This window comes from Paenibacillus gorillae, assembly GCF_000513275.1.
In the GTDB taxonomy this organism is placed as follows: Bacteria; Bacillota; Bacilli; order Paenibacillales; family Paenibacillaceae; genus Pristimantibacillus; species Pristimantibacillus gorillae.
This window is the reverse complement of record NZ_CBVJ010000109.1, coordinates 1-44,880: the sequence shown is the minus strand read 5'-3', so window position 1 is coordinate 44,880 and position 44,880 is coordinate 1. Positions and strand designations below refer to the sequence as shown.

The window sequence follows — 44,880 nt, the reverse complement described above, 5'->3', positions numbered from 1 at the left end:
TTTTTACAACCAAATCAGAATTATCAACACTAAGTTCTACTTTAGATAATGTATTGGCTCTAAACCACATAATAAAATAAACTATCAATAGAATTGTTACAATTGAAATTCCAACAATAACCTTTGCACTTTCCGCTACATCTAATACGATCGAAAAGAAAGCAAAAAATAACGCTGACTGGTGATATTATATAGAGAAAACTTTTTAATTAACCTCTTATCAATTAAACTCACTTTTCTTTTCATAGGAATCTCCCTCTCTTCTACAATATCCATATACTCTTTGGATTTTGTTAAAAACATATTTCGTCATAAATTTCTAATATCCTCCATAAAAATAGGAATCTAGAGCTATTAATTATTAGCCGAATCAAATGTTGTGAATAAGGAGTGCCGAAAAGTAATAAGATTAATGTCGATATCATCACAGAAAGAGTAACGGCATTACTATGGAATTCTGTATTAAACTTAACTTAACATATGGGGTTATAATTAAATTTGGTAATTGTCCCTTATGTGCAATTAGAGAGAAGGTAGCCCCTTGTGCTGAGAGAATAGAAAGAGTAGTAGAATAATAAATGAATAGATTGCATCTCAATTACATTAAGTTAGCTTTGATAAAAGCGAGATCGTTATACATCGTGGACATAGTTGCTACCAAGAGAAATAAGGAATAAAGCAATCCAAATCTTTATAAATTCTCGAAGACTAACTGACAACTGCGGGTTTGGATTAGTTTGAGGGGAATCCGATTGAAATGGGGAAGAATAAGAAGTGTATTAGTAAATGAATTTGATACGGAGCGCGGCTATAAAGAAGCTGTCGCTCTTTTTTATGCACTGGATTCAACATTAGTGCACAGAAAGTGATAAGTATTTCCTAATTATTGTTTGGTCGAATCCATAGGCGAATACCCCCAATTTCCAAAATTAGTTAGACTTAACCTCTAGAGTATGCTTAAAATACTTGGTTCTATGTTGAATTAATTACCAATAAATAATAAAATCATCATGGAGGCGATTACATTGGCTAAGCCAAGAGTTTTTATTAGTTCTACATATTACGATCTTAGATACGTAAGAGAAGACGTTGCAAGATTCGTAAAGGAACAGGGATATGATCCTGTGCTTTTTGAACGCGGGCAGGTCCCTTACGGTAGTCAAGATGCACCCCAAAATTATTGTTATAAAGAGATAGATTTATGTGATATTTTAATTTCAATTGTTGGAGGCAGATTTGGATCGGAATCAATAGAAGATGGTTACTCCGTTACCCAAAAAGAATTAAGGCATGCATTAGATTTAGGAAAGCAAGTTTATATTTTTATTGATAAGAAAGTAAAATTTGAATATGAAACGTATAAGATTAATAAGGAAAATGAAATGAAGTATAGGTTTGTAGATGATAAAAGAATTTATGAATTTATTGATGAAATAGAAGTGTTACCTCGTAATAATCCAATTTTTGAATTTGAAGTCCCACAGGACATAGTCAAATTATTACGTGAACAATGGGCAGGGCTATTTCAACGATTGCTACAGGAGGAGGCAGATAAACCTAAATTAGAGTTGATTAATACTTTGCGTCAAACTGCAGCGACACTCCAACAGATTATTTCTGTACAATCCAAGCGAGATGAAACTAATCAAGACACGATAAGAGACATAATATTATTTAACCACCCTGCATTTAATAGACTAGCAGAGCAATTAAATATGCCATTTAGAACGGTATTCACTACGAAAACAGAATTAGATAACTTTTTAAAGGCATGCGGATACATTGATAAATCAGATCCATTTTATTTTGACTATGAGTATCATAGAACTACCAAAAATAATGATACTAAATATATATTAAAAGTGAACGGGGCCTTGTTTAGTGAGGAAGGTAATCTAAAACCGTGGGACCCAAATAAATGGGATGATGCATATATCATAGTTGAAAGACAAGAAGTTACAAAAAATGAAATATCGGAGGATGACTTACCATTTTGAAAATGCTCGTGTACAAGTTGTATAAAAAATCGCCATGTGGCATAGCGCCCTGGCGATTTTTTATATGCTTCAAAGTCAACTTATTTATTTGTATTTGTTGGAAGTAATTAGCCGCAAGGGACTCACAATTTTACTATAATATGTTAACCTATCTTCATATTCGTTCGACGTGGAGGAACCTATGAAACTGCTGATCGTAGAGGATGACTTAGCGATATCGTATACGATTGCTAGAGTTATGCGGGATGAAGGATATGAGGTTATAGCGTGCCATAACGGAGAAGAGGGTCTGCATCATGCATTGTACGGTGAGTTTGATCTGATTATTTTGGATATTATGCTGCCTAAGGTGGATGGATTCCTGTTTATTCAAGAGGCTAGGGGGGCGGGGGTGGACACGCCGATTCTTTGTCTGACGGCAAAAGACGGATTGAAGGACCGCGTAAAGGGATTAACGATCGGAGCAGACGATTATGTGGTGAAGCCATTTGAAATTCCCGAGTTGGTTGTAAGAGTCAAAGTACTGTTGCGCCGCTATGGCAAGGTTAATCAGGAAGAGCGGATTAGCTTCGGTCCTATCACGATTCAAGTCAGGACCCGACTGGTAACAGTGAAGGGAGAAGAGCTGATTTTAACGGAAAAGGAATACGAACTGCTCGAGTACTTGCTCATGAATAAAGAACAGATCGTGACGAAGGACCAAATCTATAACCGGATTTGGGGACTCGACTCGGAAGCAGGAATTGGTATCGTCGAGCTTTATGTTCATTATCTTCGAAAGAAGCTGTCCCCTTGGCAGGCGGATCAATTGATTCAAACGGTAAGAGGCTTGGGTTACAGACTCAAAGTGTAGTTGCTTTTCAAAGGAAAATCAAAGGTTCATCTATTATATTCTTTCTTATCTTACATAAGGGGGATATCATTCATGAATCTTGTTAGACAAATCTTCAAGAATACTCATTGGACCTTCCTAGTTGGAGCCGTGCTGCTATCTATATGTCTATTGTTAACCGCCTGCGAGAGCTACCATACGGAACCGCCTTCAAACGAGGCTATGATCACCTACGAAGCAACTCAGAAAGTGGCAGAGGAGAAGGCTAATCTTCTCACGGGAAGAAACGGCATGATCAGCGTGCAGTACGCCCTCATTGATAACGGCAGCATCGTCGTATCTGGTCAACTCGGTAGGAATGATGAGAGCGGACAGAAGCCGCTCACGAAAGACACGATGTACGGGATAGGCTCAACTAGTAAAATGTTTACGGCAGTTGCCGTCATGCAATTGGTTGACCGGGGGAAAATTGATCTCGATAAGCCGGTCGTCCAATATATCCCTGATTTTATAATGAAAGATGAGCGCTACAAGCAGATTACCCCGCGTATGCTGTTGAATCATTCTTCCGGTCTGAACGGAACGTCAGCGGCAAACGCCGATTTATTCGAAGACAACGATACTTCCGCCCACGACACACTGCTGAAGCAACTGGCAGTGCAGACCCTGAAGGCGGACCCGGGTGCTTTCTCGGTTTACTGCAATGACGGATTTACGCTGGCAGAGATTCTGATTGAGCATGTCAGCGGCATGGACTTTACCTCTTATATCCATCGATATATTACAGAACCTCTAGGCATGAACAATACGGCAACACCGATTGATTCTCCGAACACAGCAGAGATGGCTGGGCTCTATTATCTGTTGTATCCCGGACAACTTCCCAACCAGTCGCTCAATTTAATCGGGGCTGGAGGCATCTATTCCACAGCGGAAGATTTGGCGCGATTCTCGCAAATTTTTACAGGGGAAGCGGGAGAAGTATTGTCTGGCGAATCGGTTGCGGTTATGGCACAAGATGAGTATAAGACGTCTTTATGGCCTGATGATGCGGATAACTCAGTCGAATACGGTCTTGGCTGGGACAGCGTTAATCTGTACCCCTTCGGCGAATATGGGATGAAGGCGTTGACCAAAGGCGGAGACACGGTATTCTATCACGCATCGCTGGTTGTGCTTCCCGAGCAGGGCATGGCGGCGGCAGTCGTTACTTCCGGCGGGTCCAGCGGAGACAATCAGCTTCTGGCGAATGAAATGCTGCTTCAGACATTGAAGGAGAAAGGGGTAATTGCCCAGTTCAAACCCGAGAAGTCGTATGGAACGCCGATAAATGCGGATTTGCCCAAGTCCATGCTTGAGTATTCGGGAATTTATGGTTCCTATAGCGGAACGATGAACATTAATATTACCGAAGGGGGCATCCTGTGGGTCACTTCGGAGCAGTTGCCCAATAACGGAACACAAACCTACAGGTATTCGGAGGACGGAGCATTCCGGAGTTCAGACGGGAATGCGATGGCCAGCTTCGTAACAGAGGAGAACGGCCGTACCTACTTCTGGATTCGCCAGTATTTTTCGTCACCGGGTCTTGGGCAGATAGCTTCATCTATGTATGCCGCAGAGAAGCTCCAGCCTCAGGAGCTTCCGAAAGAGACAATAGAGTCATGGACTCAGCGCGACGGCAAGAAATATTATTTGCTGAATGAGAAGTATTCATCAGTTATTTATTTGATGATGCCTCCACTGCAATTGAATTTGTCACAACAATTGCCAGGGTATGTGTTGGATAAGCGAATAACAGGCCCAAACACAGCAATCTCGGAATTGCAAATTCCGGGAATGAATGGACGGGATCTAACAGCTTTAACGTTCTTTACGGAGGACGGCGTTGAGTACGCGGATCAAGGCGGAAGAATATTAGTGAACGAGGACAACGTGAAACCTATGAATCTCGCTAAGAATTCAATCGTTACGATCCCGCCGAGTGGATATGCAAAGTGGTATACGATAAGCGATAAAGACGGGGACAAGACTATTAAGGTGAGCAAGCCCTCGAACGCGGGCTTCGCTGTTTATGATGGGAATGGAGCGTGCATCTACTTTAGTGTCATCGAAGACAAGGATCAGGTCGCGCTGCCTGCGGGAGGATCTATTGTTTTCGCCGGGGATGCTGGTACGCAATTTGAAATCTCTGCACAGTAACTTTTCCAATAAGAATCGGCTGAATAAAAAGGAGAGCAAACCCCAGTATGATCAAACGCACACTATTAAAAATGACGATTTGGAACAGTTCAATCGTATTTTGCTTATTCGTCATGCTGGGGGGATCGTTATATGGACTGGCGCGTTATCAGATTTATTCAGACATTGACCGTATGCTGGTGTTCAATATTGATCATATGCGGCAATTCTCCCTGAGTACCGGAGAGAAGGTCATTAGTATTGATTCGAAAGAACCTGAACGGTTCACCATGATTTATTATTGGGATTCAAACGATATCTTGATGGGAAGTGTGTATTATAAACAGCCATTTAGCTCGTTGAGTTGGATTCTTCGGGACAAACAAGACCACACTGGACCCGAGTCCATACAATTTGGCAAGAAAATCTACCGATTTGTAAGCAGGCCTTATGAAGGCCACTTGCCAGAAATAGAGAAGATGCTGATGTCGAATGCGCCCTTGAAAACCGTTCAAATGTTTACGGAAATTTCGGCCGAGGTGTTTTACTTGAATCGGTTGTTGTGGGGGATTGGTTTCGGAATAGGCATCGGTGTCATATTGTCGGTCATCTCCGGATATTTAATGGCTAGAAGGGCTCTTGTTCCGATTCAGAAAGCCTGGGACAAACAGCAGCAGTTTATCGCGGATGCCTCCCACGAACTCCGGAGTCCGCTTTCTGTTGTTCAAGGACAGATGCAATTACTGCTGCGCCATCCCGATCATACGATCGAGGAAGAAAGTGTTCCAATCGCAGCTATTCTGAAAGAAACTAAAAGAATGAGTAAATTGGTCAGCAGCCTGCTTTTGCTGGCAAGAGGCGATTCGCATGAGGAAGTGATCTTATGCAGGCCTGTACGAATTGACGGGATCATGAAAGAGATTGCCAAAAACATGGAGCCGATAATGGGATATAAGCAACTACAGCTGCAACTCCATATTGAAGATGCAGAAATACTTATACATGGAGATGAGGATCGACTCAAGCAGTTGTTCATGATCTTATTAGACAACGCTATTAAATTTACGCAGGAGCATGGACAAATTGATCTGGGATGCGTCAAGCAGGGGAAGTCGGTTCTTATAACCGTTCAGGATAATGGAGCGGGGATTCTGAAACGTGATTTGCCGCTCGTTTTTAATCGCTTCTACAAGTCCGCTAGAGATAGAGGAGATCAAGGAGCGGGCTTAGGGCTATCGATTGCACACTGGATCGTCGACCAGCATCAAGGAACTATCCGTATCAGCAGTGAGGCGGGGCAAGGTACAATGATTACGATTCGTTTTCCGTTGATTAGTTGATAAAAAGAGGAGGGCAACCCCAATGCTATTAGATAAGCTTAATAACATAGGGGTTGCCCTCGTCTTTTACAAACTATTTGTCTACTGAATATCACTCTGTTTTGGTTAAGCTGTCTACGACAAATTTAAGCTGGGCTTCCAATGAGATGGGATCACTAAACACGAAGCCGCGGCTGCCCTCGCGATAAACGTGATTATTCTGGACAGCGGGGAGGTTGTCCCAGATACGGCCTTCAAAAACCGGTGCCGCATTTTTAACGTCTGTCCACTCGCTAATGAAGATATAATCCCCGGCGTATTCCGGCAACAACTCCAGTGATAACTTGGCCCAGCCTGTGCCGCTATCGATAGCTTCCCTCTGAATAATCGGCGGTGCTTTCAGAGCGAACTCACCATAAATAATGTCTCCGCCTCTGCCAAAGCTGCCGTAGGCATAAAACTCCTTAGGACTGCCCGAATCGAAGATCGAAACAGTGCGGTCACCTACCGCTTGCTTCACGATTGGTTTGTATTCGGCGATTTTAGCGTCCCATTCTGTAATCCAAGCCTTAGCCTGTGCTTCTCTGCCCGTCATTTTGCCGAAGTCCGTTAATTGCTCCCGCAGAGGTACTCCATATTCAACAGCGACGGTTGGTGCAATTTTGGACAGCTTCTCAATCGTCTCAGGGTCATTCCAGACCACAATTAAATCCGGCTGCAGCTCTGTTATTTTCTCATAAGGTACATCGTTGCCGATGTTGACAACGTCGTCCAGTTTTCCTTCAGTATAGTTGTTAAAGGACTCATCGCCGGTTCCGACAGGCTTTAGGCCAAGCGCCAGCAAATATCCGGTGAAGGCTCCTGCGACCATAACAATCCTTTGAGGGTTTTTAGGAATTTGCACCTCGCCGTTAACCGCGGAATAGGTTACCATCTCCGAGCTCCCAGTTGTATTTCCAATTGCTGAGCTGCCGGAGTTATTGGCATTGCTCTCTGTGCTTACAGTTGGGCTGGGCGCAGCGTTAGTGCCAGTTCTGCCGTTCGTATCCGCTGGTCCGGAGCATGCGCTAAGCAATAGAGTCAAGCACAGCAGCATTGTAATTCCAACAGGTAATTTGCTTCTATACATCAGTAAATCTCCTTTTTCGCCATATTGATAATGATTATCATCTCTCATATCAATATAACGACGCAGCCTGCGCGGAACAATGGATGATCCGCGCCTAATAATAGGACGATAAGAGCCTTTTTCTGCTGGTGCAGACTTATCCTTGTATTGTTTCGGTGTTACTCCGGTATGCTTTTTGAACATTCGGATGAAATAAGATACGTCTGCATATCCGACGCTTGCTGCAATTTCTTGCAAAGATAAACCGGTCTGCTGCAGGAGGGTTTCTGCTTGGTTCATCCTGATTTGGATCAAGTAATCGATGATGCTAGTACCGGTTTTGCGCCTGAAATGCTTGGACAGATAGGGCACGCTGTAGTGAAATGTCTGTGCGAGCGATTCCCGGGTCAGAGGCTCGGCATAGTACTCCTGCATATAGCGGATAAGCTGAGAAGCAAGATCAGGCCTAACGATGCTAATCTCCTGTTGATCCATCTGCCGAAGCAGCTCATATACAAATTGATGAAATAGGGTTTTGACATGGAGTCGCTCCAAGCGGCCCTGTGCAAGCCATTCGCCCAGCATTCGCTCAGCCAATTCGTAGAGGAGGGCAGGATGGAGCGGGATAAAACCGTACTGAAGGTGGAACGGCAATTGTTGATCCCGATGTCGAAGTGTACGCTGTTCGACGGATGGCGGTAAGGAGGCTTTATAGAAAATGAGGTAATAATGAAAGGATTCATTTGTTGGGACAATGTCCAGACGGGTACCTTTGCCGCCATGCAGCATATAGAAAGGCTTTGCAGAATGTTCATTTCCGTCCAAAATGATCGTGGCACTGCCATGTGTTACGTACAGAAAGGAGCTGGCAGGGAACAGGTAAGGAGGTGCTCCCTCACCGGGTTGCAAGCGGATATGTCGTACATCCATGATTTTGAGCGATGCATCATTCCAGATCAGTATGTGCTCTTGTACATTCACGGTTGCTTTCAATGGAGAGTTGTCTTCCTTCCGTGAGCTGCTGAAGCCAGCCTTTTATGTGGTGAGGCTATTATAATAAGATTACTTGATGTTTGCAAAAATATTGTCCTAGCAAACCGAATTGAAAAAAGGCCGCAAAAATCATGGCGGCGAAAGCTTTCCTGCATCAATATTTTGGCAGCTTGTATACCGGCAGCAAGATCAGCCTCAAAATTCTGTGAATATAATAAGCGATTACCGTCATTGGCGTCCATGGTTTATTTTAGCCGGAATTTCCTCGTAGGCTTGGGTAATTTGCTTATGAAATTCATCGATTGGATTGCGGTTGGCAAGGCTCTCCAAGTGAATGCCTTCGCGAATGTAATTAGCGTATGTATGGTGAAAAGCAAAGGATTTATTTCTTATTGGAAATAATCGTAGTCGGGGTTAATGAAGCAGCTCTAGGACTTGATCCTGATCCTGATCGTGAAGTCTAAAGGCCGTGAGACGCGAAGAGACCGCTATAAGCTAGTGCAGCTTATAGCGGTCTTGCTGCTATGCTTTCTATTTAATAGTGAACGGATTTGCTCTGCCTATACTTAAGAGGCTTTTACATTCTCAACAAGTACATCTGCAGACGCACGGATATGTTCCGCATACTTGAGTGCTTCCGATTTCAACTGGTCATCCGTGGCTTCCAGAGTGTCGTATATAACAAAGGCAGGCAAGTAGACGGCGCCGGTATATTTGATGCTTATCTCTAGAGGTCTTAAGAACTCGTTGATCGTGAACTCATAGTGGCCGGTTGAACGATAATTATGTTCGCTGCCGCCTGCTGTTACTGCCACGATGAACTCCTTGCCTTGTAGTTTATCGCCGCCTGTTCCATACGCCCATCCGTACGTTAATACCTCATCAAACCATTTTTTGAGCAGTGGCGGTGTACTGTACCAAAACAAAGGAAATTGAAGCACGACACGGTCATATTGGCTCAACAGCTGCTGTTCTTTCTCGATGTTGATGTCCAAATTTGGGTATTCCTCGTAAAGGTTGTGAACATCAATGTTGTTATGCTGACTTAATTCATCAATAAGAGCACGGTTGGCTCGGGACTGATCCAGGGACGGATGGGTAACGATAACTAAAGTTTTCATGCAAATCTTCCTCTCTCTACAAGATGATGTCAGCGCTTGACTGCTCCATTATTGTTGAGGAATCAATTCCTGTAAAGTACGCCGTTTTTTCATACTAAGTCGGGTTAAATGTACCTTAGATCCTTGCTGGGCCCCCGTCTAGTATGGTAAAGCGTACTAAGTACGTCTTTTCTGCGTATATTGGTTAACCACCGCACGTTTGTTACAATAACAGTATTCTAAATGTACTCAAAAAAACTAGTAATTGAGGGATCGCCGATGTCCGAAGATGTAAGCAATTCGTTTTTAATAAATGGAGTCACGGCCACTCTCCAGGTCATTGGAGGGAAGTGGAAGCCGATTATCTTATATATTTTGCTGAATGAAGGCACTAAGCGATTCGGAGAGCTGAGGCGGATGATTCCAACAATAACCCAAGGGATGCTTACCAGCCAGCTTCGTGAGCTGGAGCGCGATGGCATGATCATCCGAAGGGTCTATCAGGAGATCCCGCCTAAAGTTGAATATTTCATTTCTGAGCACGGACAAACACTCAGTACTGTTCTTAATGACATGTGCGGATGGGGATTTCATCACATTGAACATAAAAAGAGCAAGGAAGAGCAGGGTCAGCTATCCAATTATTCACAACCATAAGATAGGTCCCCGTGTAAGCGGCTCTAGCTAGTTTTACCGAACCCTCTATTTCATCGTCTCCATCCGCTAGCACACATCCATTTGCTCAACCTATATAATAAACATATTTATTTATAAAGTTTATATTGACACTAAAAAGTATGTGTATTACATTTACATCATACTTTTTATATGTTTATGTTTATTAAGTGGGTTGTGATGAAACTTGGCGCTAGGTGGAGGCAACAGAGGATGGCTTTATTATTTAAAAATAGGGGCGTTATGCTGCTTCTGATGTTTAACTTGTTTTTGGTCTTTGCCGGGATTGGTCTGGTCATACCTGTAATTCCTAAATACATTACGATGCTGGACGTTAACGGAAGCATTGCCGGCTTGCTTGTCGCCTCCTTTGCATTCACACAGCTGGTCTTCTCACCGCTGGCAGGGCGGCTGTCCGATTCCTTCGGGCGCAAGCGCATTATTGTCGCTGGAATGCTGGTCTTCGCCTGTGCGGAGGTCATATTCGGATTAGCGGATTCTGCTCTGCTGCTGTTTGTGTCCCGGATGATGGGAGGCGTTAGCGGTGCGCTCATCATGCCTGCTGTCATGGCCTACGCGGCAGATATCACGACGGAGGAAGAGCGTGCCAAAGGGATGGGCTTTATTAATGCTTCAATCTCCACAGGCTACATCATTGCTCCTGGCATCGGAGGCTTTATTGCGGAGTTCGGTATTCGCGTGCCGTTCTTTGCTGCGGGAGCTGCCGGTCTGGTTGCTGCAGTTCTGACGATGATTATCTTGCCGGAATCGCTGCCTTCTATTGCGAAAGGTGATAACCATAACGAAATGTCTAATTCCACACCGAAAAGAAGTCTGCTTCAGCAGTTGCGTTTCTCTTATCGTGAGCCGTATTTTATCAGCTTAATTATTGTGTTCGTTATGTCGTTTGGACTTGCTAATTATGAAGCCGTGTTCGGACTGTTCGTTGATCACAAGTTCGGTTTCACACCGAAGGATATTGCCTTCATTTTCACTTTTGCCTCCATTGGCGGCGCGGTTATTCAGCTAACGATTTTCGGATGGCTCATGAACCGTTTTGGCGAAAAGCTGGTCATTACGCTTTGCCTGCTCGCTGCAGGGGTGTTCGTCCTATTAACGTTATTAGTCGAACAGTACTGGCTGATCTTTGCAGTTACTTTCGTTATATTTCTAGCTATTGATCTGTTGCGACCGGCTATCAGCACACAAATGTCCATGGTCGCCCAAGAGCAGCAGGGATATGTGGCAGGGCTTAATTCTTCCTTTACCAGCCTTGGCAATATTATAGGACCGATAGCAGCGGGTATTTTATTCGATGTGAATTTGAACTTCCCTTATGTAGTTGCTGGATTCATCCTGCTTCTGTGCTTTGGGCTTACATTGTTTACCGGAGGGAAGCGCGTACAGCGTGTAAGTACATAAAGCGGGTTAGCTGTGGACGCTGTTCGAGGATGTGGATGGAAATTGGCAGGAAGCCAGAATGAGGGGCCGCAGCACCTTGTCTGGCTTCTTTTTCATAAGAGAAGCAGGGTGCACTAGTACTATAAAAAGTTGGAACTATCCGCGGAGTGCTTCATGGGCGATTATGGGGTATATACCATATCCTATAGGAGGTTTGCCGGATGAACAACGTATATGTGACAAGCATGGGGAAGTTTCTGCCGGGAGAGCCAATCGGCAATGAAGAGATTGAAGACTACCTGGGCAGAATCAACGGCAAGAGCTCCAAGTCCATGAGACGCATCCTTGAGCAAAATAAAATCCGTTACCGCCATTATGCCATCGACAAGGAACAGCGCAGCTTGTACAGCAATGCCGAGATGGCAGCATTGGCCATTCGCGATGCGCTGGATCGCAATCCTAACGCAAGCGAGCGTGACATCGACTTTCTAGCAGTGGGCACGACACAGGGAGACCTTCTTGTCCCCGGCTTTGCGAGTATGGTCCATGCGGAGACGGGACTGCCCGTCATGGAAATCGCAACCCATCACGGGATATGTGCCAGCGGGATGCAGGCGATGAAGAATGCTTATCTGCAAGTGCTGTCTGGCGAGAGCCGTGTAGCGATATCTTGCGCCAGCGAGTTTCCCAGCCGCGTCTTCAAGCATACGCGATTCGAAGCGCAGCAGGCGTACCAGGACAGCCCGGTGCCATTCGATACCGACTTTCTCCGTTTCATGCTGTCGGATGGCGCTGGAGCGGCTATTTTGCAAAATTGTCCTGCCCCTAGCGGCTTGTCGCTGCGCATCGAGTGGATCGACAACAAATCCTATGCCAATAGCTATGACGTATGCATGTACGCAGGGAGCAACAAGGACAACAAGGAACATGCCAGCTGGCAGGATTACCGGACGATACATGAAGCAGCCGATGATGGCGCGGTTAATCTGAAGCAGGATATCCGGCTTGTGAATGAAATGCCGAAGGTGGGAGTGGACCGCTTCTTCGAGCTTGTGGAGGAAGGCGCTGTTGATCCGGCTTCAATCGATTGGATGGTATGCCATTATTCCTCGCACTTCTTCCGTGACGAAATATTCCGTCTGCTGAGGCTTGGCGGCTTAACGATTCCAGAAGAGAAATGGTTCACCAATCTGTACACGCGAGGCAATACAGGAGCGGCATCGATCTACATTATGCTGGAGGAGCTGCTTGGCAGCGGCAAGCTTTCACCTGGCGAGCGCGTACTGTGCATGGTGCCAGAGAGCGGCCGGTTCCAGACCTCGTATATGCTGATGACAGTTGTTGGTTCTAAGGAAGAGGTGCTTCAGGCGCCTTTCGAGGATCGGGAGCCGGAAGCGCCGCATTTGAAATACGACAGCACGAATAATGTGCAAGCTCACCTCGTTCGCCAGCTTGTGCACGTATGGATCGACTTCGAGCAGAAGCTGGCCCGCGTGCCGATTATTTATAAGCTGTATCACGGAAAATTCACGATAACCGACTATAAATCGCTGATGGAAAATATTCGCCAGCAAGTCATTGACGGCTCACAATGGATCGCGCGTGCAGCATCCTACATTCCAATTGAGCATATCGATCTGCGGTCAACGTTCATTGCTCATGCGAGAGACGAGCATCGTGATTTTGAAATTCTAGAACGTAATTATGTAGCAGTCGGGGGAGAGCTGGCAGCTATTCAATCAGGGGAGAAAAATCATCGGCAGCGAGGCGTTGTCGGCCTACCTGTTCCAGCGTGCGAGCCGCGACAACCCTGTCGACCTCATCGGCGCTATGTGGATTATCGAGGGACTCGGCTGCCGGATGGCCCGTTATTGGGGAGAAATGATTCGCAATCAGCTGGGGCTGGACGACGAGCAAGTATCGTTCTTGCTCTATCATAGCGATTCCGACGAGCTGCACTTCGAGCGGCTGGAGACGGTCGTGCAGCATCCGCTGCTAACGGCCGACATCGCTGACCGCATCGTCAAGACGGCGAAGACGACAGCACGGCTCTATTTGCTGCAATTAGAGGAGCTGAATAACGTATGAGCGAGGCGGATTTTTTTCGCAATATGGCGCATGACCGTGACGACCCGAATCCTTTTCTTGCCATCTATCTCGATCGGAGCATTCCATTCAATGAAGAAGCAAAGGCCGCCTATTTAAAGGATTGCTCAAGCAGGTCGCGTCAGTTTCTGCTTCCGCTGCTTCGTCCGCTTGCCCGTCTTATGATCATACTGCTGCAAATGTACAAGATCATCGTACCAAAGGCGCTCACGTCATCCCGCCTGCTGCACCGGGTACTGCACTGGGGCATGAAAACGTTCGTCAGTCCAAGCGCCAACTATATGATTTTACGCCACTTCTATCTCGGATCGGAGGTGCTGCAGTTCATTCGCGACAATGTGCCGGGCGTCAATATAACGATGAACCCGCTTAAACCGACCAATCTGGAACCGGTGAAGGATGATTTATTCCTTATTCATGATTTGAACCTGTACAACTTCGTTATTAACTTGAATAAAGAACTGCTGGATAAAGGGATTGAGGTAACCAAGCAGGAACGTCTGAACTTCTCTGCCATTACGTCTACACCTTTGCCAATTGAGCCCATGCCGAAGCGCTGGACAAACTTTGTGGATCTTACGACGGCAATTGAGTGCTTCACGCCGGTGTACCAGTTGTTCCTGACCGATAATGACTTCTGGCGGGCGACCAATTCCTTGCAGTTAGATGAAACAATAGGCATACTCGCTTCGAAAATCATCGGCAGCAACGACCGGCTTGCGCTCATTAACAACAAGCATCCGATGGTGCCGCTGACGACGCTGAGAGCCGGATTCCGATTAGTGCTGCACGGACTCGCGACAGAGCAATTGCACGCGCTGCTCGTGGAGCTGAAGCAGAAGCAGGAGCGGGAGCTTACGGTCTGATGACTCGGCACCGCTGGAGTGTGCATAGCTCTAGCGGTGTTTTTTTGGCAAATAGATGATAGTGCTCGTTTATTGTATTTAGTAAAATATCCATATATTTAAAATTAAATAACGATCATAGTATTCTAACTCAGTAGCGAGGAGAGAGGTTCATATGCAGAACAATCAAATTGAGATTGTGACTCTTGAGGCGAAGCATTTTATTGGCGTTCCCGTAACGAATGTTTTTAAAAGATTTGATCAGGAAAGCATTAACGAAGCAAATCGATTATTTCTGGAAAGAAAGAGTGAAATTAAAAGAGTTTTGAATGAACATCAGTATGTGTGTCCTCATTTTGCGAATGATGTACTTTTTACATATATCTATTGTATGGAAGTAGAAACGATTGAGGAGGTTCCGAAAGGCATGGTCGGCTTCACTGTAGACAGTCAATCTTACGCCAAGGTGAGAGCTGTGGATCAGGACCCGTATGTGCTAATAAGAACGTTTTTGAAAGAAAATGATCTGAAAAATAATACGTTGGCGCTTGCGCTTGAAGTATTCAAATTTGGAGAACAGCAGAATTTTAATAACGCTGATATTTATGTGCCGATAATTCAGGGAAAGTAGAGACTATAGGGCAATTGAGGCTACAAAGTGGTTATCCTCTGAACTAGTTATTAGTCACGGAGATTTAGACTCTAAAAATGTGATGTGGAATCAAGATTCTCCGATTATTATTGATTGGGAATTGGCAGGTTATAAACAAGACTTAATTGAAACCGCAATGCATTGGTCTGAGAATGAGTGTGGGGAAATAGATAAAGATAAATTCCTGGCCTTTATCTCTGGCTATAATAAATCGCAATCAATGCCGCAGGCATACTGGAACGTGGCATTGGCAAGCGGATATCTTGGGAAGTTAGACTGGCTGGAGTACAGTTTGAAACGTTCTTTATGAATTTGCGGTATGCTGATACGATCTTTGAGGTGGAAGCTTGGCTTCAAACAAAGAAGTGTAATACCTTCCTCACATTAAGGAATGCTCAATAGACAAATTAGGAGGGCTTTTAACCTATGAAAACATATGTTGTGTTTGGTGCTAGTAAAGGCTTGGGAGATGCATTCGTCAGAGGTGTGCCTCAGCAAGGCGATAAGGTGTGGGTGGTGTCCCGCAGTAAACCTGCAAGCTTGGATTTGAAGGATGGTGTACAACGTATATGGATACAGGCAGACTTGTCTGAACTAGATGCCGCTGCAGTTGTTGCCGATCAATTGCGTGACGAGACACTGGACGTTCTCATATATAATGTTGGCATTTGGGAAAAGGAGGGCTTTGAGGATCACTATACGTTTGATAAGGATGAGCCCGCCGATATAAGCCAGCTTATTCATGTGAATGTGACTTCTACCATTGTATGTGTTCAGGCATTACTGTCCGCTCTTCGAAAATCGACAGCCGGAAAAATCATTCTAATTGGCTCGACCGCTGGTTTGAATAATGCAAACAGTACCCAGGTTGCTTTTGTCGCATCCAAATTCGCGATTCGCGGCATTACAGAGGCCTTGAGAGAGCATACGAGACAAGACAGCATCGCTGTTACCTGTATTAACCCCGGTGAATTGGCCGCTGAAATTCCTTACGAAGAGGGAAGCGAACGGGCACTTTCCGCCTATAATGGGACACGTATTCCGCTTCAGGATATCGTTGCTCTTGTAAAATGCGTGGTCAGTTTATCCAAAGCTGCATGCGTGAAAGAAATTAATATCCCGGCGCTAACGGATATGAACACATAACTAGACGAAAAACGAGTTAGGAGAACTACGATGATTGTTAGAGAAGCTAGCGAAAAAGACTATCCAGAGCTGAGAAAGATCTATTTGGAATCGCGTAAGATGAACTTTCACTGGGCGAACAGCAAGGAGATGACGCTGGAGGATTTTGATCGGGATACGGTTGAGGAAGTCATTATTTTAGCCGAAGAAAATTCCCGTATCCTTGGATTCTCCTCTCTATACTTGCCGGAAGATTTCATTCATAACTTATTCGTCCATCCAGACTATACCGGTAAGGGTGTGGGAGCTAAACTGCTCCATCATGCAGCCGAAAAAATGAACAAACCGTTAAGGCTTAAATGTGTATCTGAAAATCATAGAGCCTTGAAGTTCTACGAAAGTAACGGCTGGAAAAAAGTCATTGAAGAAGGCAATCACGGGGAGCAGTATTGGGTTATGCAATTTAAATAGTGCCACCGGCGTATTTGTTGTTAGAGCGGCGAAATCCTATATAAGGTAAATTGCATAGGAATTATTTGCACCGCTTCAAGCAGAATATGCTTGGGCGGTATTTTTTTTATGCGGTAAAATAATTAGTTCTGAAGCAATTGCCTGCTGCAACGCGGATTCTTCCATCCCGGCCTCGTCTACCGGCTAATAATGACTCAGAGAGTTTATAAATGCCTCACTATAAAAGCGCTTTCATTTGCTGTACACTATTGATGCGTTGCTCATTTACAATTTTTACATGTTGATTGCAGGGGGTGGAAATTGACGAATAGACGCTATTCATGTCTATACCTAGAAGGCCTGCTGTAGTTGTCAACCGGAATCGTATTCCGGAAAACTAGTAATGGGGAGGTAACACTAATGAAAAAAAAGGTTATGAATCTGTTTTTGTCAGGAGCGCTGCTGCTGTCCATGTTAATCGGATTCAGGTTCTCTTCATCAGCTGCTGATCCCGTCACCATGTCAGGCAATCCTATTTTTACAAGTATTTTTACCGCTGACCCTTCTGCGCATGTGTGGAATGACGGACGTATTTATGTGTATGCGTCGCATGATATTTTCCCGTCCAGAGGCAGCGATTTGATGGATAAATATCATGTCTTCTCCTCGGATAATATGGTCGATTGGGTAGACGAGGGTGAAATATTAAGCGCTGATGACGTGTCTTGGGGACGTCCTGAGGGCGGCTTTATGTGGGCTCCTGACGCTGCATATAAGGACGGAACCTACTACCTCTATTTCCCTCATCCGAGCGGTACAGACTGGAATAACACTTGGAAAATCGGAGTGGCGACAAGCAACAAGCCGGCCTCGGATTTCACCGTTCAAGGTTATATAAACGGCCTGCCGGGCAATAGCTTTATTGATCCTGCAGTGTTCAAGGATGATGATGGAAGCTACTATCTGTATGGCGGCGGAGGCGGCAACAGCTATGGAGCCAAGCTTGCCAGCAACATGATGTCGCTGGATGGGCCGCTCCAACAGTTCACTGGGCTGACAGATTTCCATGAGGCAAGCTGGGTGTTTAAGCGGAACGGCATCTATTACTTGATGTATTCTGACAATAATCCAAGCGGCAATCAGATGCGTTATGCAACGAGCAGCAACCCGCTTGGTCCTTGGACGAACCGGGGCGTCATTCTGGATCCTGTCAAGAATAGCGGAACTTCGCATGGTTCGATCGTAGAATACAAAGGGAATTGGTATATGTTCTACCACAACGGCGAAATTTCCTCGAACGGTACACTGCGTTCCGTATGCGTAGACCGTTTGTATTTCAACACAGACGGCACGATCCAGAAAGTTGTTCAGACGACGGACGGCGTTCCGGCAGTCGGGCCGCGCTCCCATGCTACCGAAACGAAGTATTATGACCTCGTTAATCAGAACTATTCGGAATATACACAGAAGACCGATTATGCGATGACTGCAAGCAATGTAACGTTTGGCGGCGGAGCGACAAGACCAGGCAGCAATGTTGAGAATATGCATACCTCTGGCTCCTACATCCAGTTGAGCGGAATCAACGGCGGTCCAGGCGGGAAAGCGCTGGTAACCGTAAATTACGCTTCCGGCGATGCTGGAACAGCCTTTAAGGTAGATGCCAGCGGCGATACGGCTGGGGACGGCTATTTCCTTGCTCTGCCTGGCACCGGAGGCTGGGGCAATTACACGGGCAAGACCAGCCGTTTGATTGATTTGAACCCGGGAACGGCTAACACCATTAAGCTTAGCGGCGGCATGGGCGGGGCCAACGTGTCCAGCGTCAGCGTATCGCTGAAGCCGCAAACGGTGACGCAGACCGAATATCCGATGAGCGGCAGCAATGTAACTTTCGGCGGAGGGGCGACTCGTTCAGGAGGCAATATTGAGAATTTGCACATTGCGGGCTCTTACTTCCAGCTGACTGGCGTTAATGGAGGCACGGGCGGCCAAGCTAGTGTAACTCTGGTCTATGCTTCCGCGGATACTTCCACTACATTTAAGATTAATACGAGCGGTGACACGACAGGGAATGGTTACTCGGTCACACTGCCTGGAACGGGCGGCTGGGGCACGTATACCGGTCAAGTCACTCGCCTGGTTAATCTGAATGCGGGGGCGAATAACACGATCAAAGTCAATGGCGGTCTAGGCGGAGCCAACGTCTCCCGCGTCATTGTCGCGTTGAACCAGTAGAAGGTTGAAATGAATTTGGGGCAGTGGCAGGTTGCTGATAAGCAGGCTGCCACTGCTCTTTTTCAATTGAGCAGAGACCCGCTCTACGCATGCCATCCTGCCCTGCCAACAGAAACAAAATGCAATAGTGCATGTTGATGAGCCCTAAATCGGTCAAAAAGGCCATCAAAATGTAAAAGTGCATTTGAAATCACCGAATTTCACCGAATCGGCGCTTTTTAGGCTGATTCGCCTGCACTTTTACATTTTGATGCGATAAATCGCCTTAAAATCGGCTTACCACCTGCACTTTTACATTTTGATTCAAGCAGCAGCTGCAACAAGCTCATTGCATCGCTGCCCTAGCGTATATCCAATTCGTACAGCTATACAGATTGACAGCATGCAGTACCAACTATATAATACTCATAATACATAGTGGATAAGTTGGTTTTATATAAAAATTCATACATACAAAGGGGATTATACGATGGCTGCTGTTAACACGTTCAAAGCAACTGCGCATTTACAGGATGGCGTTAAAGTAAAAACGAATGTTAGACAATTCGAGCTCATTATCGATGAGCCTGCAAGCTTGGGAGGAACGGATACGGGAATGAATCCCGTTGAGGCTCTGCTTGCGTCACTAGGTGCATGCCAAGCTATCGTTGCCAGAGTATATGCGCCCAAGTTTGGTGTGAAACTTGACGATTTCCGTGTAGAGGTTGAAGGAGACTTGGATCTGGATGGATTTTTCGACAGAGCGCCGGTTCGTCCGGGCTACTCCGATATCCGATATACATTCCGGATCAAGACCAATTCTCCGAGAGAGAAGGTTGAAGAGTTCGTGCAGTTTCTGGAAAGTAAGTGCCCTGTCAGGGACACGCTTGCAAATCCGGTGAATTTGAAATTGGAGAGTATCATTATCGAAAATTAAACCTTGCCGATAGCGGATCAGAGGGCTGCAGCAGCTTGCCATTAAGCAAACTGCTGCAGCCCTCTTTGTGTTATTCTTTCCATATAGAGCAAGAAAGATCAAGAACATTCGTTTGCATCAACCTATAATAGAGTAGAAGAGAAGGAGGTCAACGGGTGCCAACTTACGAGAGTATTATTCAGCATGTGGTGGATGAAATCGAGCTCCGGCTGGAGGAGGATTTGAAATTTGCCGATTTGGCGAAGCTGTCCAATTTCTCGGAATTTCATTTTCACCGTGTATTTCAATCCGTAGCAGGATTGCCCGCAATGGAATATGTCCGCAAGCGCAGGCTGGTGCATGCTGCGTACAGCGTAGCCAATACGGACGATAAGCTATTGGATATCGCGCTAAAATACGGCTTTGGCACGCCGGAAACCTTTATTCGCGCTTTTCGCAAAATGTATGGAGTAACTCCTGGCGAATATAGAAAGCGAGGCATCCGCCCGCCTGTCTATGACAAAGTGAATGTGCTTGAGCGAAGATCTAATCCCTATTTAGGAGGTATTCGGATGAATTATCAAATCGTAACGAAACCAGGTTTTAATGTAATTGGCTATTCGATTCGTACCCGGAATGAAGATGGTCAGAACAATCGGGACATTCCGGCTTTCTGGAGCCGTTATATGCAAGAAGGAATGGGCAAACGTCTCTATGAACAGGCTAGCTCAAATGCAGAATATGGAATTTGTGATGATTTTGATATGGAAAAGGGAGAGTTTAGCTACATTATCGGTGTTGAAGCGAAAGAGGGAGCGGAAGCGCCCGAAGGAACGGTTACCCGCCACTACCCGGAGCAGACGTATGCGGTATTTACGACGCCTCAGGCGGATTTCGATCATTTTACCGATTCGATTCAGAATACGTGGTCGGCGATATTTAATGAATGGTTCCCTCACTCGGGCTATGAGCATGCGGGTGCCGCGGAATTTGAATATTATGACGAGCGATGCTGGCGTGATCGGAATACGCTGCTCGAAATGGACATTTACATTCCAGTGAAGCGTAAGGAAGACAACCAATAGTGGTTGGAAAATAGAGGGCGATTACAGGCTGCTGTAAAGCGGACTGTCATCGCCCTTCGTTTTTCACGCAGGTAAAAAGCGATTATCTATTCGTGGTAATATGGAAAGAAGTTATGGAATGCGCCACACGGAAGGGTGAGCACGATAGAACGGCAACAAGATGAGCGGCAGTGGTTTGCGCAATGGCAATCAACGAAGCCACTAGGGGATCAATGGATGGCTGCTGGTGAAGTTCATTATTTTCCTAGTCCGGCCTTCCTTCTCCTTACAGACGGTCAAGCGATGTGGAACATCAACGGACAATCGATACATGCCGCATTCGGCCAGTTAATCGCTGTTGAGGCGAACTCGGTAATCGAGGTTGTCGAGGGCGGGAATTTGGATCTGGCAGGCTGGCAGATTCAATTCCATGCTTTCGCTATAAATAATAATGAAGCATTCGAATGGCAGGTGCCTGCAGGGGATACGTTTCAACAAGTGCAATTAACAGGCGGTTTTTTAACCGGTATTAGTGATTACTTGAACGAAGAGCAGCCGAAGCAGAACAGCGGAATGCTCGTTGAGCATCAATACTTTTTGTATGGATTGCTGAGAAGCTTGTACCAGCAGCAGCCGGATGAGCGGCAGACGACTAAAAAAGGCATTTTACGCTCCGTTGCCTATATTCAGGAGCATTATGACGAGGTCATAACGCGGGAACAGCTTGCACACATTGCGGGCATTAGCCCCTGGCATTACTCCAGGAAGTTTAGTGAATGGTGCGGCAAGCGTCCCTCAGACTATCTGGCAGCCTACAGAATTTATCGCGCGCAGGAAGAGCTGCTGCTAACCTCAGCGAAATCTCAGGACATTGCGAGAAAAACAGGCTTTGAGGATGTTCATTATTTTAGCCGCCGCTTTAAACATCTGACAGGAGTGTCGCCGAAAAATTATGTCAAAACGCTGCAGCAGCGTAAGATCATATCTTTATCGCCGTTTTGCGCCGAAGTGCTAATTGCATTAGGTGTCGTACCTCATGCTGTAATGGTAACTCCGCTGCTGTTATCCGAACATCATCGTGACTTGTTCCACAAGCATGGAGTGAAGCTTCTCGAAGTGCCGCAATATATCATTCCTGTTGAACAGATTGAGCAAGCGGAGCCTGCACTCATTGTCGGACATTTTTTAACAGAGGACATGAAGAGGAGACTGCGCACAATCGGACCGGTTCTAACGGGACTGCCGGTCGATATTACACCGCTGTTTGACCGATTTGCCGATTTATTTGATAAAAGAGCGGAGGCACAAAGCTGCCAGCAGCGAATGGCAAATGAAGTGAAAGAAGCGCAGCAGCGGTTAAAGGCTGTAATTGAAGCTAAGGCTCCTGTAATGGTGCTGCGCGTAGAGCCCTTCGGATACCGCTATTTGGGCGTGAACTCCAGCGGCGTGTCTCAATTGCTGTATCATAAGCTGGGGCTGATGCCTCCGCATTCTTTAAAGGCCGGCAAGGCTTGGTTCAATCCTTGTTCTCTGGAGCAGCTTGCTGCTGCCGACCCGGAGTATTTGTTCGTAGAGAAACGCGTCATGGAAAACTTCAGCGCCGATGAAAATATGGAGAAGCTGATGGAAAGCAGCTGCTGGACAAATTTAAGAGCGGTCAGAAACGGCCGTGTTTTCTATGCGGATACTCGAATTTGGGTAGACGGCTGCGGAATCGCCGGGCAGAGCATCATTCTGAATCAGATTGTGTCTAGCCTGACTGAAGCACGGCAGGAAGCGCACAATAATCCAATAGAATAGGCACGATTTGCTATGGAACGGCATCCTCTTATTTGATAATCTTTGATAGTGATTATTATTATCAACAAGAGGAGAGAATACGTCATGTTCAAACGTTCCATGCTGCTGCTGGGGGCAGTATTTATACTAATCATTGCAGCTGCTTGCTCCAACACACCTGTGAAGCAAGAGCAAAATCAAGAGCAAGTGAAAGAGGAAACGCCTGCAGCTAACCAAAGCGAGACTAGAGTAGTGAAGGATATGTTCGGAGAGGTAACGATTCCTGTCAAACCAAAAAACCTGCTCGTATCGAGCTCCAACTATGCCGAGTATTTAATTGAAATGGGAGTAGCCCCGCAGTATGCGCTCGTCGTTCCTGAAATTGAGCCGGACTACCGCAAGCCTTACATGGAAAAGAACGGCGTTGAATTAATTACAACGCAGCAATATGACTTCAATTTTGAGAAATTGCTCAGCCTGTCGCCAGATCTGATTATCGTTCCTGGTCAGGGAATGGAGAAAAACGTCTATGACGAACTGTCGAAAATCGCACCAACCGTGGCGTTAGACGCGAACAGCGGTATGCATGTAGCGATGTCCAAGCTAGCGGAGCTATTTGATAAGAAAGCAGAATCGGACAAGGTGCTGGCTGAATTTGATAAGAAAGCGGCAGAAGCCAAAGAAAAGATTCATCAGGCTATCGGTGATAAAACGGTGCTTGTATTGCGAGTGGAGCCAAGACGTTATCGTTATCTGGGACCGAAATCCGAAGATGATGTCAGCAAGTTTTTCTATGAAACATTGGGACTGAAAAGCCCTGATCTTATAAAAGATTCAACGGAATGGTTCACGCCGCTTTCTTTAGAGCTGCTGCCTGAGATCAATCCGGATTATGTATTTCTGGAAAAAAGAAGCATGGAAAACTATGATAGCTCCGATTCGTTGAAAGAATTGGAAGATAGCTCCCTTTGGAAGCATCTGGCCGCCGTCAAAAACAATGGCGTATTCCCGCTCCGCACCAACGACTTTATTCAAGCAAAAGGTCCAATCGGAACAAGCATGCTGATTGACTATATTGTAGAAAAGCTGGTGCCATAATGAGTACGGATGATATTTATGATGTAACGATTGTTGGCGGCGGTCCGGCAGGCATGTATGCGGCTTTCTACAGCGGCATGAGAGCGATGCGCACGAAATTAATCGATGCCAAGGAAGAATTGGGAGGCTTCATGCGCACCTATCCTGAGAAATTGGTATGGGATGTGGGCGGTGTCGATCCCATTCGCTGCGAGGTGCTGATCGATAAGCTGGAAAGACAAGCGAAGACGTTTGATCCCACTATTGTGCTGGGCCAGGAAATCGCTCATATGGAGCGGGGCGATGACGGTGTGTTTGCCATAACCGCAAAGACGGGCGAGCGGCATTACACACGTACGATTCTGTTATGTGCAGGGCGGGGAATGACGCAGGTTCAGAAGCTCGACGTGGAAGGCGCGAGCCGTTATGAACTGACGAACCTGCACTATGTGGTGACTGACTTGTCGCGATTCAAGGATAAAGTTGTGCTCATCTCGGGCGGAGGCGATTCGGCAGTCGATTGGGCGAATGAAATTGTTCCATTGGCTAAGGAAGTTATTGTTGTTCATAGACGGGATCACTTTACAGGGCATGAACTGCCTGTAGCCCAAATGAAAGCATCCGCGAGAGTCATTACGCCTTTCCATATCTCGCGGTTGTACGGTGCTGGCGACCGGCTGGACAGCGTAGCGCTTGAGAATTCGGAGACGGGTGAGATTCAGCGCATTGAAGTCGATGAAGTGATCGTTAGCCATGGCTTTGACCGTGATTTTGGCGAGCTGCTGAAATGGGGACTTAAGAAGGAAGATTATGGCCTGACGGTTGATCCGAAAATGCGCACAAGCATTCCCGGCATCTTCGGAGCCGGAGACTTTATTACCTATGGCAGTAAGGTCCGTTTAATTGCCGGCGCGTTTAACGATGCGGTGCTTGCGGTGAACAGCGCCAAACTCTACATGGAGCCGACTGCGACGGATATGGCCGGTGTGTCTTCTCACAATGCCCGGTTTTTCGAGAAAAACAAAGAGATTTTGAAAGAGTCATCCTTAACCTAATTGGTTACGCGGTAAAAAAGCCGTTCCTCTTCAAGTTGAAGGGGAGCGGCTTTTTAGTTGTTTTAAAAAATCTTAATATTTCTATTTATGGTAAAATTGGAATGATGACGAAAGAGGGGGATGTAAGATGTGTACCATATTCAAAGCTACGCAGGATGGGGTCACACTGGTAGGCAACAATGAAGACTACTCAGATTCCCATACAAAAGTGTGGTTTCTTGCACCTCAGAACGGCAAATATGGAAGAGTATACTTTGGCTATTTCAACGGTTGGGCTCAGGGCGGTATGAATGATCAAGGGTTGTTTTTTGACTGGGTTTCCGGATATGAGGAGGAGTGGCTCCCTTCGCCTGAGAGGCATAACTTTGCGGGAAATTTGTCTGAGAAAATTGTGGAGGAAGCCTCGTCACTGGCTCAAGTTGTTAAGCTGTATGAAAGGTACAACGAACCCTCCTTTTCTAATGCCAAAGTTATGTATGTAGATCGAACGGGGGCTTCTGCCGTTATCGGTTTTGAGAACGGAGAGCTCCACATTGATTATGGCAAAAGCCATCAAACGTTAGGTTACGCTTATCATACGGCTAACTCTGCATTATGCGAAATGCATACTCAGTCTATTACGGAGTTTGAAAATTTGCTGCAAAGCTGTTTGCAAACGGGAGAAAACGCTACTCAATATTCAAATATATATGACCTTTCGAAAAGGGAAGTGTATGTTTACGATTTTCATGAAAGCAACCAATGCTTTAAATTCAATCTGATGGAGGAGCTGCAGCGGGGCAGCCACTGCTATAACCTGCATCAGCTTGCTCTCCAATTAGAAGGGCCTCTGATTCAAGATTATAAAGTGAAAGCGGCTGAATTAGATCATCGGGTTACGCTTAGTGATGAATACCTTAAAGTTTTTGAAGGGATTTATAAACTGAACGAAGAGATTCAATTTACGATAAAAAGCGATAAAGGCAACTTATATGCGGCGGTTATTTCTCCCTCTAATGACGGTGCATTGCGGCTAATATATGGTAAAGAGAGCGAATGGTACGCCCCCTCTCATGATGCAAAATTTACTTTTGTAAAAGGCGGTTCGGGCCAATACGAGCAGATCGCAGTTCAAGGCGGCATCACGAGTAATAATAAAGGTACGAGTCAGGAGCTGCGTTTAACAAGGGTCGTAATCGAATGAGGCCGACAGATTATCGGCTTTTGCTTATTGGCTTTGCTTGATGGGGCAAATGGAGACCAATGTTTAAAATAATGGTTGCAGAGCGATGGAAAAAGCCGCCAAATTGTTGGCGGCTTATTATCTGTTATTTTCTCACAGCTTCATACACATATTTCTGATTGCTGCTGCTGGGAGCTTTGCCGTATTCGAAATCAGCCGATACGACGACATTAGTGAAGCCGATACTCTCCAAAACAAGCTTAAATTCTTCAACACCGTACCAGCGTATGGCCAATCGCTGAAGCTCCGTTTGCAGCAGTACGCCGTTTCGCCATTTCTCATATTTCAAATAGGAAACTTTATATTGATGAAATAGATCGAATTCAACAAGCTTGCCTTCCATCGTAATGATATCCCCGTCCGGTAAGTGGAACGTTGAATCCCCGCCAAAACAGCTGCCATCAGAAGATGTATCAGGCAGGAAAAGATCGAGCAGGAGGCGCCCTCCCGGTTGAAGATGGTCATACAAACGTCTTAAGGCGTTTAGCGATTGCTCTCGGTTCTCAATCAGTAAAAAAGAGCCGCCTGGAATAATGATAGCCTCATAACGTTCAGGCAAAGACAGCTGCTGCAGATCGGCTTCAAGCAAAGTTGCCTTCAAACCGCGCTCCTCACACCGCTGCCGGCAGGAGGCCAGCATTTCGGGTGAATAATCGACCCCGTCTACCTGCAATTCGCGCTCTAGCAGCGGAATCAGGACACGTCCAGACCCCGCCATCGGCTCCAGTATGCGTCCTTCGCAATGCTTGAGCCTTTCATAGTAATATTCGATATCTCCATTGAAGGATTGACCGACTTTCTTCGTGTGGTCGTAGACCTCTGTACATAATGGACCGTAGTAGCTAAAAGACATGCATTTCCCTCCGCGTGGTTAATTTTTGCGGAAGGGATTATTCGATTTATCCCTTCCGTACCTTATAGACGGACATAGTGGAGTTGGGTTTATGCATTTGCATGAAAATCACTCACTTTCCTAATAGTTGAAATTATTGTAATCGATTGGTGATATGCGGTCAATTAGTGAATTAACCTCTGAATAACGACTAACTCGGGCTCTCCTTTCTTTTTCTTTACGTTGAGAATCGTTATCAATATAATAGAGTGATAGCCTCATTACAAGAGGAGGATGGATAACGGCAATGAAAGTGAATGATCATATCGCGCATTGGAATCATGCTTCTATAAAGGTGCTGGATATCCGCTGCGGGACGCTGGAGAGCGGCGAGGAGCTGCCGGAATACCGGTTGCCAGCCAGTGCATTTTTATATATACAGCAAGGCTCTGCTCAGGTGCAGTTGGATGATAAATTGCAGTTCATGAGCCGCAATTATATTTTGCATGGCGGAAGAGGCGCACGACTTCATATTACAGCTGAAGAGCGATTCGAGTATTACCTCATCTTATACAAGGCTGTAATGATGCTGCCTCTGGCGAAGAGACAGCAAGGGCTGATAGGAATGGAGAGTCCGTTTCTATGCCAGTATAGCTTCGTTCCTCAATATCCTTTGCCTATATTGGAGAAGCTTCGGTCTATGTACGAGAATTGGATGAAGCTTAATCCATTGGATGCTTTTCATGCGAGGACGTTATTTTATCAATTTGTACATGAGCTTTTGTCCCAGATGCAGCTCCAAGGGATAAGACCTGTTCATCCCGATCTGCTGGCGCAGGTACTTCGTTATATGAATGATCATTATATGAAGCCTCTTTCCTTGGAGACAGTGGCAGAGCTGTTTGATTGCAGTGTCAGTTATTTGACCAAGCTGTTCAAGAAAAGAATGGGTGAGAGCCCGATTCGCTACTTGACTCACATACGGATGGAGAAGTCTGCGGCCTATTTGAGTAAGACGGATATTTCGCTGCAGCATGTTGCTGAGCTTGTCGGCTATCCGGATGCCCATACACTGAACCGCAGCTTTAGAAAAAGCTATGGCATGACTCCAACTCAGTTCAGAACTGCATGCCACGGAAAGCAGACCGTATCAGAATTGCCCAAACTTCGTATGAAATCTGCCCTTGTTGCTGCTGATTCTCGGTGCTATAGTGTCAATGACTACGAGAACGATTATCATTTAGGCAAGAGGAGAGGGTTATCAGTGAATAGAGTATATAAGTCGACATCAATGGCTACAGCGACATTGCTGTTATGCTTAACCTTGTTAATTAGTGCGTGCTCGGCGCCTTCCAATTCCGTCAACAATCAATCCGGCGGTAACAGCAACGGGGCAGCGGTGACGGGGACAACGCAGGGAACAAATATAGAAACACCTAAGCCCACTGAAGCAGTTGCAGCTACCAGAACCTATACAGACGGCAAGGGAACGGTAACGATTCCGGCCGATCCGAAGCGGATTATCGATCTGACGGGAAGCGCAATTGGCAATCTGCTGGCGCTGGATATTAAGCCGGTCGCGGCTACGCGTGATTCGCTGCAAAGTCCTTTTCACGAAGGCAAGCTGAATGATATTGTCGATATGGGCGAAGAACCCAGTGCGGAAGCGATTCTGAATTTGAATCCGGATTTGATCATCGCATTTGATTATATCGATGAAGCCGAATATGAAAAGCTGGCGCGAATTGCACCGGTTGTCCGTCTGAAATATGGAGCGGGAACGCCGTCAGAGCTGTTGATGGAATTTGGTAAAATAACGGGCCGGGAAGAGCTCGCTCAGCAATGGGTACAGGAATGGAATGCCAAAATTGCTGAAGTGAAGCCAAAGATTCAAGCTGTAGTGGGAGACAAAACCGTTTCGATTCTTCAGCCTTATGCGAAAGGCATCTATGCTTGGGGAAATAAAGGCGGCAGAGGCGGCGAAATCATTCACGGTGATCTGGGTCTGAAGGCGCCAAAAATCATACAAGATAAGCTGATCGACGGTAGCGACTTTGGAGCGGATTTCACGCTGGAATTATTGCCGGAATATGCTGGCGATTATATTTTCACAAGCAACTGGGGCTGGGATGACGGCGATGCGAATGTCGTGTATGACAGCAAGCTGTGGAAGTCGCTGCCGGCCGTTAAAAACAACCACGTTTATTGGATTAATGAAAAAGGTTCCTATTACAATGACCCTATCTCTCTGGAGGGACAGCTCGACTTCATTGTGAAGAGCTTCCTGGGGGAATAGGAGAGGAAGTTAGCGAAGCGATAGAGGATGTATCAGGCGGTCAGCTTATAAGCTGGCCGTTTTTGTTGTGCGGTTTGATCGGATTGCTTGAAGAATTGCGGGAGGTGAGCGGGTGGGATAACGAAGCAGATTCACAGGCTGGTAGTTGAAGAACGAATTAGCAAATGATTCATTGTGAAGTATTGAGTTTACAGATGAGTTGATAGATAAGGGGATGTTCACTGTGTAGCTGTAGTTAAGAACCGTATTTGCAGATTAGTGGAGGGTTAACGAAGCAGATTCGCTAATTAGCGAAGTGAAATTCGCTGTAGGAGGCATATCCAGTCGCATTCCGCAGATAGCGAACCTAACTTCGCAACTGGTGAACTTAGGTTCACGAATAGCGAAAAGAGGTTCGCTGGAAGCAGTGATGCTCCTCTCGTTGTCAGCATTAGCGAATGCAGGTTCATTGATTAGCGAAGCTGCTTCGCTAACTGCCCTGAGAGCAAGGCGGCAACAGCAACGGCGGACTATTTTCATTTCTTTTCTATACAAAGTTTGAAATAATGAAAAGGAATTGCCGATGATGATGATGATGATGATGATAAGAGACAATATAGGGTTTTGAGGTGCTGTAATGGAGGGTCCAGAAGAAGTAATCCGAAGATGGAGCCAAACGCCGATCAAGCTGCTGGATATTCGGCATATAACGATGAAGCCGGGGGAGAAGCTGCAGCCCTACCGTCTTCCATCCAGCGCTTTTCTTTTTGCTAATCAAGGAGAGGCCAGTCTGTCTCTGGATGGAGTAGAAGCGTCGCCGTCTAATAATCAACTTATTCATGGCGCAAAAGGCGCCCTATTGAATATCAGCTGCTTCAACCGGCCGTTCGACTATTATCTGATCTTCTACAAGCCGTTATTGGAACGAGTGCCGATCCAAGCTCCACATGAGGAAGGGAGCACCCCAACGCCATTTATGCAGTCGTATGCGTTTCAGGCTAAGCAGCCCTGGACACTGCTTTCCCTGCTGGAGCCGATGCACAGGCAATGGAGCGAAGACGGCGATCTGGCACGTTTGCAAGTGAACGGATTGTTCTATCAATTCCTCCACGAGCAGTTTCGCCAGTTGCTCGATTCACCAGCAGAATCGGAAACAGCCGATCTGGCAGAGGGAATCGCCCGGTATATTCAAGAGTATTACCGCCAGGCGATCTCGATGGAGACATTAGCGAATCTGTTCCATTACAGCACGCACTATTTGTCCCGGGTATTCAAGCGCAAATATGAATGCAGCCCGCTCGAATTTCTAGTTCAGACTCGGATGAACCGGGCAAAGGCGCTGCTGGCTGAAGAGGATGTCGCTGTACGCGATATTGCGGAAAGCGTCGGCTATACGGATATGTATTACTTTAATCGCTTGTTCAAAAAACAGACGGGAATCACGCCCGCGCAGTTCAAAATGCATAAGTTAGGGATGAAAAGTTCAATTTCTACTAATTTTATGCCCAAATCGTTCATTGAGTCTAGAGCAGGTACAGACTATATTGTTAATAAAGATAATCATTATCAATATAGAGCTTGGGATGTGGATGACATGAATGCAAGTTTTAAACCAACTTTTGCAGTGGCGCTATTGTTTAGTCTGTCACTTCTGCTGGCAGCATGCGGTGGAGCAGGAACGAATGAGAAACAGGGGGCACAAGGGAACAACCAGCAGCAAAACGAGAAACCAGCCGATGCATCGTCAAAAACAAAGACGATTACCGACGGATTAGGGAGGCAAGTAGAGATTCCAGCGGCGCCTAGTAAAGCCGTCGTTATTTCATATGGCGGTTATTTGCTTCCACTCGGCTTGAAGCCGGTTGGCGTTGATCAAACGACGCTTACTCTATATCCCGATGACATGGCAGGTGTATCGAGCATTGGCGAAGGGCTAGGGGAAGCAGAGGCGATCGCTGCGCTGCAGCCTGACGTGATTATATTACCGGACTTTTATAGTCCGGATATTTATGAAAAGTATCAGAAGATTGCTCCAACCGTGGCAGTGGCATGGGGCGGAGATCCGGACGTTGTGAACACGCTTCGTACGATAGGCGATGTGATGAACCGGAAGGAACAAGCGGAGGCGTGGATTACGAAGTTCGAGGAAAAGCTGCAGCGTATCCGGGATCAGATTGATGTCAAAATTAAGCCGGGCACAACAGCAGCAACTTTTATCCTTTATAAGGGTGAGGTTCTATTGGGCGGCGAGGGCGGCACTTTAGGCAAACTGATCTATAAAGATTTCGGTTTTCAAATGCCGGAGCAATTCAAACAGTACGCAGACGGCGGAACAGCCTTGCAGATGGAAGCTTTGGTCGACCGGCCTGCGGACTACTTCTTCACGCAAATGACAGAAGAAGAGATGGGACCCATGACGGAGCTGTTCCAAGGATCTCTGTATCAAGCGGTTCCTGCAATCAAGAACAATCGGGTTATCAATGTGACCCGCGACAAATGGAATTATGGGCCGTACTTGGTTGATGAAGCGGTAGATGAGTTTGTGCAGAAGGTAATGGACTCTCAGAAGTAGGCGCTGAAGCTGAAGCTGAAGCTGCGTTATAAAGATGCTCAGGAAATGAGAAATGACTGCTGGTGATTAGAGCAGTAGTCTGTAATGAAGAAGCCGCTGAATGCGGCTTTTTTATTTCAGCTTGAAAGCAGCTTCAACCCTGTCAACAGAGAGATTCATGCTAGCAGCGATAGCACTTAGCGGTGTTATGGACAAAAAGTAATGGTTTAAGCTAAAGATTACATCCGGATACAACCCCTATAATCGGGGTATATCCGGATTTTTTTATTTTACTGCGGAGGTGAAGCCAGTTGAACGCATTTAGAGGGAAAGTAGCGGTACACGCCATTACCTGGGGCGATAACCATCTGCAAGCGATAGAAGAGGCTTCCAGAATCGGTTACCGGGCAATCGAGCCATGGCCTCATTTTGCACTGCAATATGAACACAACATTGGCGAGTTTAAGGAATTGCTGGCGAAGTTCAGCTTAGAATTGACAGCTCTTTACGGCGGTGTGCCGGGAGACAGCCGATTTGCCGATCCATCCAAACGTCCGGATATTGTAGATTACAATGTTCGGCTGTCCCGAATACTGAAACAATGCGGTGCTGGACATGTCGTACTGGGTCCTGGTCCCCGTAAAGGGCCTGCTACTCTGGAGGAACTCAAGGTTGCTGCTGCAACGATTGCCGAGACGGCGGAACGAACGCTTGAGCTTGGCATTAAAGCTTGTCTTCATCCGCATCTATGGACAGAAGTGCAGGATGAGAATGAAGTCGATGCCATCATGGAGCTGTGCAATTCCGATGCTGTCTTTTTCGCACCGGATACAGCTCAACTGACAGGAGCGGGAATGAATCCTGCCGAACTGATTCGTCGCTACAAAGAAAGGGTTGCCTACGTGCATCTCAAGGATGTAACGAAGGACGGTGCAGTTGCCGCAGACTTCCCGCTTATGGAAGGGAATGATGTGCCGGTGTTCTGCGAGCTTGGCCTTGGCAAAATCGATTTCGATCCGATTATTGAAGCTTTGAATGAGATTCATTACGATGGCTGGCTGACGGTTGAGATTGACCGATCGACGAGTACGCCATACCGAAGCCTGGAAATTTGCAGAGATTTTGTGGAGCAGCGGCTGGGCATACCGGTTAGGGGATAAGCAGAATAGACGGGCCGGCTTCGGGGCTGTGATCGATGCAGGGAATGGATTATAGTAAGAGCATAATCTAAACGGCATGGAGGAACGACGGATGGAAGCCTGGATGAATGCGATTTCCCCCTTTGTAAGAGTTGTCAAAATCGTCAAATCATCCTCGCTTTCCGGCGAGTGGATCGACTTTGACCATGTCTTTACCTATATCGAGCAAGGCGAAGCTGATTTTATACTAAACGGGGTAAAATATCAGGCCCAAGAGGGCGATCTGTTTCTGATGTCTCCGCTGCTTCCCCATATTATTCGAACGACATCGGACGTCCCGCTCATCCAGTACATCGTTCATTTCGATCTTTTCTACGATGAGGTCCGGAGCGGCTTGAAGGAAACGGGGCTGATCAACGAGCTCACGAGGCTTATTCCTGAAAGGGAGCAGGCGCTTGCGGACGTTGTTCCCGTCACTCATTTGCGGACAGCGGATCGGATGGATGTGAAGCGAAGATTTTTACTCATGCAAAAGGTATTTCTGGATGATAAGGCGAACCGCGATCTAGCGACAAAGGCGATCGTCATCGAGCTTTTATATTTCTTTCTCAAAGGCCAGACTGGGCGCAACGAGCAGGAGGGCAAGCTGACCAAAGGATGGGGCGTACTCGAGAGAGCAATCTCCTACATTCACGAGCGGTATGCCGATTCGGGTCTCGACAATGCGACGATCAGCGGACATGCTGGCGTCTCGACAAATCATTTATCTTTTTTGTTCAAGGAACAATTGCAAATTACGATTCAAAAATATATTACCCATGTGCGGATCGAGCAGGCGAAGGCGAAAATTATGGAAGGGCACAAGACGATCACGGTCATTGCGGAGGAGGTAGGCTTCTCCAGCATTCATTTGTTCAGCCGATCGTTCAAAGCGACGGTTGGCATTACGCCCAGCCAATTTTACGCTGCCCATTCGACGGTCCGCAAGGATGGTTAAGTAGAGGAGCATTCCAGAATGCACAATAAACAGATCGTATTTACAGCGCCATGGCAGGTTGAACTGCAGGACGCATCAATATCCGCTGCCAATATTGGAGAGCATGATATTTTGGTGAAAAAGAAATTTACACTAATCAGCCCCGGAACGGAGCTCGCCTGCCTGTCCGGCAACGAGGGATGGTTCGGTATGCCAGGCGTACCCGGCTATGCGGCGGTAAGTGAAATTGTGGAAGTAGGCAACAGCGTTACGGAATTTAGCCCGGGCGAAAATGTATTCCACTACGGTGATCACTCGGCGTACCAGATCATTTCGGCGAACGACTTACTTTTGAAAGCGCCTAACAACATTCCGCTCTCCTGGGTTCCATTCACGAGGATGGCGACAGTTGCTTTTACCTCGACACGGGTATCGCAAATTGAATTGGGCGACAATGTTGCCGTTACAGGTCTGGGCTTAATCGGCAACATGGCTTCGCAGCTTGCCACACTGCAGGGAGCGAATGTATTCGGAATTGACTTGTCGGAACAGCGTTTGAAATTGGCGGAAAAGACGGGAATTCGTGCAGCCCTGCATGCGGAACAGACGAATGTCCGTGAAGAGATTATGAAGCTGACTGGCGGCGAAGGCGTATCGACACTAATCGAGGCTACCGGCGTGCCGAAAGCAGCCATTGATAATTTGCCGTTAATCGCCAAGTTCGGCGAGCTGATCTTCCTGGGCAGTCCGCGCGGCGAATATCAGGCGAATGTGACCGAAATATTCAATTATGTTCATTTGGCCAATTACGGCAGCATTACGTTTAAGGGGGCGCATGAATGGCGTTACCCGGTTGGCAGAGACGGATTTGTTAAGCATTCGCTTGAGCGCAATTCGAAGATCGTATTCGGATTGATGGCGGACAATAAGCTGAGTATTGAGCCGCTGATCAGCCATATTTTGAAGCCAGAGGATGCGGCATCCGCTTATGAAGGGCTTCGGAACGACAAGGAGCATTACTCCGGCGTTTTATTCGATTGGTCTTAATTCTATTTTATTGTATTCGTACACAGATGGAGATGAAGAGGATGTTAAAAGGATTAACGCGTGCGGGTCTCTGCGACGTCGGTGACGATAAGCGGTTTCTGGAGCTGGCCTCGAAATACGGTTTTCAAGCTGTAGAGCTTGATGCGGCTGGCTTAATCGAGTCAGAGGGACTAGATGGAGCCCGAGAATTGCTTCAACATTACGGAATCGCCATGGGCGCTATCGATTTGGGTCTGGATTGGCGCAATGGCGAGGAGGACTTCCGGGCAGGGCTCGAGCAGTTAGAGCGCCGCGCCAAGGCAGCCGCTTTGCTGGGGGGCGACACTTGCACGACATATATATTGCCTTCAACGGATCATTCGCCTGCGTTGCTGGCTGTACAAGCCGTCAACCGGCTTCGGCAATGTGCTGATATTATTGGCGAACACGGACTCAAGCTGGCGCTTGAATTCGTTGGGCCGCATCATTGGCGGACAGCCTTCCGTTATCCGTTCATTCATACGATGGAGGATACGCTGGCGCTTGCTGCTGCCATCGGCAGACCAAATGTTGGTTTGCTGATGGATTCCTACCATTGGTATACCAACGGTCTGACGACCGCTGATCTGGAGCAGTTGACGGCGGACCAGATTGTTTATGTTCATCTGAATGACGCTAAAGCGCTGCCGATTGAGCAAGTGATTGATCATGAGCGGCTTTATCCGAGCGAGGGAGTAATTGATTTGAGCGGCTTTTTAAGCAGCTTGCAAAAAATCGGCTACACAGGCATCGTTGCGCAAGAGGTGCTCATGCCGCAAGATGCTGATGCTCCGGCAACGACGGAAGCGGCATTCGAGCGGTCAAAGGCTGGCTTTGACCGGGCGTTTGCGACGCTGCAGAAGGTTTAAACAGTTTGCGGTATGTGTTTGAAGAAAGGCTGTCGAGAGTTTTCTCGACAGCTTTTTTGTTTGAAGAGGCGAGGATGTATGCGTTAGTGGGATCGCTACTGATTATCGTAGAAGTTTGGTTTGACCGCCGACGTGCGACCGAGCACCGCGTGCCGCGCGGTGCGGACGCTGTTGCTGCGCAGTAGCTAAACGCACCAGATACTTGAGTCAAAATGCAAAAGTACATTTTGTTAGCCGAGATATCGGCGATTTATCGCATCAAAATGCAAAAGTGCATTCTGATCGGTCTAAAAAGCTTCGATTGGGCCAATTTTTCGGATTTCAAATGTATTTTTGCATTTTGATGGCGTTTTGGGGCCATTTGAGGTCCATCAACATGTACTTTTACATTTTGTTTCTCCCGCTGCCCTCCTTCATGAACCGAGCGTGGACAGCGCAGGTATGCCAGCGTGTGAAAGGGACTTGTAGCCGATCCCTGGTTTCAGGAGCGTATGCAGTATAAAAAGCCTTATTTTTATAAAGACGGCAAATATGCGGCTGTTAGTTCCACCTCTAACTATTCGAACGGTACAGGCAGCTCTTTGCCTTCTGCCGCAGAACGGCCGGCCGTGTCGAGCACGGCAATAATCCGCCGGGACTCTTCAGGCTTAACGACAAGCTCTTCACCTTGCGTCAAATGAGCGGTTATATTTCTATAGTAGCTAATCCAGCTGCTTGGAATGGAGGCTACCTTCGTCTCCACTCTTTTCCCGTCTACATCCTCGTATAAAATAACTTCCTCATCGCCATTGCTGATAATTGCGCCCTTTGTCCCCAAAATCCGGCGGTTTGGCTTTGGCGCATAGGCAAGTGACGAGACCGACAAGCTTGCCGATGTTCCATTCTCGAAGCCGATGAAAATATCCATGTGATCTTCATTGGTCACATCATGCCACTTCAGCTTGTGCGTAAAGCCGCGAACTGTCGTCATCCGGCTTGGAACAAGGCCGAGCAGCCAATCGATGTAGTGAGCGCCCCAATCATAAGCGACTCCGCCTGAGATGCTTTTGTCAGCACGCCACCAATGACCCGGATGGCCGTGTCCGCCGGTATAGAGCTCCACAGCGAAAATATCACCCAGGCGCCCCTCCGCAATCAGCTGCTTAGCGGTCAAATACCACGAATCCCATCTCCGGTTATGGAATACGGAGAGCATGACATCCTTTTCCTTCGCTTTGCGGACGAGCGCGTCGCCTTCCTCTGCCGTAATACTCATCGGTTTTTCGAGGACGCAATGCTTGCCGCTCTCCAGCACTTGCATGCCCAGTGAGTAATGAGAATTATGCGGGGTAATAACCGTTACCAGATCGATATCCGGTTGTGCCAGCAGTTCTTCTACTGTTGCATAGCCGCGAATACCGGGAAAATCTTGCAGTGCCTGATTCAAACGCTCCTCATTCATCTCACAGACTGCAATAAATTCCATACCGTTTTGCAGCATGTGATCGGCGTGCATTTTGGCGATATTGAAGGCACCCCCGTAACCGATGACGGCTGTTCGTACTGCTCTTCCTTGAATCGTTGACATTGTTTTTTCCTCCTCGTATCTCAAACAACCTCTATCGGGGTTGTGCGACGGGCTGTCTGATAGGTAATGAATGCTTTTATTTTAGAACAATGACCGCTCTGTCCCCAGAAGCTAAACTTAAATTTTCTATTTCATTATTGGCCTATTGGCTGATCGCGACTTTGTATAATTACAAAACAGGATTACAGTTTGTCCATTGCCCCGCTATTGCTTGCGAACTACAATTTTAATTGAGAATGACTCTCACAATGAGGCAATGGAGGGATAGGCATGAAGGAACAACTGGAATTGTTCGATGTAACCATTATTGGCGGCGGCCCTGCGGGGATGTATGCTGCTTTCTATAGCGGAATGAGGGATATGAAGACGAAGCTGATCGACGCGAACGAGAAGCTGGGCGGCAGAATGCTGATCTACCCGGAAAAGATGATCTGGGACGTAGGCGGGGTAGCTCCAACCCTATGCGAGAAGCTGATTGCAACCCTCGAGGAGCAGGCACACACCTTCGAGCCGGCAATCGTGCTGGGACAGCAGGTTGAACGCTTGGAGAAACAAGGGGATGGCAGTTATATATTGGTAACGCTCAGCGGTGAGAAGCACTGGACGCGGACGATTATTTTGGCGATCGGCAGAGGCATTCTGAAGATGGCGAAGCTGGAGCTGGAAGGGGCCGAGCGGTATGAGGTGTCTAATTTGCATTATACCGTGCAGGAGCTGGAACCGTTTCGCGGGAAAAAGGTGCTTATTTCCGGGGGAGGCAATTCAGCAGTGGACTGGGCCAATGAGCTGGAGCCAATTGCGGAAAAGGTGACGGTGGTGCATCGGCGAAACCAGTTTGGCGGACATGAGAGCCATATTGCGAAAATGAAGAACTCCACGGCCGACGTGCGGACGCCGTATGAGGTTAGCCGGCTGTTCAGCAGCAATGGAGAGGCGATCGATCAGGTAACGATCAGCCATACCGAGACAGGTGAATCCGAAATGATCGTCGTGGATGAAGTGATCGTAAACCATGGATTGAAATCCGATTTCGTCGGAATCAAGGACTGGAGCTTGGACATGGACGATTGGAATGTGTTCGTAAGTCCGAAGCTAGCGACCAATCTGCCGGGTATTTTTGCGGCGGGTGATTTTGCCTATTTTGAGAGTAAGCTGAATCTGATCGCTGGTGCTTTCACCGATGCAGGAATCGCGGTTAACAGTGCAAAGCTGTATCTAGAGCCTGAGGCTGCCAGAATGGCGTACGTGTCCTCCCATAACGAGAAATTTAAGGAGAAAAACAAAGCGCTGGGCGTTGTCGAATCTTAAACGGCTAATAGCGTACTGCAAAAGACTAGATTCCCATATACCTTTATCTATTTCCTTTTTCTACAATTAATCGGATACGGATAAAGGGAGGGTCACTCATGCCGCTTATAGAGGTGCAAAACCTGCGCAAGGAATTCAAAAGACAAAAGCGTCGTGACGGGTTCTGGCCGTTGATGAAAAGCTTGGTGTACCGGGAATATGAGCAAAAGGTGGCGGTCGAGGACATTTCGTTTACGATCGACCAAGGCGAAATTGTCGGCTACATCGGGCCAAACGGTGCAGGAAAATCGACTACGATCAAAATGATGGTCGGCATTCTCGTCCCGACAAGCGGGGCGGTGCATGTGAACGGACTGGTGCCGTTCGAGAACCGGATTGAGAACGCGCGGCGAATTGGCGCGGTGTTTGGGCAGAAAAGTCAGCTATGGTGGGATACGCCCGTCATTGAATCGCTTCGGCTGACCAAGTATATGTACGATATACCGGAGGATCGCTATCAGCAAAATATGGCGCTATTCGGCGATATTCTCGGGCTGGACGAATTCAAGAACGTAGCCGTACGGTCGCTCAGTCTGGGGCAGCGGATGCGGGCCGATCTGTGCGCGGCATTGCTGCATGATCCCGATATCGTCTATCTCGATGAGCCAACAATTGGGCTCGATGTCGTCGTGAAAGAGAGAATCCGTGAATTCATTCGCGAGATCAACCGGGAAAGAGGCACAACTGTCATCTTAACGACGCATGATATGTCCGACATCGAGAAGCTGTGCAGCCGCGTTATGGTCGTCGATCACGGCAGGCTCATGTATGACGGGAATCTGTCTACGCTTAAGAATGACTACGGCAATATGGAGACGATGGAGCTGGACACCGAAGAAGTTTTTGTGATGGACGATGCGCTGCTTCGTATGGGCATTACGTCCTCCCAGACCGAAGAAGCTCGCACTCAACTTGTCTATGACAAGAAAAATATCAATTCCTCCGCTGTTATTAAATGGATAATGGACCGCTACTCCGTTCGGGATTTTAAGGTCAAGGAAACGGAAATTGAAGAGATCATTCGCAATTTGTATGCAGGCTTCAGTCAGGAAGAGCGCCCGCGTGAGGAAGTGATGGCATGAGAATCGCCCTTTACCGGGAGATGACGCTGAACGCTTTCCGCACATTGCTCGCATTTCGGGCTGAGGTACTGCTATTCCTTTTCGGCCAGCTGTTCAAAATATTCGTTCAGGTCTATATCTGGCACGCTTTGTTCGGGGAATCAGGCCAGTTGGCTTCGCAGGCCGGATCGATTTCCATTCAAGAAATGATTACGTATGTCGTAATCAGCTCGGTTATATCGGTATTTGCTACGAATGATGTTATTTTTAAAGTCAGCTCCAAGGTATCCTCAGGCGAGATCGCGATGGATCTCATTAAACCAATGAGTTTCCGTTCCGTTATCTTCTGCCAGACCTTCGGTACGAACATGTACCGGATGCTGTTTGAATTAGTGCCTTTAGTTATTGTCAGCCTGCTCTTCTTCCACGTACAGCTTCCTTCGCTTGCAAGCGGCATCGCCTTCCTGATTCTAGTCTTCAACGGCCTGATTCTTAATTTCCTCATCACGTACACGATTGGACTTATTGCGTTCTGGTATATTCTGATTTGGCAGATCAACACGGTGCTTAACGGGCTGATCCGGTTGTTTTCCGGCGCGTTTATTCCGATCTGGTTCTTTTCTGATTCACTGGTGCAGGTGTCCTACTTCCTGCCGTTTCGCCTCATTTACTATGAACCGATCTCCGTCTATTTGGGCAAAGTAACGGGCTGGCAGGAGCTGCTCGCGATCGTTCTTCAGCAGGTGGCATGGATTGCAGGCATGCTGCTGCTGCAAAAGTGGATGTGGTCGAAAGCCGTTCGGCGGCTAGTCGTTCAGGGAGGCTAAGGGAGGTTACCATGAGATACTTGAAGCTTTACGCAAGGTTTATTCCGATTTATTTCAAAAGCAAAACGGAGCACGGCTTCGGCTTTTATATGGACTTTGTCGGCTTTGCCCTCTCGCATATCGTGAGCTATGCGGTAATCTGGGCGCTAATGAGCCGCTTCCAGACGATTAACGGCTGGAATATGTACGAGGTCATGATCATTTATACGCTCAATATGCTCACTTACGCGATCGCGGCGGTGTTTTTCTTTTTTCAAATGAATGATGTCGAGGAAGATGTGCACAAAGGCTCCTTTGACAGTCTGCTGGTCAAACCGATTAATCCGTTCATCCATATGATTATCCGCAGCTTCGGTCATTTTTTCCTGGGTGACATTGTGATTGCGATTTTGATGCTCGGATTCTGCTTCAGCCGTCTTGATCTCCATCCAAGTCTAGCGGCTTATGCCGGATTTGTAGCCTTGCTGCTAGGAGCGGTGCTCATTCAAGCGGCTTTCATCGTCATTACTGGCTCGATGTGCTTCTGGATCGTGCGTGCCCGTGCGGTCATGAACGTCGTTATCTTCGGCATCCGGGGATTTGCTGACTATCCGATTTCGATTTACAGCAAAGTGCTGCGGATCGTACTGACGTTTATCATTCCTTACGGCTTCGTTAATTTCTATCCGTCCCAGCTCATTCTGGATAAGGAAGGCGGATCGCTGTTTGTCTCGTGGCTGCCTTATGCTACGCCTGTCGTTGGCGTCATTTTATTCTTTATCGCGTATCGAGTGTGGAATGCGGGGTTGAACCGGTATCAAGGCACTGGAAGTTAGTTTTAGCGGAGTGAGCGAGCGGCCGTTGCGGCCGCTTTTTTTTGCGTGCAGCCATCTCTTAAATTTGGACGTCGGGAAAATAAGAAAATCTTAAAGGTTATATTAGAGTCTCTTTAACAGTCTTCCTTATACTGAATAAATCAAATGCGGCGATGGACTGGATTGATGTTGGTGTGCCGCATTCAGAAGGAGATGCAACTGGGAATGACTATAAAACCGGTTATTGAGATGAACAATGTATCTAAAATATATTGGGGGGAAAACAGAGAATCAAGCTTTTTGCCCTGAATGATGTTTCTTTTACGATGCAGGAAGGCGAATTTATTGGCATTATGGGTGCATCAGGCTCGGGGAAAACAACGCTGCTGAACGTGGTCTCCACACTGGATCATCCAACGGAGGGAACAGTCGCGATTGCGGGAACAGACATTACGCGGATGAAAGCGAGGGAGCTGTCGGATTTCCGTGCGCAGCGTCTCGGCTTTATTTTCCAAGAATTCAATTTGCTCGACAATTTGACGGTTTACGAGAACGTTGCCCTGCCTTTATCGCTGCAAGACTTACCGGTTCATCAAATTATGGACAGAGTGGGGAAAGTGCTGGAGCAGCTTGGCATCGCCGAGCTTGCGGATAAATATCCGGCGACGATATCAGGGGGCCAACGGCAGCGGACGGCGGCTGCAAGGGCCATTGTGCATGAGCCTGCTTTGCTGCTGGGCGACGAGCCGACGGGATCATTGGATACGAAAAATGCAGTCGGTCTTCTGGAGCAAATGAAGCGGCTGAACGAGCAGCAGCAAATCTCGATTCTTATGGTCACGCATGACGCTTTCAGCGCTAGCTATTGCAGCAGAATATTGTTCATTCAAGATGGACGATTGGTGCAGGAGCTTTACCGGCTGGGGAGCCGCGAAGCTTTTTATAAGCAAATTCTGAATGTGCTGGGCGATTACGGCGCGGCGGCGGCTGAAGCTGCTGCCAAGGAATTGTCCGCTGCGGATAGGGGGTAATCTGGCGTCATGTTGATCAAACTCGCCCTATCCGGCATGAAGAGTAAGCTGAAGGACTATTTGGTGCTGCTGGCCGGACTCGTTATTTCGATATCGATCTTTTATATGTTTCAGACGATGGCGTGGAATCGCAGCTTCACAGAGAACAATGCGGTTATCAATTCCATTCAGCTCGTTTATGTGTTAGGAACAGTACTGCTTTCGGCGATTACGTTTTTTTATATTTTGTATGCCAACGGATTTTTGCTCTCGCTTCGCCAACGGGAATTTGGCCTTTATATGGTGCTGGGAGCCAGAAAAGATAAAATACGCAAGCTGATGTTTATTGAGACGATCGTGCTTGGTATGGTTGCTCTGGCTGCTGGACTTGGTATCGGCTTTGGACTTTCGGCGCTGGTTGGGCGTCTTATGGCCAGGCAACTTCAAGTTGATTTGGCGGGCTATTATCCAGTATATGGTCCGGCAATCGGATTTACCGTTTTGTTTTTCGTCGCGTTGTTTGTCTTCTCTGCTTTGTGGAATCAATTGAAGCTGGCGCGTCTGCAGGTGCTGCAGCTGTTGCACGGCAGTACGAGGGCTGATCGTCCTTGGCGCAGCAGCGGCTGGAAAAAGGTGATGGTCGTTGTTGGCGTTATCGCTATTTTGCTTGGGTATCTGTCCCTGACGTTCATGGAGCAGCTGCGGGAGATCGGTTTGTTTACTGCAACCTTCATGACGCCGCTCGGCACTTATCTGTTGTTTATGGCGTTTCTGCCTCCGTTTATTGCCCGGTTGAAGAGAAGTCAGCAATTGCGCGGCATTCGGGCGTTTACGTTCGGGCAGCTTAGTTTTCGGATCAATGGATTGACGAAGCTGCTCGCTACAGTAGCGATGCTTATTGCGCTTGGAGCAGGGGCAATTGCTGGCGGATTGGCTTTTTGGAATGATGCGTTTATTCGAGGTGAGACCTACCGTGTGTATGATACGGCCGTTCATAATCCGAATGAAGCGGAGACGGAGGTGCTGGCAGGCATTCCGTTCAAAGAGCGGTTCACCTATCGTTATAAGCTGGACAATGAAGTTCTTTATTATGCGAAGGATGATCTGGAGTCGCAACGGCCGCTCGTTCATTCCCAACAAGGCCGTGATTACTGGGATCAGCTTAAGAGAGTGGAAGATCCGCTGCTGAAGGGGACGGCTGCTGATTCTGCGGGAAAGGCATCGGCTGGGGAAAGAGCGGGTGGCTCTGCTGGTGGAGTAACGGGGGAGAGTGCGGATGGAGATACTGCCGGCTCTGATGCGGGATTTGGTAATGGAGCTGAAGGGGGAACGGATAGTGGAATGGAGCGGGATGACAGGGAAAGTCTGAGCGCGGACTGGACAACCTTTCTATGGCAAATTGCACCCCCTGATCTGTCTTACTCTTACGTTCGTTTAGTGGATAACGCGCAATTCGAAGCTTTGAAGGCGAAGGAGCAAATTGTTGTAATCGGCAGAACGGACGACTTTCTGACCTACCGTTCTTCATGGGAGAAGCTGGACCAGCTTGCCATGGAGAAAAATGCTGGGATTACAGTGACCTGGAGCAAATACGAGAACTACCAGCGGGCGCTTGGCATTTCAAGCGGCACGATGTTCATGGGCTTTTTCCTCGGCCTCGCCTTTCTGGCGATGATGGCCAGCTGTTTGATGTTCAAAATATTGTCCGGAGCAGCCAAAGACATACAGCGTTATGAAATGCTGCATAAGCTTGGCGTGCGCCGGGAGCGGCTGTCGCGCTCGATTTACACGGAGCTGCTGCTTGTCTTTCTGTTCCCGGGCATTGCCGGTCTGCTGCATGTATTGGTCGGCATGCGCTTGTTTTCGTTTATTTTGGCGGAGCCGTATTACCGGTTGTGGCTGCCGATCCTGCTGTTTGCAGTGATCTATTCCGCTTATTATTTCATAACGGTTAATTTGTATAAGAGGATCGTGCTGCGCTAGTAGGCAGTAGATGGGATTAGGGCAGGCTAGGCTTCGCTTATTAGCGAAGCCTGTTTTATTTTGTAGGAGGGGGAGTTGCTGCCGGGGAGCTGGCTTCGCATTAGCGCAGCTAGCTTCATTGTGCAGAAGCGTTATTGCCTAGAGCGAACCAGCTTCACAAATAAAGTAACTATCTTCCTTAGGAAGCGCGGTGGAGTTAAACAGCGAACCGACCTTCCTAAATAGCGAAGCCAGCTTCGCTGCGCAGGAGCGCTGGTCTGTGGAGCGAACTAGCCTTCGCAAATAGCGAGGCTAGCTTCGCTGCGCAGAGGCGTTGATGCCTGGAGCGAACCAGCTTCGTTAATTAACGAAGTTAACTTCGTTCGGCGATGGTTTCATAGTTCGCTGTGGGGCAACTGCGAACTAATTTTCGCTACTGGAGAACCAAGGTTCACGGATAGCGAAAGCTGGTTCGCTCCAGACACAGGCGG

Annotated in this window: 35 protein-coding genes and 1 pseudogene; 32 read left to right on the top strand and 4 right to left on the bottom strand. The window is 47.2% G+C overall.

The window, feature by feature from the left end; translation table 11 throughout:
* The first annotated feature begins 1,025 nt into the window (after positions 1–1,025).
* From TY10_RS20635 to TY10_RS20620, 4 genes are all read left to right on the top strand, one after another.
* Entirely contained in the window at positions 1,026–1,997 is a 972-nt protein-coding gene (locus TY10_RS20635) for a DUF4062 domain-containing protein (protein WP_042167637.1), read from the top strand.
* Between the two features lie 181 nt (positions 1,998–2,178).
* Positions 2,179–2,850, top strand: coding sequence for a response regulator transcription factor (locus TY10_RS20630; protein ID WP_042167634.1), 672 nt, complete (start codon positions 2,179–2,181; stop codon positions 2,848–2,850).
* Positions 2,851–2,922: 72 nt separating this feature from the next.
* Positions 2,923–5,031 carry a serine hydrolase domain-containing protein gene (locus TY10_RS20625; RefSeq protein WP_081735389.1) on the top strand — a complete coding sequence of 703 codons (2,109 nt, stop codon included), beginning with the start codon at positions 2,923–2,925 and terminating at the stop codon, positions 5,029–5,031.
* 47 nt (positions 5,032–5,078) lie between these two features.
* Positions 5,079–6,350 (top strand): sensor histidine kinase, encoded by a 1,272-nt coding sequence (locus TY10_RS20620; protein WP_042167632.1) that lies wholly within the window; start codon positions 5,079–5,081, stop codon positions 6,348–6,350.
* A 91-nt stretch (positions 6,351–6,441) separates the two neighbouring features.
* Here the strand turns inward: TY10_RS20620 and TY10_RS20615 are convergent, their stop codons facing one another.
* Positions 6,442–8,430 carry an AraC family transcriptional regulator gene (locus TY10_RS20615; RefSeq protein WP_052350671.1) on the bottom strand — a complete coding sequence of 663 codons (1,989 nt, stop codon included), beginning with the start codon at positions 8,428–8,430 and terminating at the stop codon, positions 6,442–6,444.
* A gap of 566 nt (positions 8,431–8,996) precedes the next feature.
* Positions 8,997–9,551, bottom strand: coding sequence for an NAD(P)H-dependent oxidoreductase (locus tag TY10_RS20610; RefSeq protein ID WP_042167629.1), 555 nt, complete (start codon positions 9,549–9,551; stop codon positions 8,997–8,999).
* 258 nt (positions 9,552–9,809) lie between these two features.
* Here TY10_RS20610 and TY10_RS20605 point away from each other — a divergent pair, with 258 nt between their 5' ends.
* The 16 genes from TY10_RS20605 to TY10_RS20535 all read left to right on the top strand — a co-directional run bounded on the left by TY10_RS20605 (position 9,810) and on the right by TY10_RS20535 (position 26,075).
* Complete coding sequence (locus TY10_RS20605) at positions 9,810–10,187, top strand: winged helix-turn-helix transcriptional regulator (RefSeq protein ID WP_042167627.1); 378 nt, start codon at positions 9,810–9,812, stop codon at positions 10,185–10,187.
* 231 nt (positions 10,188–10,418) lie between these two features.
* Positions 10,419–11,627 (top strand): MFS transporter, encoded by a 1,209-nt coding sequence (locus tag TY10_RS20600; protein ID WP_042167625.1) that lies wholly within the window; start codon positions 10,419–10,421, stop codon positions 11,625–11,627.
* A gap of 200 nt (positions 11,628–11,827) precedes the next feature.
* On the top strand, positions 11,828–13,546 hold the full coding sequence (locus TY10_RS20595; RefSeq protein ID WP_202903211.1) for a beta-ketoacyl-ACP synthase III: 1,719 nt from the start codon (positions 11,828–11,830) through the stop codon (positions 13,544–13,546).
* Positions 13,437–13,694, top strand: coding sequence for a hypothetical protein (locus TY10_RS31080; protein ID WP_238327833.1), 258 nt, complete (start codon positions 13,437–13,439; stop codon positions 13,692–13,694). Before TY10_RS20595 ends, TY10_RS31080 begins: the two co-directional genes overlap by 110 nt.
* Positions 13,691–14,578 carry a DUF6999 family protein gene (locus TY10_RS20590; RefSeq protein ID WP_042167622.1) on the top strand — a complete coding sequence of 296 codons (888 nt, stop codon included), beginning with the start codon at positions 13,691–13,693 and terminating at the stop codon, positions 14,576–14,578. Before TY10_RS31080 ends, TY10_RS20590 begins: the two co-directional genes overlap by 4 nt.
* Positions 14,579–14,732: 154 nt before the next feature.
* Positions 14,733–15,188: a GyrI-like domain-containing protein gene (locus TY10_RS20585; protein WP_042167619.1), complete on the top strand. Its 456-nt coding sequence runs from the start codon at positions 14,733–14,735 to the stop codon at positions 15,186–15,188.
* A gap of 13 nt (positions 15,189–15,201) precedes the next feature.
* Positions 15,202–15,519, top strand: a complete 318-nt coding sequence (locus TY10_RS20580) for a phosphotransferase (RefSeq protein WP_081735388.1) — start codon at positions 15,202–15,204, stop codon at positions 15,517–15,519.
* Between the two features lie 116 nt (positions 15,520–15,635).
* Positions 15,636–16,355: an SDR family NAD(P)-dependent oxidoreductase gene (locus TY10_RS20575; protein WP_042167617.1), complete on the top strand. Its 720-nt coding sequence runs from the start codon at positions 15,636–15,638 to the stop codon at positions 16,353–16,355.
* A gap of 30 nt (positions 16,356–16,385) precedes the next feature.
* Positions 16,386–16,805, top strand: coding sequence for a GNAT family N-acetyltransferase (locus tag TY10_RS20570; protein ID WP_042167615.1), 420 nt, complete (start codon positions 16,386–16,388; stop codon positions 16,803–16,805).
* A 399-nt stretch (positions 16,806–17,204) separates the two neighbouring features.
* A complete protein-coding gene (locus tag TY10_RS29475; RefSeq protein WP_063510454.1) occupies positions 17,205–19,022 on the top strand; it encodes a family 43 glycosylhydrolase in 1,818 nt (605 codons plus the stop codon).
* A 469-nt stretch (positions 19,023–19,491) separates the two neighbouring features.
* Positions 19,492–19,938, top strand: coding sequence for an OsmC family protein (locus TY10_RS20560; protein ID WP_042167613.1), 447 nt, complete (start codon positions 19,492–19,494; stop codon positions 19,936–19,938).
* 155 nt (positions 19,939–20,093) lie between these two features.
* Positions 20,094–21,002 (top strand): AraC family transcriptional regulator, encoded by a 909-nt coding sequence (locus TY10_RS20555; protein WP_042167611.1) that lies wholly within the window; start codon positions 20,094–20,096, stop codon positions 21,000–21,002.
* A 135-nt stretch (positions 21,003–21,137) separates the two neighbouring features.
* Positions 21,138–22,781, top strand: coding sequence for a helix-turn-helix domain-containing protein (locus tag TY10_RS20550; RefSeq protein ID WP_238327826.1), 1,644 nt, complete (start codon positions 21,138–21,140; stop codon positions 22,779–22,781).
* Between the two features lie 84 nt (positions 22,782–22,865).
* The gene (locus TY10_RS20545) at positions 22,866–23,858 is read left to right on the top strand and encodes an ABC transporter substrate-binding protein (protein ID WP_052350669.1); all 993 of its coding nucleotides are present in this window, start codon (positions 22,866–22,868) and stop codon (positions 23,856–23,858) included.
* Positions 23,858–24,892 carry an NAD(P)/FAD-dependent oxidoreductase gene (locus TY10_RS20540; protein WP_042167607.1) on the top strand — a complete coding sequence of 345 codons (1,035 nt, stop codon included), beginning with the start codon at positions 23,858–23,860 and terminating at the stop codon, positions 24,890–24,892. The genes TY10_RS20545 and TY10_RS20540 overlap by 1 nt, the downstream gene beginning before the upstream one ends.
* Positions 24,893–25,019: 127 nt before the next feature.
* Positions 25,020–26,075, top strand: coding sequence for a C45 family peptidase (locus tag TY10_RS20535; RefSeq protein ID WP_042167606.1), 1,056 nt, complete (start codon positions 25,020–25,022; stop codon positions 26,073–26,075).
* A gap of 124 nt (positions 26,076–26,199) precedes the next feature.
* Here TY10_RS20535 and TY10_RS20530 read toward each other — a convergent pair whose 3' ends face one another.
* Positions 26,200–26,967, bottom strand: coding sequence for a class I SAM-dependent methyltransferase (locus TY10_RS20530; protein ID WP_042167602.1), 768 nt, complete (start codon positions 26,965–26,967; stop codon positions 26,200–26,202).
* A 286-nt stretch (positions 26,968–27,253) separates the two neighbouring features.
* Between TY10_RS20530 and TY10_RS20525 the strand changes: the two genes are divergently transcribed.
* The 6 genes from TY10_RS20525 (at position 27,254) to TY10_RS20500 (ending at position 35,821) form a co-directional block, all read left to right on the top strand.
* Positions 27,254–29,242: an AraC family transcriptional regulator gene (locus TY10_RS20525; protein ID WP_042167598.1), complete on the top strand. Its 1,989-nt coding sequence runs from the start codon at positions 27,254–27,256 to the stop codon at positions 29,240–29,242.
* Between the two features lie 616 nt (positions 29,243–29,858).
* Positions 29,859–31,793, top strand: coding sequence for an AraC family transcriptional regulator (locus TY10_RS20520; RefSeq protein WP_042167596.1), 1,935 nt, complete (start codon positions 29,859–29,861; stop codon positions 31,791–31,793).
* Between the two features lie 290 nt (positions 31,794–32,083).
* A complete protein-coding gene (locus TY10_RS20515) occupies positions 32,084–32,932 on the top strand; it encodes a sugar phosphate isomerase/epimerase family protein (RefSeq protein WP_042167594.1) in 849 nt (282 codons plus the stop codon).
* Between the two features lie 91 nt (positions 32,933–33,023).
* Positions 33,024–33,908, top strand: a complete 885-nt coding sequence (locus tag TY10_RS20510; RefSeq protein ID WP_042167591.1) for an AraC family transcriptional regulator — start codon at positions 33,024–33,026, stop codon at positions 33,906–33,908.
* Between the two features lie 18 nt (positions 33,909–33,926).
* The gene (locus TY10_RS20505) at positions 33,927–34,934 is read left to right on the top strand and encodes a zinc-dependent alcohol dehydrogenase (protein ID WP_042167588.1); all 1,008 of its coding nucleotides are present in this window, start codon (positions 33,927–33,929) and stop codon (positions 34,932–34,934) included.
* 41 nt (positions 34,935–34,975) lie between these two features.
* Positions 34,976–35,821, top strand: a complete 846-nt coding sequence (locus TY10_RS20500) for a sugar phosphate isomerase/epimerase family protein (RefSeq protein ID WP_042167585.1) — start codon at positions 34,976–34,978, stop codon at positions 35,819–35,821.
* A 556-nt stretch (positions 35,822–36,377) separates the two neighbouring features.
* On the opposite strand, the gene TY10_RS20490 is transcribed toward TY10_RS20500, so the two are convergent.
* Complete coding sequence (locus TY10_RS20490; protein ID WP_042167578.1) at positions 36,378–37,388, bottom strand: Gfo/Idh/MocA family protein; 1,011 nt, start codon at positions 37,386–37,388, stop codon at positions 36,378–36,380.
* Between the two features lie 270 nt (positions 37,389–37,658).
* On the opposite strand from TY10_RS20490, the gene TY10_RS20485 reads away from it, so the two are divergent.
* The 6 genes and pseudogenes from TY10_RS20485 to TY10_RS32320 all read left to right on the top strand — a co-directional run bounded on the left by TY10_RS20485 (position 37,659) and on the right by TY10_RS32320 (position 44,410).
* Positions 37,659–38,696 (top strand): NAD(P)/FAD-dependent oxidoreductase, encoded by a 1,038-nt coding sequence (locus tag TY10_RS20485; protein ID WP_042167575.1) that lies wholly within the window; start codon positions 37,659–37,661, stop codon positions 38,694–38,696.
* A gap of 98 nt (positions 38,697–38,794) precedes the next feature.
* A complete protein-coding gene (locus TY10_RS20480) occupies positions 38,795–39,817 on the top strand; it encodes an ABC transporter ATP-binding protein (protein WP_042167572.1) in 1,023 nt (340 codons plus the stop codon).
* Positions 39,814–40,623, top strand: coding sequence for an ABC transporter permease (locus TY10_RS20475; RefSeq protein ID WP_042167568.1), 810 nt, complete (start codon positions 39,814–39,816; stop codon positions 40,621–40,623). The genes TY10_RS20480 and TY10_RS20475 overlap by 4 nt, the downstream gene beginning before the upstream one ends.
* Positions 40,624–40,634: 11 nt before the next feature.
* Positions 40,635–41,438, top strand: a complete 804-nt coding sequence (locus TY10_RS20470) for an ABC transporter permease (RefSeq protein ID WP_042167565.1) — start codon at positions 40,635–40,637, stop codon at positions 41,436–41,438.
* A gap of 204 nt (positions 41,439–41,642) precedes the next feature.
* Positions 41,643–42,448, top strand: a pseudogene (locus tag TY10_RS20465) (ABC transporter ATP-binding protein).
* Positions 42,449–42,457: 9 nt separating this feature from the next.
* Positions 42,458–44,410, top strand: coding sequence for an FtsX-like permease family protein (locus tag TY10_RS32320; protein WP_042167563.1), 1,953 nt, complete (start codon positions 42,458–42,460; stop codon positions 44,408–44,410).
* Positions 44,411–44,880: the final 470 nt, after the last annotated feature.

What these genes read in the sequence shown, in the direction of transcription:
- TY10_RS20630 (WP_042167634.1), top strand. Translation starts at nt 2,179, where the DNA reads ATGAAACTGCTGATCGTAGAGGATGACTTAGCGATATCGTATACGATT.
- TY10_RS20625 (WP_081735389.1), top strand. Translation starts at nt 2,923, where the DNA reads ATGAATCTTGTTAGACAAATCTTCAAGAATACTCATTGGACCTTCCTA.
- TY10_RS20620 (WP_042167632.1), top strand. Translation starts at nt 5,079, where the DNA reads ATGATCAAACGCACACTATTAAAAATGACGATTTGGAACAGTTCAATC.
- TY10_RS20610 (WP_042167629.1), bottom strand. Translation starts at nt 9,551, where the DNA reads ATGAAAACTTTAGTTATCGTTACCCATCCGTCCCTGGATCAGTCCCGA.
- TY10_RS20605 (WP_042167627.1), top strand. Translation starts at nt 9,810, where the DNA reads ATGTCCGAAGATGTAAGCAATTCGTTTTTAATAAATGGAGTCACGGCC.
- TY10_RS20600 (WP_042167625.1), top strand. Translation starts at nt 10,419, where the DNA reads ATGGCTTTATTATTTAAAAATAGGGGCGTTATGCTGCTTCTGATGTTT.
- TY10_RS20595 (WP_202903211.1), top strand. Translation starts at nt 11,828, where the DNA reads ATGAACAACGTATATGTGACAAGCATGGGGAAGTTTCTGCCGGGAGAG.
- TY10_RS31080 (WP_238327833.1), top strand. Translation starts at nt 13,437, where the DNA reads ATGTGGATTATCGAGGGACTCGGCTGCCGGATGGCCCGTTATTGGGGA.
- TY10_RS20590 (WP_042167622.1), top strand. Translation starts at nt 13,691, where the DNA reads ATGAGCGAGGCGGATTTTTTTCGCAATATGGCGCATGACCGTGACGAC.
- TY10_RS20585 (WP_042167619.1), top strand. Translation starts at nt 14,733, where the DNA reads ATGCAGAACAATCAAATTGAGATTGTGACTCTTGAGGCGAAGCATTTT.
- TY10_RS20575 (WP_042167617.1), top strand. Translation starts at nt 15,636, where the DNA reads ATGAAAACATATGTTGTGTTTGGTGCTAGTAAAGGCTTGGGAGATGCA.
- TY10_RS20570 (WP_042167615.1), top strand. Translation starts at nt 16,386, where the DNA reads ATGATTGTTAGAGAAGCTAGCGAAAAAGACTATCCAGAGCTGAGAAAG.
- TY10_RS29475 (WP_063510454.1), top strand. Translation starts at nt 17,205, where the DNA reads ATGAAAAAAAAGGTTATGAATCTGTTTTTGTCAGGAGCGCTGCTGCTG.
- TY10_RS20560 (WP_042167613.1), top strand. Translation starts at nt 19,492, where the DNA reads ATGGCTGCTGTTAACACGTTCAAAGCAACTGCGCATTTACAGGATGGC.
- TY10_RS20545 (WP_052350669.1), top strand. Translation starts at nt 22,866, where the DNA reads ATGTTCAAACGTTCCATGCTGCTGCTGGGGGCAGTATTTATACTAATC.
- TY10_RS20540 (WP_042167607.1), top strand. Translation starts at nt 23,858, where the DNA reads ATGAGTACGGATGATATTTATGATGTAACGATTGTTGGCGGCGGTCCG.
- TY10_RS20535 (WP_042167606.1), top strand. Translation starts at nt 25,020, where the DNA reads ATGTGTACCATATTCAAAGCTACGCAGGATGGGGTCACACTGGTAGGC.
- TY10_RS20530 (WP_042167602.1), bottom strand. Translation starts at nt 26,967, where the DNA reads ATGTCTTTTAGCTACTACGGTCCATTATGTACAGAGGTCTACGACCAC.
- TY10_RS20525 (WP_042167598.1), top strand. Translation starts at nt 27,254, where the DNA reads ATGAAAGTGAATGATCATATCGCGCATTGGAATCATGCTTCTATAAAG.
- TY10_RS20520 (WP_042167596.1), top strand. Translation starts at nt 29,859, where the DNA reads ATGGAGGGTCCAGAAGAAGTAATCCGAAGATGGAGCCAAACGCCGATC.
- TY10_RS20510 (WP_042167591.1), top strand. Translation starts at nt 33,024, where the DNA reads ATGGAAGCCTGGATGAATGCGATTTCCCCCTTTGTAAGAGTTGTCAAA.
- TY10_RS20505 (WP_042167588.1), top strand. Translation starts at nt 33,927, where the DNA reads ATGCACAATAAACAGATCGTATTTACAGCGCCATGGCAGGTTGAACTG.
- TY10_RS20500 (WP_042167585.1), top strand. Translation starts at nt 34,976, where the DNA reads ATGTTAAAAGGATTAACGCGTGCGGGTCTCTGCGACGTCGGTGACGAT.
- TY10_RS20490 (WP_042167578.1), bottom strand. Translation starts at nt 37,388, where the DNA reads ATGTCAACGATTCAAGGAAGAGCAGTACGAACAGCCGTCATCGGTTAC.
- TY10_RS20485 (WP_042167575.1), top strand. Translation starts at nt 37,659, where the DNA reads ATGAAGGAACAACTGGAATTGTTCGATGTAACCATTATTGGCGGCGGC.
- TY10_RS20480 (WP_042167572.1), top strand. Translation starts at nt 38,795, where the DNA reads ATGCCGCTTATAGAGGTGCAAAACCTGCGCAAGGAATTCAAAAGACAA.
- TY10_RS20475 (WP_042167568.1), top strand. Translation starts at nt 39,814, where the DNA reads ATGAGAATCGCCCTTTACCGGGAGATGACGCTGAACGCTTTCCGCACA.
- TY10_RS20470 (WP_042167565.1), top strand. Translation starts at nt 40,635, where the DNA reads ATGAGATACTTGAAGCTTTACGCAAGGTTTATTCCGATTTATTTCAAA.
- TY10_RS32320 (WP_042167563.1), top strand. Translation starts at nt 42,458, where the DNA reads ATGTTGATCAAACTCGCCCTATCCGGCATGAAGAGTAAGCTGAAGGAC.